This is a genomic window from Acinetobacter johnsonii CIP 64.6, from assembly GCF_000368045.1.
Taxonomy (GTDB): Bacteria; Pseudomonadota; Gammaproteobacteria; order Pseudomonadales; family Moraxellaceae; genus Acinetobacter; species Acinetobacter johnsonii.
Genome location: NZ_KB849235.1, coordinates 83448 through 141118, shown reverse-complemented (window position 1 = coordinate 141118; position 57671 = coordinate 83448). Strand labels below are relative to the sequence as shown.

The following is a 57671-nucleotide window of genomic DNA, read 5'->3' as shown; positions in this document are numbered from 1 at the left end:
GTGAGATTCGTGACACGGAGACGATGGAACATGCCATAGCTTTTGCGGAAACAGGTCATTTATGCCTTGGAACATTGCATGCCAATAATGCAAATCAAGCTTTAGATCGAATTATTAACTTTTTCCCAGATGAGCGTCGCAATCAACTTTTGATGGACTTATCCTCCAATATGAAGGCGATTATTTCACAGCGTTTGGTGCGAACTGAAGATGGGCGTGGTCGCCGAGCAGCAGTGGAAATCATGCTTAATACACCCTTGATGTCAGACTTGATACTTAAAGGGAATTTCCACGAACTTAAAGAAGTGATGTCGAAGTCACGAGAGTTAGGCATGCAGACTTTTGATCAGGCTTTGTTTGATTTATACAATCAAGGTGCAATTGCTTATGAAGAGGCGCTACGAAATGCAGACTCGGTCAATGAATTACGTCTACAGATTAAGTTAAAGAGTAGTCGTGCCAACCCGCAGTTAAGCTCAAATAGTGTTTTGTCTTTTGATCAAGCGATTGCTGAAAAAGCCAAAGACGCTGAAGAAGAGAAGGCCGACGCCTAATTTTCTGAGTCCGTATGTTCATTGCTATGCGCATACGGACTGATATTTTAAGCGGTTTTCTTTCTATTCGTGATAAAGGCATAGAACAATAAACTTAAAATGGTTGTCAGTGCACAGAATAAATAGGTGAAACTATAACCTTGCTTAGAAATGAGTAGACCCAACAATACAGAGCCAAGAGCAATACCTAAGTCATACATGGTAAAGAACGTGGAGGTCGCATGGCCAATCCGATGCTTTTCCGCACCTTGAATAGCTAAAGTTTGTAGACAAGGCTGTGCAGAACCAAAGCCCATGCCAACGCATACTGCCGCAACCAATAAACCCGTCAGAGATTGAATCTGACTGAGAATCACAAGTCCTAAGCTAAATAATATAATCGCTGGGTAAATCACATAGCTCGCTCCGCGACGGTCATAAATTTTGCCTGTAATCGGGCGTAGACTCATCATGGAAATCGCAAAGACGATAAAAAACAAGCTCGCGTAGTTCAGCAGATGTTTAGACTCTGCATAAGTTGAAATGAACGACATAATACTGGCATAGGAAAAAGAAACGATCATACCCATAATTGAAATATTCAAGGCTTTAGTTTCAACAAAGTCATGGATACTGAGCTTGCGCTTCACGGGTGGTGTCAATTTTTGAGTGGTCTGCTGAATTGGGATAAAGAAGCAAAACAAGAAACCGAGACAGACACTAAACGCTAAAATTCCTGCGACCATTGGATAGGATACAGACTGGATCAAGGTTAAACCGAGGAATGGCCCAAGTACAATCCCCAGATTAATGGACATGACAAAATAGCCCATGCCTTCGCCTTTACGTTTTTCTGGAATAAACTCATTGACGATAGGTACGGCAACTGTGGTGACGATGCTGAACCAAATGCCATGTAGAAAACGAACCAGTAACAACAGTTGTAAATTATCAGCAAACAAATAGGCCAAGGAAAACAAACAAAATAGGGCTTCCGCGATAAAAAGCGTTTTCTTATTTCCCAATTTTTCAATAATGAGTCCGCTAAAAGGGCGAACTGCGATAGACGATGCCATGAACAAAGTCATGGCTAAGCCTGCTTGTGCAAGGCTTCCACCCAAATCATTCAAAATATAGATTGGGAGGATTGAGGTCTGCGCAAAGTAAAAGATGAACAAAACAGATTGTTCACTAAGCAAAGAATAAAAGACTTATTCCATAGTGATGATGTATTGAGAGCAGACATGCAGAACCTTTGGTTCGAAGAAGAGGCTACAGGACGTGAGCTGTTGCTATTATTTTATGCAGAAGCTAGGTCACGGCTGTGAAATTAGAACAATTAAATTATAAGATAATGCACGTGAAAAGTATAATTATAGTGATAAATGCAGGTATTTAATCGAGATGAATACATAAATATCGAGTTAATTTATCAGAATAAGAGTATAGGTGTAAAAAATCAGTCCGCAGACTGATTTTTTTGAGCCGTAAATATGAATACTAGGCTTATAGACCCGCTTCATAGGCTGTGCTTGAAAGGAGTTGTTCTACATCTGCGATATTGTCTGGTTTGATTTTATAAATCCAACCTTTACCATAAGGGTCATCATTGACGAAGTCAGGATCATCTTCCAGATTGGCATTGATTTCTACCACGGTGCCAGAAACCGGTGCATGAATATCAGAAGCCGTTTTTACAGATTCAACCACACCGGCTTGTTCACCAGCAGTGATTTGTTGACCAACTTCTGGTGTTTCAACGTAGACTAAATCGCCTAAGGCATCCTGTGCATGGTCTGAAATACCAGTTACAACAAGATCACCTTCAATACGCACCCATTCATGTGTACTTGCATACTTCAATTCTGAAGGATGATTCATGAATAACTCCTTAAAATACAAAAAATCATTTTTCGCATGATTTATACATGCTTTTCTATCAAAACAAAAGATCTATAAATACGGATCTTTACGCCAATTACTCGGGCTGCGTCCACTCCAACGCTTAAATGCTCGGCTGAAATTTGCCACATCACTATATCCCAGTTCATCCGCGATTTGCTCTAAGCTATAGTCTGTACGTGACAAAAGTGACGTGGCATGACGGTAACGCACTTCATCCACAATGGTTGAAAAAGACGTGCTTTCAGCAGCCAATTGGCGCTTCAGTGTTCGATCAGACATGTGTAAGAGGTCAGCCACATGCTCGATGCTTAAATAGTGTTGTTCTGAGCGCGTTAAAATGTCACGAACACGCATCGATAATCTTCGGCGTTCGCCCATAGCTGAGAGCTCAGCTTCACATTGATTAATGGCTATTTGGCTTGCAAGTGGGTCAGCATTGACCATTTTAAAGCCGAGATAATGCTTATCAAAACTCAAAAGTAAATGTGGTTGATCAAAGCGAACACTATGGTTAGGTAGCTTTGCACGATAGCGATCAAAGCCTTCGGGTTCTGGAAAATCGAAATCAATTTCCCCAGCCAGATTTTCAATGCCAGTGAGCGCTTTACTCATAGAAACAATGCCAAAAATAATACTGATCGCAATATCGGTACGCAACGGTTCTATATCGACATCACAGCGTAATTGTAAAGTCGCTTTTTCACCAAAGGTGGAAAAGAAAAGCTGCAAAAAAGGCATGCGCAGTTGAATAAAACGGTTAGCAAGTACCAAGGCTTCGCCAATATCATGAGTTGTCATAATGGCATAGCCAATGAAGCCATGAATTGAAATACGCATTTGCGTGCCTAGATGGTAGCCAAGCGTGGGCTCACCAGTGAGACGGCTGGCCAACTTCACAAGTTCATTGGCAGTATGAACGGGTATGCGGAACTCAGGCTCTGCGAGTTGTTCGCTCGTGAGTTGAAAAGGGGAAAATAGGGTCTCTGCGTTATAGCCCCAACGAGACACTACATCTAACAACAATAAGCCATAAACACCAGGAATTCCTTGATCTTGGCGAAGTGAAACTGTTTTCATGCGCGATCCATTGCATTTTTCTTTCTTTTCTGACTGAAGTTATATTGGCATGAATATTCTAAATTCATGGAGCATATTGTTGGACAATATACTCCGAGCCTTAGCAATTCAGTATCCTTTTCATTTTTTAATTAGTGGAACGATATTATAAATATCATAAATTTCTGAGCAAAAATATAACACTCTCGATAAAAATCAGCACTTAGTAAATGATGCTAGAAATTAAGTAAAATCTTTTCAAAATCAGCACGCTAAAATCATTGATGATAATGATCTAAGCGTGCTGAAAATGGAAAGAAAAATTAGGCTTCTTTCTTTTTGATCGGATGTTGTTCCGTTAAAAATCCACCTGTTTGACGCTGCCAAAGGTGCGCATAGATACCATTTTTTTGAATCAGTTCTTCATGTGTCCCTTGTTCTGCAATACGACCTTCATCAAGTACAATCAAACGATCCATTTGGGCAATGGTTGAAAGACGGTGCGCAATCGCAATTACCGTTTTATCTTGCATTAAGTCATCAAGGCTAGATTGAATTGCAGCTTCAACTTCTGAGTCTAGGGCACTGGTGGCTTCATCTAAAATTAAGATTGGTGCATCTTTCAAGAACACACGAGCAATGGCGATACGCTGGCGTTGGCCACCTGAAAGTTTCACTCCACGCTCACCAACATAGGCTTCATAACCTGATTTACCACGTAAGTCAGTCAGCTGAGGAATAAACTCTTCGGCTTTGGCTTTACGTACAGCAGCATACATTTCTTCATCACTGGCATTTGGACGGCCATATTTGATATTTTCTGCGACACTACGGTGTAGCAGGGAGGTATCTTGAGTCACTAAAGCAATATTACGACGTAAGCTGTCTTGGGTGACATCTTCGATATTTTGTCCATCAATTAAAATTTCACCCTGTTTTAATTGATAAAAATGCAGCAATAGTTGAATTAGTGTTGACTTTCCTGCACCAGAGCGACCTACGATCCCAATCTTTTCACCAGCTCGGATGCGTAGATTTAAATTGTCGATGACATTTTTACTGTTATACGCGAAAGTTACGTCTTTAAACTCAATCACGCCTTGTTTAACCTCAAGGTCTTTGGCATTAGGTTTGTCTTGAATCGTGATCGAACGACCTAAAGTTTTCATGCCATCTTGAATGGTGCCGACACTTTCAAAAAGTGCTGAGGTTTGCCACATGATAAATTCAGCAATACTACTCAGTTTTAAAATCATAGCCGTTGCAGCAGCAATAACACCGAGTTCAACTCGCCCATTCATCCATAACCAAACTGCAGTGCCCAATACACCCGCGTAAAGCACTATGTTTAAAAATAGGATGCTGATTTCATATTTAGCACCTAAACGCATTTGTTTATAAACGGTGACCATGAACTCTTGCATCGAGGCTTTGGCATATAAACTTTCACGTCCTGCATGGGCAAAAAGCTTCACTGTTTGAATATTGGTATAGGCATCGGTAACACGGCCAGTCATTACAGCTCGGGCATCAGCCTGTTCATTTGAAACTTTGCTCAAACGTGGAATGAAGTAATACGCTGCACAGATAAACAACGCCAACCAGACCAGTAAAGGCAATATTAGGAGCGGGGAAATAGCGGCAAGCACCAGATTGACCGTGACAAAATAAATCAACACATAAGCCAACATGTCACCCAAAATAACCCAAAACTCACGTATTGCCAGTGCAGTTTGCATGACTTTTGCGGAGAGTCGTCCTGCAAAATCATTGTGGAAAAAGTCGAGACTTTGCTTCAGCAGTAAATTATGAAAGCGCCAGCGCAGACGCATGGGAAAAGTGCTAAATAATATTTGATGTTTAATAATCGACTGTAAACTGGCAAATAAAATATTGGCCAATAAAATACAGAATAACAGGACTAAATTTGAACCATGTTCTGCTAAAAATGTTTCTGGCTGGCTTTTACTGAGCCAGTTTACTAAGTCACCAATTTTGGCATAAAACAAGGCTTCAAAGCTGGCAGCACCAGCCGTGAATAAAATCAAAATCAACAAATAGCCACGTACACCTTTAGCGGCCTGCCATACAAACGGAAAGAACGTGGTCGGTAAAGGTTGGTTTAAACCTTCTTCTGGATAGGGATCAACACGTTTTTCAAACCATTTGAACATGAATAAAACCTTCTAAAAATAAGCCATTTATAATGGTAATGGCTTGTTTTATAAATAAGTAGAATTTGAAAATTTTAGCATGAAAAGACCTTAGTGGTCTGTGTAAATTGAGAGAGACTAAACGTTGTTGTAGCAGTATTGATAGCAAGAAATGTAGATGAATAGATATAAAAGTCTGATATAGAGAAGAGTGATAAAAGGGAATCCAAGCAAATGAATCCCCCAAGATGCTTAAAGCATTAGTTTGCTTGAGCTTCTGATGTCGCAACCGCATCAGATGCAGCAGCTTCTGAAGCATGCTGCATTTTCAGTTGCAACAGCAGCTTGAGTGGTTTCTACAACTTGAGTTTCTGCTGCAAAAGAAGATGTCGCTGCTACAGCTAAAAGGGCAGCACATAAAGATTTATTTAAAGTATTCATTTTAGAAAGTCTTACAAAGTGAAAAGGAGTGGCTAATTTAATGAAGAGAAAAGGTTGATATTGTGATATTGCGGTATATTTCATGTAAATAATCACATAATTAACTTACATAATACACAACGTAAATAACACAGTTGTTGAAAAACTAATGTTATGTATTTTTATAATTTTTATTCTAGAGTTGGTAATTTAGAACGTATATTAAAATGCCTATTCTTCGTTTCTAAGACCTTGGTATGCTAAAACTAGAGTGGTTTTAGCATACCAAAGTGAAAAAAATTACGGGTTTGATAGTGCGATTTGCATGTCATACCCCGATGGTGCTTGGTAAACTTTGAGACCAAATTCGGGAAGAATGGCGATTAAATGATCGAAAATATCTGATTGGATCGCTTCATAATCTTTCCATGCAATTTGATTGCTAAATGCATAAATTTCCAGCGGCAAACCTTTTTCAGTCGGTTGTAGCTGACGCACGATTAAAGACTGATGTTTTGAAATGTTTGGATGCTGATTAAGGTACAGCTCAACATACGCACGGAAGGTCCCAATATTGGTTAAACGTCGCTGATTGCAAGGAGATGTATTGCTCAGTTTTTGATTAAACTCAACCAGCTCTGTACTTTTGTGATCCAGATATTGGTCTAATAATAAGAACTCTTTAAGTTTGCTTTGTTCTGCTTCAGACATAAAGTGAACGCTACTTTGATCAATATAAAGTGAGCGTTTGATACGACGTACGCCTGCCTGTGACATACCACGCCAGTTTTTAAAAGTATCAGTGACCAATTTGTTGGTTGGAATCGTGGTAAAGGTTTTATCAAAGTTTTGTACGGTGATGGTATGTAATGACATATCAATGACATCACCATCTGCATTGAGGGATGGCATTTCAATCCAATCTCCAATACGGACCATGTCATAGGATGAAATCTGAACAGAAGCCACCAAAGACAAAATGGTGTTTTGGAAGACCAACATCAGCACTGCCGCCATAGCACCGAAGCCCGCAAGCAAGGTAAAGACATCTTTTTTCAGGAAAGTCCCTAAGATCATCAAGCCACAAACGATGAAAATAATCAGTTTGATTAGCTGTAAATAGCCTTTGATGGGTTTATTTCTAGACTTTGGATTACGTTGATAAACCAAATTGAATATATTCAGTAATTCACCAATCGCAAGCGCAATGGTTAAGAAAATAAAGGCCTGTGCCGCCATTTGGACAAAGCTGACCATTTTCGCCGACAGGTGAGGAACGGTGACGATACCATTCATAATGACGATTGCTGGGACAATGTTCGCAATTCGGCGAATCACACTATGCTGCGACATGATGTCGTGATTGGCAAATTTTAGCTTAGTGATGAGATGCCGGATACCGCGAACAACAACATGCTTGGCAATAATATACGCCAGTATAGCCACTAGAATGAGTATGCAGAATCCTGTCAGCATTTCGATCCAAGGATACTGATCCGACCAGTCTTTTAAACTCTGTATAAAATGAAAATTATCCAAAATGCGATCTTCTTTTGATTAAAACACTGCAAATAGTGTAATCAGCTCTACGAATTAAGCAAATTGTGTCACTAAGTTTATACATGTTTTCAACGACTTGTTTATTTACTCTCGTAGATTTGTTTTTTAAATCGATATTTGAATATCATGAAGCATAAATTGTTGAGGGGCGGGATATGGCAGAGCAGTGGAATGGTAAATTAGTTTTATAATGAACTAGGAAAAAGAAGCTTCCTATATGGAAGCTTCTGATGGTTCAAATTACCACATGAGATCATCAGGGATCACGTACGCAGCATATGGATCTTCCTCATCGGTGACTGCTTCATTTTTCTCTGAAGTATTTACGATAATAAAGCCTTCAAGTTTGGCATTAATACGATCAGCTAAAGCTTTAGGTAAGAAGGCATAACTTTCATGATCACGTGCAATCACGAGGCTACCAGCAACCAAGGCATTATAAATTTGTTGATTGATATATTGTTTTTTGATTTTGCCATCGTCAATAAACTGATAGGCCACGTCACCATCGGTATCCCGGATTTTATGCTGCGTGATCATTTGAATGATCGTCGCTTTGAGCTCTTTTTCTTGCAATATCGCTTTCTTCTCAAGTTCAATGGCTTGATCTTTGGCCTGTTTTTGCTGTTTGTCTTGTGCAATTTTTGCCTTGATCTCAGCTTCACTGCTTTGACCTGTTTTTTGCTCATGCACTGCTTGTTTAGAAAGTTTTTTGGCCTTTTTGTTGTCAACTAAACCGGCTTTGAGTAACTGAGCCTGTAATGCATTTTTTACCATAGCGAATTCCACAACTGCGTTTAAAAACGACGATAACGAAAGTAAATGATCCAATATACAACACTAAGGATCAAGCTTAATGCTGTTGGAACTAAAAAAGAATTGAGTTTTAAATAGGGATACATCCAACTTGCACAGAGTCCACCGATCAAAAAGCCACTTAAAATCAAAAGATGTAAAACTACGCGCCGACGCTCAACCACGAGTCCGCGCACTCGATAACCAAGCGCTAAACCGAGGTCGGTAAGAACACCCGATAAATGTGTAGTGCGAATGATGGTGCCTTTATAATGGCTCACCATGGCATTTTGCACACCCATTGCGACGCAGGCCCAGAGTAAAGCATAGCGTGGAAAATAAGGCAGAAAGAACCAACACAGAAAAATAAAAAAAGCCACTAACGTGAGTGGTACGCCATAGCGGCGTCCCAATCGAAAGTGACTATTTCCCAGAATTACACCGCTATAAAATGAACCGATGACATAGCAGACAGTTACTAATAGCAAATATAAAATGCTTTCGGGTTGCCAATGTACAAGCGACATCGCCAAAACACTTACATTACCAGTCATATGGGAAACAGACTGGTGTAAAACAGTCACCAGTCCTAAGACATTAATCATTCCTGCATTGACTGCAAGAAAGAATGCCCCCAGTTGAATCCAAAGTGGTAAGTGTTGAAATGGCATAACTTCAAAAAAGAAATAATATACTGATTCTACAATATATTATTTTGAAGCGCGGTCAACTGCTGCAGTAAATAATACGTCAGTTGATGAGTTCAATGCAGTTTCAGTAGAGTCTTGTAGTACGCTAATCACCATACCAATTGCAACCACTTGCATTGAAATATCAGATGAAATACCAAATAGGCCACACGCTACAGGAATCAAGAGTAGAGAACCACCCGCAACACCAGAAGCACCACAAGCTGAAACTGTTGCAAGCACAGATAAAATCATCATGGTGGTAAAGTCAACATTAAGACCTAGCGTATTGACTGCTGCCAGTGTAAGCACAGTAATAGTCACTGAGGCGCCGGCCATGTTAATGGTCGCACCCAGTGGAATGGCAACGCTCGCTGTAGATTCAGCCACACCCAAACGTTTTGCAAGATCTAAGTTCACAGGAATGTTCGCAGCAGAACTACGCGTGAAGAAAGCAGTGATACCACTTTCACGTAAACACTGAAATACCAATGGATACGGATTGCTACGTGTTACTACGGCAACCATAAGCGGGTTGATGACTAAGGCAACGAAAGCCATTGTGCCGAGTAAGACGGCCAATAAATGTGCATAGCTTGCTAAAGTACTTAAACCTGTTTCTGCAAAGGTTACCGCCACCAGACCGAAAATACCGATAGGCGCAAAGTTAATCACCAAACGAATCACGCTATTTACTGCGTGTGCAGTATCATTAAGCAAGTCTTTGGTCGAGTCTTTGGCATGACGGAATGCAGCACCCAAGGCCACAGCCCACGCTAAAATACCAATGAAGTTTGCTTCACTAAGGGCAGTTACAGGGTTAGCAATAAAGCTCAGCAGTAGGTTCTTAAAGATTTCAATCAAACTACTTGGTGGTTGTAAGTCAGTATTTGCAGGTAAGTTTAAGAACAAAGTACTTGGGAAAATGACGCTGACCACAACTGCTGAAAAAGCTGCCAGTAACATACCCACAGCATACATAATGATGATGGGACGCAGATTCGCACTATGACCTACTTTAAAATTTGCAATAGAAGCAAGAACCAAGACAAATACAAGTACAGGCGCGACAGATTTTAACGCTTTAATAAATAAGTCGCCTAGCAGGCTCAAATAAGGTGCAACGCCTGGGAAAACAAGGGCTACACCAATACCCAAAATAATGGCAATGATAATTCGAGTAACTAGACTCATTCGCGCTAAAACAGAAAACATAGAGGCGCCTTGTTGAAATTACGAGGACAAAATACGGATTTTAAGTGCGCCATTTTATACCTAATTTGCTAACTGACTGAAAAATATTTAAATATAAAAATTAAGTTATTGTAATTCCAGTTTTTATTATTCATTTCAATTCATAAAAACGACATATTTAATGGATTTTTATCATAAATGCCTGCTTGATATTTCTCACTATATTGAAAAAGTGCAAGCAGGCATTTGGTCTCTTATGAGGTTTTAAGCAGCTGTGGAGAAAGGGTCTGAATGGCTTGATAATGGGTTAAAAAGACATTCCCACTTAAATGTTTCAATAGTTTTGAGCTTTGCAGCCGATCCATCACAGGGCCTTTAACTTCGGACAAATGCAGCTGAATGTTTTGCTTGGCCAATTCTAGATTAATATCTTCCAGCATTTCTAAAGCACTCAAGTCGATACTACTCACACTGGAGCAATTAATCACCACATGGGCTAACTCAGGTTGTTGGCTCACGGCATTGATCAGTTCACCTTTCAATATGTTGGCATTTAAGAAGGTTAGGCTTTCATCTATACGCATTGACAGTACTTGTGCCGTTGTTTGAACTTGATGGCGTTCAACATTGCGAAAATGTTGCGTCCCCTCGACCAAGCCAATCACAGCAATATGTGGTCGACTAATCCGCCAAAGCAACAAAATAAAGGTCGAAACCATGCCAATGATCAGGCCGGTTGAAATATCGATACAGACAACACCAAAAAAGGTAATCCACATCGCGATACCATCTGCTTTGGAATACTTCCATGCTTCGATGAAGGGTTTAAAGTCCACAAGTTTCCATATCGAGACGATAATCGTTGCAGCCAAAATAGCTAAAGGAAGGTCCTGAAAGAAACCTGTAAAGTATAAGCTCACTACAATAATCAACAGCGAAGAGAGCACACCCGCCATAGGGGTCTGAGCGCCTGCATCTGCATTAACGACAGTACGAGAAAGGCTGCCTGTTACAGGAAAGGCCGAACTGAAACCTGCACTGATATTGGCTAAGCCTAAAGCGATAAGTTCTTGGTTGCTGTTGAGTTGGCTTCGGTTTTGTAAAGCAGTGGCTTGAGCAATGGAAAGTGATTCAACAAAACTGATCATCGCGATCATAGTTGCACCTGGCAAAAGTTGCAGAACTAAAGTCCAGTTCCAATACGGCATATCGAGTGGAGGCATACCAGATGGAATGATTCCGACGGTTTTGATTCCAAGCGTTTGCAGTTGGAAAAAATAGACCAAGGCAATCGAGGCAACCACTAAAAATAAAGGAATAGTACGCGAAAGTAATACGGTCGATCCGAACCAACCTTTTAAGGCATTAGTATTCAGCAGCTTTGGTGCATAAATTAAAAATGCGATTGCACACAGTCCAAAAAGAAGCGTACCTATGTGAGTCAAACTGATGTATTGCCAAACACTAACCACAAACTCGGGGATATTATTGGCTTTTAAAGGAAGATCGACAATAAACTTCAACTGACCCAAAGCAATCAGCAAAGCAGACGCAATAATGAAACTTTGGATGACGGGGTGGCTAATCAGTTGGATGAGGAAACCAAAGCGAAATAACCCCAACAGCAGGGAAATGATACCGACCAGTAGGGCTAATAAACATGCCGCTTGTATATAAACTGGTGAACCAACTTCAAACATCGAGTTCAAAGTCGCAAAGGTCATCATCGAAATGATGGCAACAGGGCCAATAGAAAGCGTCGGGCTGCCACCAATGATGGCATAAATAATCATTGGGATAATACTGGCATATAACCCAGTGATTGGCGGTAAGCCTGCCAACATGGCATAGGCCATGCCTTGAGGAACCAACATGGCAATGACGATAAAAGATGCAAGTAAATCTGACTTAAACGTAGGCGTGTCATAGTGCTTAAGCCATTGCCATGCGGGTAGATAATGGCTTAGACGACGATTCCAATAAGACATAATATATCTAAATCACAAATTTAGATATATTATGCATAAAAAATGCTAAGAAGTCTTAGCATTCGTTTTCATAGCACATAAAATATAGCAGTGATTTGGTTTAGAGGCGTGGTTTTGGGCAGTACAAGCTATACAAAGTATTTAAAACTTCAATCATGCGTTCATCTTTAATGGAGTAATAAATTTGCTTACCATCACGGCGCGTATTTACCACATCACTTTTACGTAACATCATTAATTGTTGAGAAAGAGTCGGCTGTTTGATGTCGGTAATTTCTTCAATTTGAGAAACATTAAGTTCTTGTTGCGACAAATGACACAAAATTAATAAACGATCAGTATTGGCTAGAGATTTTAAAATACTCACAACAACTTCAGCAGAGTCGCGCATAGACGTTATTTCAAGTCCTGTGTTCATTTAAAACCTACTCATAAAACAAAAACAACTGTGCACTTAGTATAAAACCAAGCCGTTCATAATGCTGTCTTTTCAAGTCCAATATGCATGGCTTTTAGTGAAATAAAATATTAGCTAAAGTTATATATACTTAATATTTACATCAAAATTAGTTATTTAAAATGTTACTTAAGTTCTAGATATTTATATAATTTAAGCCGATTTTTTAAATCAAACTCTCATTCTTTATGATTATTTATAATAAGCTTTGAATATTTTATCACATAGAGAGCATTAAAATCATAACTACAGAGCTTTTTAAAAAATATCATTATAAATTTAAAAAATACAAACATTTATTAAAAGGCATAATTATTGCTAGATAATATTTTTGACCAAAAAGTAAACTTTGAGATGAATGTACAAATTTTTCCATCCCATATAGAAGATGCTGAATATGTGGTTTTGTCGTCTGGCTTCTTGGGAAAAGTGGCTGTTTTCTTCAAGTAAAAGCATGGGAAAACTCATGCTTTTTCTGTTTAAGTGATTTATTTATCAAATAAAAACATAAGCCCGACCAAATGTCAGTTTGCATTTAAAAATCAGGGTATGATAATGAGTGGATCATTAAAAACAACATAGGAAACATTGGTATGAGTACTGACTCAGCTTTTCCAACGCCTAATAATTTAGGGATAGCGGTTTATAGTAATAATGCAGAAGCGATTGGTAACACACCATTGGTTCGTATTAACCGAATTATACAAAGTCCAGCCACCGTTTTAGCCAAAGTTGAAAGCCGTAACCCTGCATTTTCAGTAAAATGTCGTATTGGGGCTGCGCTGATTGAGGATGCGGAAGCACGCGGTGTGCTGAAAGCGGGAATGCACATTGTCGAACCAACCAGTGGTAATACAGGCATTGCTTTGGCATTCGTTGCTGCTGCAAAAGGTTATGCGTTAACTCTAACTATGCCATCAAGTATGAGTATCGAACGTCGTAAAGTGATGAAAGCTTTGGGTGCGAACTTGGTTCTTACTGATCCTGCAAAAGGGATGCGTGGTGCGGTAGAAGAAGCACAGCGTTTGTTGGATGAAAATCCAGAAACTTATTTTTTGCCACAACAGTTTGAAAACCCTGCAAACCCAGCTATACATGAAGCAACGACTGGGCCAGAAATTTGGGACGCAACAGGTGGTAAAGTTGATATTTTAGTTGCAGGTGTCGGGACGGGCGGTACGATTTCAGGGATTTCAAGTTATTTTGAAAAAGTAAAAAAACAAGCCCTGTACTCAGTTGCGGTAGAACCTGCTGAGTCGCCGATTATTGGTCAAACCAAACGTGGTGAAACTTTGACGCCTGGACCACATAAGATTCAGGGCATTGGCGCTAACTTTATTCCTAAAAACTTAGACCTCGACTTGGTCGATGAAGTGATGCCAATTGATGCTGCAACAGCAATTGATTGGGCGCGAAAAACAGCAAGTCAAGAGGGTATTTTGGTGGGTATTTCAAGTGGTGCCGCGATGGCAGCAGCAGCTGAACTTGCAGCACGCCCTGAAAATGCAGGTAAAACTATTGTGGTGATTTTACCTGACGGTGGTGAACGTTATTTATCATCAGTTTTGTTTGAAGATATTTCTGCAGACTAGGGTGTGTTGACACTTTTAGCTTAAAAAAATAGCGAAGTAGTAAAATCAAATCGCCGAACCCAATTTTACTATTCGCTATGCCTCGTACCATGCTGACAGATCAACACTGGCAAAAGTTGAAAGTTATTCTGCGTAATTTATCCATTCACCACAACTCAAATTTACGCAATTTTATTGAAGCTATTCTCTATAGAATTAGAACAGGCTGTCCGTGGCGAGATATTCCTTCTTGTTTTGGTCATTCCAACTCTATTTTCAAACGTTTTAATCGTTGGTCAAGCAGCGGTAAGTTACTTAGATTATTCAAATTACTAGCCTCATGCCCCGATATGGAGTGGATTTTTATTGATGGCTCTCATGTACGTGCTCATCAACATTCTGCCGGCATAGCGAATCAATCTATTTCTAAAAGTGTAGGAGGAAACTCCTCAAAAATACATTTGATTGTTGATGCACATGGCAATTCTATTGATTTCATGATTACCGATGGAACCACACATGATGTTAAAGTTGCACCTGATTTAATATCAACATTAGATTTAAAAGAGACAAAAGTGGTATGTGCAGATAAAGGCTATGATTCAGAACCACTGCGTGAACAGATCAGGAAAACAGGGACTAAAGCGAATATACCAAAGAAAACAAATAGCCAATCGAACAATGACCATATGGACTGGTATTTATATAAAATCAGGCATTTAGTTGAAAATATGTTTTGTAGATTAAAGCAATTTAGAGGAATAGCTACTCGATATGACAAGCTCAAAAGAAATTATCAAAGTTCTGTTGCTTTAGCCTGTATATTTTTATGGCTACCTTTATAGGGTTAATTATGAACAGTAAATGTCAACAGACCCTAATTTACTGTATGAAAAAAAGCTAAACATTTCATGTTTAGCTTTTTTTATGCCGTTTAGAAGCTTAAAGGGCTGCGTGTGAAATTTTATCGGGTGTCATGAGGGCTTGGTTGACATACAGTTTAATCAGACGCTCACGTGAACCGATTGATTTTTGATAATGCGTTGAATTGAGTAACAATGACGCACCATAGGTCACTGTCCATACATAAGATAAATAGTCACGAATGGACATTGCGCTGTCTAAAGACTTTAAATAGTCAGAGGTCATGTCTTTAATTTCGATAATACGTTGTTCACGTATTTGGTAGAGCTTCTCAAAAAGTTCTTTGAGTTTACGTTCGTTATTGGTTAAACGTTCTTCAATAACGTGCAGTAAAATCGTACGGTTCGAGTTCAACATATTATAAAGCATGTATTCGGAAACATACGTTTTAATATCGTTGTTATGCTTTTGAGAAATCTCTAGCAGGCGAGTTTCATTCAAGATAATCAACTCCAAATAGAGTTGGTTCTTACTTTTGAAATGCTTGTAAATTGTACCCTTGGCAATATCGAGTTCCGTTGCTAATTCGCTTAAGGTGATGTCTTGATTATTGTCTAATAATAAAGTCTCAGCCATGGCTAAAATTTTCTCTTTGCGTAATAGAAAATTTTGTTGGCGTACTGAAGTCATTGGCTTATTCCAGTGTATTCCATGAGAACTATAGAGAGGCTATTGAACTTGGTTGAAAATGAAAATTCAACTAAGGTCTTGGATATTACTACAATCGTTTTAAAAATATCCACTTGTTCAACAATAGAAATAAATACAGGTGCATTTTCGCATTTCGTTGTCAATAAATTTGATCTCTAGAGATCAAATTTGGGCCATTGCATTCCTTTTTCGTGATTTTTACACTATTGTCAGTATAGCCACTGTGTTCTTAGAGACGAGAACCTTTAGTGCTAAAGCCTCGAATGCAGTGCGGGTTGATAAATAGATCATCTGTCGTATGGATCGATGTCTTATTCACGTGTGTTAATTTTAATGTCTTTATAGATGACTCGCTTTGAGACGGTAGCACTATGAAAAACATTAAAATAAGATCTGAAACGATTAACCCTTTTGTAATATGAAAAAATAGATAGGGAATGTTTTTAAGTCTCTTAATTGGGCTAAAAGCAAATAAAACGCAAAAAAGGATGAAATAGAAAATGATTGTTATTGTAGACGGTGTACGTACAGCAATGGGTGGTTTTCAAGGTTCACTGTCGAGCTGTACCGCGCCTGAACTTGGTGCGGTGACAATTAAAGAAGTGTTAAACCGTTCTGGCTTACAGCCGATCGATGTGGATGAAGTGATCTTTGGTTGTGTACTTCCTGCAGGTTTAAAACAAGGACCTGCACGTCAAGCAATGCGTATGGCAGGTCTACCTGACTCAACAGGTGCAACAACCATCAATAAAATTTGTGGCTCTGGTATGAAAGCCGTCATGCAAGCGGCTGATGCGATTAAAGCGGGTTCAGCTAAGATTGTGGTGGCCGGTGGTATGGAGTCAATGTCAAATGCGCCGTACTTACTTGAAAAAGCACGCGCGGGTTACCGTATGGGGCATGGTAAAACAACCGATCACATGTTCCAAGAAGGTTTAGAAGATGCTGAAACAGGTCTGTCGATGGGTGTACTTGCTCAAGAAATGGCAGATAAAAAAGGCTATACCCGTGAGCAGCAGGATCAGTATGCCATTGGTTCTTTAAATAAAGCCATTGCAGCGATTCAAGGTGGTTTCTTTAAAGATGAAATCGTGCCTGTGACGGTGAGTAGCCGTAAAGGCGATGTTGTGGTTGATCAAGATGAACAGCCGCTCAATGCCAAAGTGGATAAAATTCCAACTTTACGTCCAGCATTTAAAAAAGACGGCACGATTACCGCGGCAAATTCGAGTTCTATTTCGGATGGTGCTTCGGCATTGGTTGTAACTTCATCCGAAGTTGCTGACGCACGTGGTCTTAAGCGATTGGCAAAAGTTGTGGCTTATGCAAGTAATTCCCAGCATCCATCTGAGTTCACCATTGCCCCTGTAGGTGCCATTGAGAAAGTTTTAGCCAAAGCAGGCTGGTCTGCGAGTGATGTAGATCTGTGGGAAGTCAATGAAGCATTTGCGATGGTCACAATGCTTGCAATTGATGGTTTTCATTTAGACCCTGCAAAAGTTAATGTGAATGGTGGTGCTTGTGCACTTGGTCATCCATTGGGTTCATCTGGTTCACGTATTATCGTGACTTTACTGCATGCCTTGAAACGTACTGGTGGGAAGAAGGGTGTAGCTGCTTTATGTATTGGTGGTGGTGAGGCGACTGCTATTGCCGTCGAGCTGCTGGACTAAAACTGTAAATATTCTTAGCTATGCCTGTGAAGAAAATGATTTAAATAGCTATAATTGGCATGGTTGATTTCATCAAAGGTTCGATTGATTCGGGCCTTTTTTATTTTGTAAAATACATGCAGATCATGCGTCATAACTTTTCAGGGAAAGCATCAATTGTTCAGAACAGCTAAAGGTATAATTAATGTGCTTTTATTGCTGAAATGTCTGATATTAGACCTAGATGCTTGTAAAAGTAAGTTTTGAGCATTGGATCATCGCTATAATGGGTAGATGATGGATCGTCTACCATCACATACATATAAGGAACATTTTTTTCGTGTTTGAACTGGACTGTAAATTACTCAGTATCTTTTTTTACGTTTATAAGTTTAAAAGTGTGTCACTGGCGGCTGATCATTTAGAAATGAGTCAACCGACGGTGAGTAACATTCTGAATAAAATTCGCCAACATTATAATGATCCGCTATTTTTGCGGATTGGCAATGAAATGGTGCCAACTGAGCTGTCGAAACAGTTATTTCCATTGGTCAGTGAGGCTTTAAACAAGGTTGAAATCATCAATAACTTTACGATTGATTTTGACCAAGCCACTTCGCAGCAACAGTTTAGTTTGGCCATGACCGATGTTTCGCATTTGGTGCTGTTGCCGAAAATTTCGCAATACTTAAAGAAACATGCGCCGCATATTCGTTTGAATATCCGTCCGATCACCTCTGAAACCAGTTATCAAATGGCAAATGGTGAGATTGATTTGGCGCTGGGTTTTTTACCTCAACTGGAAAATGGCTTTTATCAACAGCAACTGTTCGAGCAGTATTATGTGGTGATTGCTGCCAAAGATCATCCGCGTTTGACAGGTGACAGTATCAGCATAGCGCAGTACTTGGCTGAGTCACATATCGATATTGATGCAGGCATGGGACATTACCATATTGAAAACGAACTGCTTAATTTAGAACTAAAACGTGACATTTTAATGCGTTTACCGAGCTATTTAGGGGTAGGCTTGGTGGTACAAGAAACCGATGCGATTGCGACAGTCCCGTATTATTTGAGTGAAGTGCTGCTTTCACGTGGCAATTTAAAGATCTTCAATGCGCCAATTGCCTTCCCAAGTTATGGGGTGAAACAGTATTGGCATATGTCTTGTCATCACAAAACCAGTCATCAGTGGCTGCGTCACATGTTCCATGAAATTTTAATGAAGTAATTCTTAAAATTTGATGCTTTTTAGTGCGCATAGCGAAAATATGCGTGCTTGAAATCTAAAGTGCCCATTTATTGCTCATAAATAGTATTACGAAGTTTAAAAATCGTAATACTAAATTGGCACAGCCTTTGCATCGTCTAATCTGAAAGAGTGATCTAGGGTTCCGATACATATCTATTTTATGTATGTCTGCGACCGAGAGTTCACGGTTCGAAAGAACTACACGGAGGGATAAAAGCCCGGGAGGTAAACAGTTACGATTTAGGCAGAAGCGCATGAGCACAATAACTTATCACGACGATAACGCACTATGGACTGAACTTTTACCGGGTGGGCATCACTGGTCTGGGCGTATTCAACGCGGCACAGTCTTACAGTTTAAAGCCTTGGGAGCACAAGCCAACGTTTCTCTTTTCTGTGTCAACAGCGAAGATAAGCTCGAACGTTTTAATATGCCAGATAGCCTAAAGGCACAGCATACGGCATTTCTAAGTACAGGACATGTGTTGTATTCAGACTTAGGTCGGGTCATGGCTTCAATCATTCAAGACGAACATGGTTGGAATGATGCCTTGTGTGGTCCGAGCCGCACAGAACAAATTCAAAAACAATTTGGCACTCAAACTTTCCAAGATGCACGAAATGAGATGTATCGGAGTGGACGCGACAGCCTGTTACTTGAAATGAGCAAGTTCTCATTAGGTCAAGCCGACCTGTCAGCTACGGTCAACCTATTCTCTAAAGTTCGCCCTGATGATGCAGGCAACTTATCTTATATCGATGTCGATAATACCCATCAAACTATTGAACTGCGTTTTGAGATGGACTGTCTGGTGTTCTTATCTGCTGCGCCACATGGTTTTAGTCAAGCAACAAAGTATCAACCTGCCGATATTCAAATGCGCTTATTCAAAGCCTCCGCTTTAGCAACACACGATATTTGTCGTGATTCATGCCCACAAAACCAACGCGGTTTTCAAAACAACGCACGTTATTACGCATTTGATGCTGCTTAAGCCCGAGGAGAATACGCATGACCAGTTTACAAGCATTTGATCAAGCTGTTTTAAATGAAGTCTGTCCAGCGGGTGAGGCATGGATGTGTGAAGTCCAGAAAGGGCAGTATTTCCGCATTATTGACCTCGAAGGCAACCAAGCAGTCGATACTTTATTGATTTCTGCGAGCAACCCTGAAGAGCGTTACAGTGCAACTGATACTTTAGCCATTAACCAGCAGATTTATCTTGAAAAAGGCACAGCTCTATATACCAACTATGGCAACAAAATCGCCACGATCCATGATGATAACTGTGGTCGCCATGACACCTTGGGCGGTGCTTGTTCATGTGAAAGTAACACCGTACGTTATGCACACGACACATTTCCGATGCACAGTTGCCGTAATAACTTTATGACAGCTTTAGCTTTGCACCCAATCGCGAAAAAGCATGGACTAAATGTTCGTCATATTGGGCCGAATATTAACTTCTTTATGAATGTACCCGTGAGCAGTGATGGGCATCTCAAGTTTGACGATGGAATATCGGCGCCGGGTAAATATGTTGAAATTCAAGCAGAGATGGATCTCATCGTGCTGATTTCTAACTGCCCACAACTGAACAACCCCTGTAATGCCTATAACCCGACTAAAATTCAACTGATTGTACGTGAAGGCAAGGAGTAATCAGCATGTTTAAAAAAGTTCTCATTGCTAACCGTGGGGCAATTGCCTGCCGAGTAATTCGCACATTAAAGAATTTAGGCATTCAGTCTGTTGCGGTGTATTCAGAAGCAGACCGTGATTCCTTACATGTGACTTTGGCTGATGAAGCTGTATTTATTGGTGATAGTCCAGCCAGTCAAAGTTATTTAAATATTGAAAAAATTTTACAGGTCGCGAAAGAAGCAGGTGCTGAAGCCATTCATCCGGGCTATGGTTTCCTGTCTGAAAATGCGGAGTTTTGTGATTTGTGTGAGTCACAGGGCATTGTGTTTTTAGGGCCAAATTCTGCGCAAATGCGTAGTTTTGGCTTAAAGCATACTGCACGTGAACTTGCAATTCAGGCGAACGTGCCATTGTTACCGGGTAGCCAACTTTTAGCAGATGAAGCGGAAGCACTGATCGAAGCAAAGCGTATCGGTTATCCCGTGATGCTGAAAAGTACCGCAGGTGGCGGTGGTATAGGTATGCGTTTGGTGTGGAACGAAGCAGAGCTTAAAGATGCTTATGCAACGGTATCTTATTTGGCCCAAGCTAACTTTAAAGATGCAGGCTTGTATTTAGAAAAGTTTGTGGAAAATGCGCGTCATATTGAAGTCCAAATTTTTGGTGATGGCCAAGGTTTGGTTTTGGCTTTGGGAGAGCGGGACTGTTCAGTACAGCGCCGTAACCAGAAAGTAATCGAGGAGACCCCAGCACCGCATTTAAATGATGAACAACGTGATTATATTCAAGGTGTTGCGATTCAACTGATGCAGTCAGTGAATTATCGTTCGGCAGGTACGGTTGAATTTGTGATGGATACTGACACCCAGCAATTCTATTTCTTAGAGGTGAATACACGTCTGCAAGTTGAACATGGTGTGACTGAACAAGTGTTTGGTGTAGACCTTGTGGAATGGATGGTCACTTTAGGTAGCGGTGACTGGACTGTCCCAACAGAGCCGCTTGCACCTAAAGGCCATTCGATCCAAGTCCGTTTATATGCTGAAGATCCAATTAAAAACTTTCAACCCAGTGCTGGCTTATTGACTTATGTCGAGTTTGACCCACAAGCACGCAATGAAACATGGGTAGAAACGGGTTCAAATGTATCTTCCTTTTATGATCCGATGATTGCCAAAATCATTGTGACTCACGAAAACCGTGAAAGTACAATTCAAGCCATGAGCGATACTTTGGCAAACACCTCAGTGGCAGGAATTGAAACCAATCTTGAGTATTTACAAAACATTATTGCCTGTGAAGTGTTTACTGCGGGAACACAGACTACACGTTTCTTAAATACTTTTGAGTGGAAAACCCAAAAAATTGAGATATTACAGTCAGGTATCCAAACGTCAATACAAGACGTCACAGGTCGTTTGGGTTATTGGGATGTTGGTGTTCCACCATCGGGTGCGATTGATCCTTTGTCTTTAAATGTCGCTAATCAACTATTGGGGAATCCATTTAATACCGCAGGGCTAGAATGTACATTACAAGGCCCAACTTTAAAATTCCATTGTGACAGCCAAATCGTGATTACGGGTGGCGACATGCTTGCGACATTGGATGGTGTCGATGTTGCCATGTGGCAGACCCTTAATGTTAAAAAAGGGCAAATTCTTAAAACAGGTAAAATCACCACAGGTTGTCGCAGTTATATTGGCATTAAAGGCGGATTTAATGTACCTAGATACTTAGGCTCGCAAGCAACTTTTACTTTAGGTCAGTTTGGTGGTCATGCAGGACGCAATTTACTCATTGGAGATATGTTGCCTATTACGGCTTATAGCTCGGTAGAAACTGTTGCACTCAGTGCAGCAGAGGTGCCAAGCTTTAGCCAGGCTTGGAACATTGCAGTGATGTATGGACCGCATGGTGCGCCAGACTTTTTCACCAAACGAGATATTGAGCGCTTCTTTGAGCAAGAATTTGAAATTCACTTTAACTCAAGTCGTACAGGCATTCGTTTAGTCGGTGAAAAACCTGAATGGGCACGTACCGATGGTGGTGAGGCAGGGCTGCATCCTTCGAATATTCATGATAATGCTTATGCCATTGGCGCGATTGACTTCACTGGAGATATGCCAATTATTTTAGGACCCGATGGTCCAAGCTTGGGCGGCTTTGTTTGCCCAGCGGTAGTGGTCAGCTCAGAACTATGGAAAATTGGTCAACTTAAAGCGGGCGATAAGGTTAAATTTATACCCATTTCTTATGATCAAGCACAAGTATTAAATCAAAAATATAGCACAGCGTTAACAGCGGATACGACTGAAAATGTAGAATTCTCTCCAAGCTTTCATGCTGAAATGGAGACCTTATCAGATGCCGTTTTAGCGACATTAAAAGGTGAGGACGCTAGACCTGATGTGACTTATCGTCCTGCAGGTAATAGCTATCTGTTGGTTGAATATGGAGAGTTGGTTTTAGATCTCAATTTACGCTTCCGTATTCATGCTTTAATGCAATGGGTTAAAGACCAAAGTATCGAAGGGATTATAGACTTAACACCGGGTATTCGTTCGCTGCAAATTCATTTTGATTCATTGGTGCTAGATCAAAAACATTTATTAAGCCTTTTACAGCAAGCAGAAAGTGAATTGCCTGATGTGACAGCAATGGAAGTGCCTTCGCGCACAGTCTATTTGCCTTTGGCTTGGGAGGACTCACAAACTCAGTTGGCGACTGAACGTTATATGCAAACAGTCCGTCCAGATGCGCCGTGGTGTCCTGACAATGTTGAGTTTATTCGTCGTATCAATGGTCTAGACTCGAAGCAAGCAGTGAAGGATATCGTATTCAGCACCAATTATTTGGTGATGGGTTTGGGGGATGTGTACTTGGGTGCACCTGTGGCAACGCCGCTGGACCCACGTAATCGTTTAGTAACTACCAAATATAATCCTGCACGCACTTGGACGCCTGAAAATGCAGTCGGCATCGGTGGCGCATATATGTGTGTCTATGGTATGGAAGGCCCAGGCGGTTATCAGTTTGTTGGACGTACAACCCAAATGTGGAGTCGTTACCGCAAAAACCCCGACTTTGAACAGGATAAGCCATGGCTACTGCGCTTCTTTGATCAAATTAAATTTTATGAAGTGTCTGAAACAGAACTGATGCAAATGCGGGAAGACTTTAAAGCGGGGCGCTTAAAGCTTCGAGTAGAATATGGGGTTTTAAATCTAAAAGAATACAATGACTTCCTCATTGAAAATGCAGCATCCATTTCAAGTTTTAAAGCGGTACAGCAAACGAACTTTGAAGAGGAACGCCGTCGTTGGCATGAGGCAGGTTTGGCTGAACATGTTTCTGAAAGACTAGATACGGTGTTAGATGACAGTGAAATTCAAATTCCTGAAGGTGGTTGTGCAGTAGAGTCGCATATGCCAGGTTCTATTTGGAAAATTGAATGTACCTCTGGAGACATTGTGGAAGAAGGGGCAACTTTGGCCGTGATTGAAGCCATGAAAATTGAAATTCCCATTATTGCACCTGAGCGGATGAAGGTTGAAACCATTACCATTGAAAAAGGGCAAACGGTAAAAACAGGTCAGGTGCTGTTTACACTGGCACCTGTAGCCTAAATTCAAATATCACGACATACAAAAAAGACTGCTTAAGCGGTCTTTTTTCGATTCTGAAAGGAGAATTTATCTAGTGCTGACAATAAATCGTTTTGTTAAATCGAGATTGCAACCCATAACAAAAAATAGATTGTTATGAAATGGTTATAAAATGATGTTTTGAATCAAAATATGCTAATTTAGTGGGACGCTTAAAAACATTATGGCTTGTATGAAAAAAACATTACTCGGCATGTTATTCATGTTAACTTCATCAGTGCTTATGGCAAATACGCCAAGTCAGGCTGAGGATACTCAAGCATCAAATCAAAATAATATTCGTGTAACGACTCGCCCTGAAATTGTGGGCTTATGGGGAATGGAAATTCCAAATAATCGTAAATGCGTTGAATACTATAATTTTAAAAGTAATAGTGATGTTGTGATTAAAAGTGGGGAAGAATGGTCCACGGGAATTTATGATTACCAGCCATCTACCGATAAAAATGTACAACTGCCTGCTTTGATTTTACAGGTCAAATTTGACAATAACCAAGTGGATTGTTCTGGGTCACAAGAAGATCAGACTGGTGAAATGTCTCAGTATTTTGTGAAATGGCAAAGTCCATCGACTATTAATTTTTGTGCCAATGATAAAGCACAACAATGCTTTGCAACGCTACGTCGTGTATTGCCTTGATTAATTCTTTTATAAATAAAAAACCGCGATGAATCGCGGTTTTTTATTTAAGGATCAAGACAATTATTTATCTTGATTTCCTTCAATTTGCTTTAATAAATGCTTTTCAAGATAGTGAATATCCATCGCTTGTTCACAGAATTTTTCATCTTGAAGAATCAAATCTTTATGCAATGGAATATTGGTTTTAATACCGGTCAGAATCATTTCATCAAGCGCTTGGCGCATTCGAGCAAGTGATGTTTTACGATCCTTACCGTGTGCGATCAGCTTTGCAATCATCGAGTCATAGTATGGCGGAATGCTATAGCCTTGATAGATATGCGAATCAAGACGAATACCTGCACCACCTGGCACATAAAAATTCTCAATTTTACCTGGTGAAGGCAAGAAGGTCGTTGGATCTTCAGCATTGATACGGCATTCAATCGCATGTCCTTTGACTTCAACTTGATCTTGTTCAATTTCAAGACCTAAGCCACCAGCAATGCGGAGCTGTTGTTCAATAATGTCGATACCTGTCACCATTTCAGTTACAGGGTGCTCAACTTGAACACGTGTATTCATCTCAATAAAGAAGAATTCACCATCTTCAAACAAGAACTCGAATGTACCTGCACCACGGTACTGCATTAATTTACAAGCATTTACGCAAGCTTCTAAAATGTCAGCACGTGCTTGTTCAGGTAAATTTGGCGCTGGTGCCTCTTCTAACACTTTCTGATGGCGACGCTGTAAAGAACAATCGCGGTCATAAAGGTGAATCGCGTGGCCATTACCGTCAGCAAGAACTTGAACTTCAACGTGACGAGGTTTTTGTAGGAAACGCTCCATATACACTGTGTCATCGCCAAACCACATTTCAGCATCACGCTGTGCAGCTTGAACGGATTCAAGCAGGGTGTCGACACGTTCTACAATACGCATACCACGACCACCACCGCCAGAAGCAGCTTTCACGATCAATGGAAAACCAATTTCTTTAGCTTCAGCCAGTGCATTTTGCGGTGTAACCGCATTTGCAGAACCAGGTACGGTTGGAACACCTGCTTTACGCATTGCAGTAATCGCAGAAACTTTGTTACCCATCAAACGAATATGTTCAGGGCGTGGTCCAATAAAAATGAAACCTGAGTTTTCTACAATTTCAGCAAATTCAGCATTTTCTGATAAGAAGCCATAACCTGGGTGAATGGCATCTGCACCTGAAATTTCAGCTGCTGTAATAATGGTAGGAATGTTCAAGTAACTTTCGCTGCTCGCACCCGGTCCAATACATACTGCTTCGTCTACAAAACGTAGATGCATTAAGTCTTTGTCGGCATCTGAATAGATCCCTACAGTCTTAATCCCTAAAGTTTTGCAGGCACGGGTGATGCGCAGGGCAATTTCACCACGGTTTGCAATTAAAACTTTTTGCAACATTATAAGTCCCCGTCTATTACGCGCGGTAGCGGAATAATGGTTGACCGAATTGGATCACTTCGCCGTTTTTCACTAAAATTTCTTCGACTACACCGCTTTGCGTTGCTTCAATCGGGTTCATGATTTTCATTGCTTCGATAATACCAAGTGTTTCACCTGCAGTGATTGTTTGACCGACTTTAACAAATGGCGCTTCACCTGGGCTCGGAGCCGCGTAGAACACACCAACCATTGGAGACGTTTCTACAGCACCACGTGGTGCTTTAGCCGCTGGAGCTTGAGTAACAGGAGCTGTCATAGCAACAGGAGCACCAGCTGCAACAACTGGATTACGACGAGTCAATGCAATCGATTGATCGCCTTCTTTAACTTCAATCGCTTGTAAGTCAGACTCAATCATCAGGTCGATGAGTTTCTTGATTTTACGAATATCCATGTGACAGTATTCCTAATTATGATTGCGTAGAGGGTTGAATTTTATTGAGAGCGTAATTGAGCGCAGCGCTATAACCTTGAGCACCTAAGCCACAAATAACGCCAACGGCTTTATCTGATAAATATGAATGATGTCTAAATGCTTCGCGCACATGAACATTTGATAAATGAACTTCAATAAATGGGATGGCTACACCAAGCAAAGCATCACGTAGAGCAACAGAGGTATGCGTGAGTGCAGCAGGGTTAATAATAATAAATTGGATACCATCCGCTTGAGCTTGATGAATACGGTCGACAATGGCACCCTCCCAATTACTTTGAAAAGTGTCGAGAGAAATTGAAGCATTTTCAGCTTGTGCAATGAGTTGCTGATTGATGTCGTTCAGCGTTAGAGAACCATAGACTTCTGGTTCGCGCTTTCCTAGCAAATTTAGATTCGGTCCATGAATAACCAAAATGGTCGAACTCATTTAGCTTGCTCCATTTATAAATTGCAATAAATCTTTGCAAGATGGCTGCAAAGTTTGCGTATTATGGCATAAAGTTCTACATTTTTTTTATAGTTTGTTTGAATTGACGTAGATGCTTAGTGCCAAACTTCGGCAATATAATGTAAATTTTGCAAGGAATTGACAATGTTAAAAGATTACAAATTTTCGGATTATTACTCTTTTTTACATTGTAAGCCAAATTGACCAAAAGCAGCAGATTTGTTTTCGTTTTGTGCTACAGGTGCAACTCAAGTCTTGAAAAGAGGGCAACTCAGACTTCTTAGTCGGTAGCTTACTCTGCATCAGATCTAGATCAATTTTTATATGGCTAAACTGTATATCAAAATAAAACTGAAGTCTGATATGGTTTGTATCTGTAGATGATTTGATCTATCTATTCCAGTTATTTTGGCTAGCTTGACGACCATGATCAATTCAGTTTTTAAGCTTTATTGGATCAATATTGAACTTGAAAAATATCACTTTCATTAATTAAAACATAAACTTGTTACGTTAAAATGTATATGGAGGCTTTTGTCTGTTGTTAACGTCTATTTAGCTGACGTCATGATCTTTTAGAAAAATACTGAAAAACTTGCAACAGTAAGAGGAAAATTCAGGTTTCTAACGGTGTTTTTCTGCATCCTCTTCGCTGAGAAATTTTGCCGTTAAATAAGCAAAATACTATAGAAAAATTGCTGAGTAGCAGAATGTATTGAAAAAATATTCTCCTATTGCGTATGGAATTTTACTGTGCGAGAAAATTTATAAAAGAAAAGAATTGGCTATTTTGCTCATTTTAACTGGGTAGATTCGGCTATACATGATGGGATCTAGTGAGTTTAGGATTGGCAATAAGTGAAATTCTGAAGATATGATTTTGAAACCATAATAATTTCAGTTTGTTTTATATACAATTTTTGAGTTTTGATGATTTTAAGAGGAAAAATAGAATGAACCAAAGCCAGCATATTTTTAATAATGAGTTTTAAGCATTCCTATCGCTTTCTTTAGATAGGTACGAAAAAAACAGCCCATGTAGGGCTGTTTTGAGTTCAGACCTAGATCATTAAGCAATAAAGTCTAAGATGGCCTGATTGAAGGCTTTGGGCTGTTCGATATTTGAAATATGAGAGGCATCGATTTCAAATAGGGCACTACTTCGGATGTGATTCACCATGTACTGTGCATCTGAGACTGTTGTTACGGGGTCTTTACGCCCTGCAATCACAAGTAAAGGCACTTGAATGCTTTCGAGTTTTTCACGTAAATCCGCTTTAGCCAAAGCTTCACAGCAACTCGCATAACCTTCTGGGCTGCCAGCACCTAAGTCGTTTGAAAGCGCTGCTACAATTACTGCGTTGCTTTGGATAAAGGGTTCGGTAAACCAACGGCTCGCAGCCGTTGATGCAATTGGTTCTAAACCTTGGGTACGTACAAGTGATGCGCGATCATTCCATGCCTGTTCATTGCCAATTTTAGCTGAGGTATTACATACAATGGCACGGTGAAAACGTTCAGGTTTATGAATGACTAACCACTGACCTGTGAGTCCGCCCATTGAGATACCGCAAAAAATGGCTTTCTCAATGTTTAAATGGTCCAATAAATGTATCAGGTCTAGACCAAGTTGTTCAATATCATAAGGCCCTTGAGGTGCGGAAGACTGACCATGCCCGCGAGTGTCATAGCAAATCACAAAATAATTTTTCTGGAAAAAAGTAATTTGTGGTTTCCACATGTTGAAGTTTGTGCCCAGCGAGTTTGAAAAAACGATCGCGGAATTTTTGGGGTCACCAAAGGTCTGATAGTGAATTTCGGCATTATTTGAAGTAAAACTTGGCATATGCTTTTCCTTAATTCATTAAAAATTTTGAGTGTTTCCACTGTTGTTATCAGCAAAACGTGTTATGAGCAGAAACACCACGTCAGATCAGAAGGAGAGTTAAACGCGCTGAATAATCATTGCAATGCCTTGACCGACACCAATACACATTGAACACAAGGCATACGTGCCACCCGTTTGTTCTAACTGGTTTAGAGCCGTAGTCACCAAACGTGCACCCGATGCACCCAATGGATGACCAATCGCAATCGCACCACCATTTGGATTCACTTGTGTGGTGTCATCTGCCAGACCTAAATCACGGGTAACGGCCAGTGCTTGTGCCGCAAAGGCTTCATTCAGCTCAATCACATCTATCTGCTCGATGCTGAGATTGGCTTGTTTGAGTAACTTTTTGATGGCAGGTGCAGGTGCAAAGCCCATAATACGAGGTTCTACACCCACTGCTGTTGAAGCAATGATTTTGGCACGCGGTTTAAGTTGGTACTGTTCAACCGCTTGTTCCGAAGCAATCAGTACAGCAGCCGCACCGTCATTGATGCCTGATGCATTCCCCGCAGTGACGGTGCCTTCTGCTGTCACGACTGGCTTCAGTTTGGCTAAACCTTCTAAGGTGGTCGATGCACGTGGATGTTCATCGGTGTCGATCACAATCGGATCACCCTTACGCTGTGGAATATTCACAGGGATGATTTCATGTGTAAAAAAGCCTTGAGCTTGCGCGGTTGCGGTGCGCTGTTGACTCGCCAAGGCAAACTGGTCTTGATCTGCGCGATCAATATTAAATTGTTGTGCCACGTTTTCTGCGGTTTGCGGCATGGTGTCTACATCATACATCGCTTTGAGCTTAGGATTAATAAAACGCCAGCCCATAGTGGTGTCTTCAATCTTTTGACTACGGCCATAAGCTGTTTCTGATTTGCCCATGACAAAAGGTGCACGCGACATACTTTCGACGCCACCTGCGATGATTAAGTCGGCTTCACCAGCTTTAATGGCACGAGCTGCCATCGCAATCGCATCCAAAGATGAACCACATAAACGATTCACAGTCGTGGCAGGAACTTCAACGGGTAAACCTGCAAGCAGTGCTGACATACGACCGACATTCCGGTTGTCTTCACCGGCTTGGTTGGCGCAGCCATAGATCACATCATCCACCTGTTTCCAATCTACACTGGGATTACGTTGCATCAGGGCTTGAATTGGGAATGCACCCAAGTCATCGGCACGGACTGGGGCTAAACCTCCAGCATAACGGCCGAATGGGGTACGGATAGCATCGATGATATAAGCATTTTTCATTTAAATTTTGTCCTTTATCTAAAATCCCTCCTGAGGAACAACGTTCCGCAAGTCCCTTTGATAAAGGGAGAAGTTGCCCTCTTTGAAAAGAGGGGTTAGGGGAGATTTATTATCCTTGAGTCGCATCCACTAAAGTTGCACCCGTCATTGCCTGCAATTCTGCAAAGCTTAGACCGTCGACTTTCTCAATCACTTTTAAACCTTCAGTGGTGACATCAATCACACATAGATCGGTGTAAATACGATCGACACACTTCAAACCTGTCGCTGGATAGCTTAGTTCAGCTACGATCTTCGGTTCACCTTGTTTGGTCACATGGTCGGTGGTGATAAAGACTTTTTTAGCACCAACAGCTAAGTCCATTGCACCACCAACAGCAGGAATCGCATCAGGTGCACCGGTATGCCAATTGGCTAAGTCACCATTGGCTGCCACTTGAAAGGCACCCAAGACTGCGATATCTAAGTGACCGCCACGCATCATGGCAAAAGAATCCCCATGATGGAAAAAGCTACCGCCTTGCAGCATGGTCACATATTCTTTACCTGCGTTGATTAGTTCTGGGTCTTCTTGACCTTTTTCAGGCGGTGGACCAAAAGCCAATAAGCCATTTTCAGAATGTAAGAACACGTCTTTGTTACTTGGTAGGTAACTGGCAATCTTGGTCGGTAAGCCAATCCCAAGATTGACATAAGCACCATCTGGAATATCTTGTGCCACACGTTCCGCAATCTGATTGCGGCTGAGTTTTTGATAGCTCATGATGTTCTCCCGATTACACAGCAACAGGTTCAGGTTGGACCTGCACCACGTGTTGAACAAAAATACCTGCGGTGATGATGTGTTCAGGGTCTAATTCACCCAGTTCTACCACTTCAGACACTTGGGCAATGGTTACACCTGCCGCCATAGCCATAATCGGGCCGAAGTTACGTGCCGACTTGCGGTAGACCAAGTTACCCCAACGGTCGCCTTGTTGGGCTTTAATCAAAGCAAAGTCAGCTTTGATTGGATATTCCAGTACATAATCTTTACCGTCGATGTGACGGGTTTCTTTGCCTTCGGCCAATAAGGTGCCATAACCTGTTGGGGTAAAGACTGCGCCCAACCCCATGCCTGCGGCTTGAATACGACAGGCCAAGTTGCCTTGTGGTACCAGTTCCAATTCGATTTTGCCTGCACGATAGAGTTCATCGAAGACCCAAGAGTCGGACTGACGCGGAAACGAACATATGACTTTTTTCACAGCACCTGCTTTGAGGAGCTTGGCTAAACCATAGTCGCCATTACCAGCATTGTTGCTGACAATGGTGAGGTCTTTGATACCGAGTTGAATTAAGCCATCGATCAGTTCAGCAGGTTGTCCTGCTGTACCAAAACCACCAATCATGATGGTTGAGCCATCCTTTATTTGTGAAAGTGCTTCTGTTAAAGAAGCTGAACTTTTATCAATCATAATATTGTCCTAGGCACAGCGTACCTATTAACTTTTAGAACTTGGATTGGAGCTTGGAGTTGAAGCTAAAGCTGAAATTTCAGGACTACGTTTGGTTAAAATCAGATGCGCAGTTAAACCAATAACGATGCCCCAAAAAACGGAACTTAGACCCAAAAAGTGCATACCTGAAGCTGTAGCTAAAAAAGTAATGAGGGCAGAATCTCGTTGAGATTCATCTTTCATGGCTACAGCAATATTGGTTGAAATTGCACCCAATAAGGCCAAGCCAGCCAAAGCGGCAACAAGCTCTTTTGGTAGCAAGCTGAAGAGCAGAACGATACTGCCTGCGAACAAACCACCTAAAATATAGAAAATGCCGTTAGCTACACCTGCGATATAGCGTTTTTCTTTTAACTCATGTGCATCTTTGCCCATGCACAGTGCAGCCGTAATTGACGCTAAAACAATGGTGATACCGCCGACGCATGCAACAGCTAAAGAAGCAATACTGGTGGTGGTAATAATCGGCTTGGCAGGCATGTCATAACCACTCAGCTTCATAATGGCCATGCCCGGTAAAAACTGTCCCGTCAGACTGACTAAAATCAAAGGCAGGGCAAGGTTTAAGGTGGAGTGCCAAGTCCATTCAGGGCTAATGAACTGAGGAATAGCAAGTTGGAAATCTAAACTCACCGCATTCATTTCACCAAGCCCAAAGCTCAAGGCCACACCTGAAAGCAGTACCCAAAGCATGCTATAGCGTGGTGAAATTCGTTTTGCGACTAAAAAGACAAACAGCATGCTAAACACAATAATCGGCATACTGTTAGTGGCACTAAATAGACCTAAACCAAACTGAAATAGAATACCTGCCATCATCCCAGCGGCTACTGACTGCGGAATCCATTTCAATAATTTATCAAAGTAACCACTGATCCCGATCAGAAAAATCACCACTGCCGAGGTGATATAAGCGGCTACAGCTTCATTCAGACTAATACTCGGGAACAAAGTGACCAATAAAGCCGTACCCGGCGCAGACCATGCGGTAATTACAGGGACTTTAAACTTAATGGAAAGGAAGATCCCTGCCACGGCTGCCCCAATAGAAATACCCCAAATCCATGAAATCATCATGGTCGGGGAAACCTGAGCTTGCTGCGCAGCCTGAAAAAAGATAATGAGTGGTCCTGAATAGGAAATCAGCACCGCCAAAAATCCTGCGACAGTGGCTGAAATAGACCAATCTTCTTTCAAAGTTTTAAACAGGGTAGCCATTCATTTGCCTCCATGCAGACATGATCCTGTATATAAAAGTAATGTAACGATCAATTAGCCTTGATCGCCACCGCCGACAGGAACAACTGTACCTGTCATATATGACGAATCATCTGAAGCAAGGAATACAATCGCATTCACTTGTTCCTGAATCGTGCCATAACGGTTCATAAAACTACGATCAATGGTTTGATCGACCACTTGTTGCATCCACGCTTTTTCATTTTCAGATAGTGGATTTACATTACGCGGCACTTTACGCGGCGGTGCTTCGGTTCCACCCGTAGCAACAGCATTTACTCGGATGCCATCTTTGGCATGCTCAAAAGCCAGTGATGCAGTAAGAGCATTGACCCCACCTTTGGAAGCCGAATAGGGCACACGGTTAATGCCACGAGTCGCAATAGAAGACACATTTACAATCGTACCTTTCTGATTTTTAATCATTTTAGGTAAAACAGCGCGACAACACCACAGCGTTGGGAATAATGAACGATTTACTTCTTTGATAATTTCTTCTTCAGAAAACTCTTCAAAAGGTTTCATCCAAATTGCACCACCAACGTTGTTGATGAGCACATCGATACGGCCATAGACTTCTAGGGCTTTTTCGACCACCGCTTGTGCGCCTGCGAAAGTTTCAAGGTTGGCTTTGACTGTTATTGCATCGCCTTGTTTTGCTTTAATTTCTGCTAATGTTTCATCGACATAGTCAGATAAGTCAGCTAAAACAACTTGCGCACCTTCATTAGCCACTTGGAGGGCAACACCGCGACCAATGCCTTGAGCGGCACCAGTCACAATCACGACTTTGTTAAAAAATCTTTGATTCAACGCCATTTTTAGCTCGCTCATCATCCAATATAAAGATGAATTTCTAAATTTATAAATTTGGCACGCCGGTGTCCTAACATTTGAATATCACTTACCGGATTAACCTTCGGTTGGACTTACTTTTCTTTTGGGAAAAGTAAGCAAAACATTGTCATTCGCAAAACTCGTCAGAAACCGATTACTTGATATCTTTCTCGCAGAAAAGACTTTTTTACCAAGCAGTCCTACCTCGAACAATTGCGAATGACGTTTTCGCGTATCATTTTTTTATGACTTAAATATTGGGTTATCTATTAGTTTGCAGAGAATTTTTCAAACAGGAAGTTTGCAGGCTTTACGCCTTCGCTATCTAACCAACCACGAACAGCATCAACCATAGGGACAGGACCGCAAAGGTAGACATCGACGTCACCGCCATTGAGCCATTCATTGTCGATGTGACCCGTCACATAACCTTTACGCTCGTGTGCAGAGTCTGGACTTGCAACAACGGTACGGTACTCAAACCATGGGAGTTTGGCTTGAAGTGCATCCAGTTGTTCTAAAGCAACTAAGTCAAAATCATTGGTAACACCAAACACCAAACGAACAGGGTGTTCTGCGCCTTTTTCTTCTAAGACTTGCAGCATTGACATAAAAGGGGCAATACCTGTACCGCCCGCAAGCATGACGACAGGACGAACCACATTACGCAGGTAGAAGCTACCAAATGGGCCTGTAAAAGTCATTTTGTCACCAGCTTTGGCAGCACCACTTAAAAAGCTACTCATTTTGCCATTCGGCACATTACGTACCACAAAGCCCGTTAAACGGTTGCCCGGTTTCGAGCTAAATGAATAGGAACGAGTCTCTGCTGTCTCTGGAATGCCTACGTTGACATATTGACCAGCAAGGAAGTGAATATCAGGTTGACCTTCATCAAGCTGAATATCAAAAGTAATGGTCGATTCTGATAAGTTTTCAACAGCGACTAAAGTGCCGTGGTACTGGTGAATTTCGGTTTTGCAGACTTCAGATGAAGCTTGAATTTGGAATACGGCATCCGAGCTTGGACGGCATTGGCACGCCAAAATATAGCCTTGTTCCGCTTCTTCTGGTGTTAACGCATCTTCAATATACGTCTCTTCAGGCATGTCATAACTACCAGATTCGCAAAAAGCACGGCAAGTCCCACATGCACCATCACGGCAGTCTAGCGGAATGTTAATTTTTTGGCGGTAAGCGGCATCTGATAAAGACTCACCTTGAGTCACGGTAATAAAACGCGTTACGCCATCTTCAAATTGAAGTGCAACATTGTGGTTTGACATGGCTGAATATCCTTTAAAAACGTTGAAACTTGGAACTCTCAGCCAAAACTCCATTTGGCTGAAAGAATACTAAGGATGTGTGGCTAACTTAGAGGTGATAAACATCAATCACTTGGTTGATGTAATCGTTTTTCAGTACCACGTATTTACTTAAAATTTGTGGTTTTTCACCTGAAAAATCAATTTCATAACGTGACATCCCAAAGTAGCTATAACTGGTTTTGTAGCGGAAGCTCAGCGTATTCCAGTTAAAACAGACGGTAACTTTATCGCCATCACGCTCAATCACTTCGATATTGTTCACATTGTGACAAGTACGTGTGTCTGGCATGGTCGCAGAAGAGCGTTCAGTTTTAATGCGGAACACACGGTCTTCTAAACCTTGGCGGTCTGGGTAGTAAATCAGTGAAATTTCAGACTGCGGATCCGTCGTCAAGGTATCGTCGTCATCCCATGCAGGCATCCAAAATGATGCAGAAGGGGCATAACATGCAAGCCAATCATCCCATTGCTCATCATCTAAAAAACGTGCTTCTTGATACAGAAACTGACTGATTTGTTCGATGCTAACGGTATTAAGTGTTGTAGGAGCATTCATGCCACTTCTCCTTGTTCATTTGCAGTTTCAACAGCCAGTGCTTTTTCATTGGCAATTGCAATTTTCATCATGTCTAGCCAGTGTTGGTGCTGAGCAAGGTAGAGGCCTTCATCTTCAGTTTTGACACCTGAAAGCTTTGGTTTTAGACCAATTTCATTGGCAGCATCATCTGGGCCATGAATCCAATGCTTTGAACCGCGGCACATATCATTCCATTCCAGTTCAATGCCTGCGTAGCCTGCTTGGCATGCACGGAATTCTTCTAAATCATCGGGTGTAGCCATGCCTGAGGCATTGAAGAAGTCTTCGTACTGGCGAATACGGCGCGTACGTGCTTCCGCGTTTTCACCTACAGGTGCGATACAGTAAATCGTCACTTCGGTTTTATTGACTGAAATTGGGCGAAGTACGCGAATTTGTGAACCGAATTGATCCATCAAATAGACGTTCGGATAAAGACAAAGGTTGCGTGAGCGCTCAATCATCCACTTCGACATTGCTTCGCCAAATTTTTCAGAATATTCGTCGGCTTTCGGGAAGTTTGGACGGTCTTCTGGGTTCGCCCATTGTGTCCAAAGCAGCATGTGACCATTGTCAAAACCGTATGAGCCACCGCCTTGTTTACCCCAAGCTCCTGCGCTCATGGCACGGATGTTGTCACCTGCTTGTTTTTCTTTACGTTGTTGAGTGGTCGCTGCATAGTTCCAGTGCACCGCAGAAACGTGATAACCATCTGCACCATTTTCTGCAGTGAGTTTCCAGTTGCCTTCATAAGTGTAGGTAGACGCGCCACGTAAAACTTCAAGACCTTGCTCAGACTGATCCACAATCATGTCAATGATTTTGCTGGTTTCGCCTAAGTATTCTTCTAAAGAGGGAACGTCTGGATTTAAGCTACCGAACAAGAAACCTTTGTAGTTGCCAAAACGTGCAACTTTTTTCAGATCATGTGAACCTTCGTGGTTAAAACAGTCTGAATAACCTGCGTCTGCTGGATCTTTAACTTTTAAAAGTTTGCCAGAGTTGTTAAATGTCCAACCGTGGAAAGGGCATGTATAAGTAGCTTTATTACCACGTTTATTACGACAAAGCTGTGCACCACGGTGTGAACAGGCATTGATCATGGCATTGAGTTCACCATTACGGTTACGTGCAATCAGAATTGGCTGACGGCCAATATACGTCGTGTAATAGTCGTTGTTATTTGGAATTTGGCTTTCGTGTGCCAAGTAAACCCAGTTACCCTCGAAGATATACTTCATTTCTAGGTCAAAAAGGGCTTGATCAGTAAACACTGAACGATGAAGTTTGAATTCGCCTGTTTCAAAGTTGTCGACAAGTAATTCATCGATACGATCGAGATGGCTAGTATTAATAACTGGGATACGTGGCATGTCCGTTCTCCGACTTTCCAAAAGTGAGGAAGTCCCCGAAATGCGACTTTGCAGTGGCTATTTCGGTTCCAAGGGTAATTAAGCGCTAGCGCGACGACGTTCAACTTCAGTTGATGGTGCAGCCGCTTGGTCTTTCACCAGTTCAACATTGAATTGAATGTGTTTGAATGGACCTGTTAAACCACGGCGTGCAATTTCAGCTTCATCGGTAATATCGACAGCGGTAGCCACTAAGCCTTCACGTGTTGCAAATGCAAAGTCATCCCACAGGTATTGGTCACCTTCAATGTTGAATTGGGTGGTTAACTTACGGTAGCCTGGCGCAGATACGAAGTAATGTACGTGCGAAGGGCGGTTACCGTGACGACCTAACTTGTTCAATACAAATTGAGTTGTTCCTTCTGGTGGGCAACCATAACCGACAGGCATCGTGGTGAGAGCAACGTATTTACCATCTTGGTCGCTAATGATTGAACGACGTAGATTGAAGTCTGATTGTGACTTATCGAAGAAAGAGTAGTTGCCTAGGCTGTTGGCATGCCAAACTTCAACTTTTGCACCTTCAATAATCTGACCATCAGTGTCAGTCACTGTCCCTTCAATAATTAAAGTCGGAATTTTGCCTTCTTCAGAACCATCATCCATACGCGCAAAACCAACCGATTCAGGTGCGCCAGCTACATATAAAGGACCTTCGATGGTACGTGGTGTTCCGCCTGTAATACCTGCTTTGGCATCGGCTTCATCTGCTCGTAAGTCGAGGTAGTGTTCAAGACCAAGACCAGCCGCAAGTAAACCAAGTTCGTTGGCTTGGCCTGCATCCGTAAAGTATTCAAGACCTTTCCAAACTTCAGTTTGGCTCAAATCTAAGTCTTCAATCGCTTGGAATAAGTCACCCAATAAGCGGACCACAATTTGTTGAGTACGCGCGTCTACAGAACCTGTTGCTGTATCCACATTCATTGTTTTGACTAATGCATCAATCTGTTGACGATTCATACTATTGCTCCTTAAGTATGTTTGCTGTGTGGTGGCTAGCTTTATGAATAGGTTGAAAAGCTTAGCTGCCACGTTCCTTGTTAATTTCTTTCACTAGATCATTCATTAGGTTCCAGTGATTAAATTGCATAAAATCTTTTTTCAATTAATGATCATCTTCGCGAATAGACGATGGATGTCGGTTCAAAGGCATCACTTCAATGTTCATATACGGGTACAGGGGTAAACCTTGCAAAATGTTGTGTAACTCTTCATTGCTATCTACATCAAAAATACTGATGTTTGAGTACTGACCTGTAATGCGCCAAATATGTCGCCATTTGCCTTGAGCTTGTAGCTCTTGCGAATATGCTTTTTCGACTGCTTTAATTTCACTGGCAGTTTCAGCAGGCATATCCAGTGGAATGTTTACATCCATACGTACGTGAAAAAGCATGTGTAACTCCTAAACGGTTAAGACGTCGCTTAAGCGCGGCGTAGCTGATCAATCTTGTTTTCATCCAATTCAATACCGAGTCCTTTGCCTTGGGGTAAATGCAAAGCGAAGTCAGTGTATTGAAGTGGGGTTTTTAAAATATCTTGGGTTAACAGCAGTGGGCCGAATAGCTCGGTGCCATAAGCTAAATTTTCAAAGGTCGAGAACAAATGTGCCGAAGCAATCGTGCCGACTGCACCTTCAAGCATGGTTCCGCCATACAAATCTATACCGGCTAAGTTGGCAATCTTCGCCACTTCATGACCTTCAATTAATCCACCAGACTGAGCCACTTTCACTGCAAAAACAGAGGCCGCATTGGTTTTGGCTAAACGGTAGGCTGAGCTTGGTCCCATGAGCGATTCATCCGCCATGATGGCAAGATCAAAACGTCGTGTTAAACGCTGCATCGCATCAATGTTGTCGATTGCACAGGGTTGTTCAATCAGGTCAATACCACCATTTTGTAGGAGTTGAATACCCTTAATCGCATCTAGCTCAGACCATGCACGGTTCACATCGACACGGATAGAAATGTCTAAACCCAGTGCTTGTTTAATCGCAAGAACATGTTCAACATCTTCTTCTACACGGCGTGAACCGATTTTAAGTTTGAAAATATTGTGGCGTCTTGCCTCAATCATTTTTCGGCCTTCAGCAATATCTTTTTCAGTGTCACCAGATGCCAACACCCAAAGTACAGGTAAGCTGTCACGTAAGCGGCCACCCAATACTTCAGAAAGAGGTAAATCTAAACGTTGCGCTTGGATGTCGAGTAGAGCCGTTTGAATTGCACATTTGGCAAAACGGTTGCCATTAATATTCTTTTTCAAAGCACGCATGGTTTGTGCAATATTTTGAGCTTTAAGGGACTTCAATAAAGGTGCAAAATAAGTTTCAATATTGGTCTTAATGCTTTCTGGACTCTCTTCACCGTAGCCAAGTCCACCAATTGTTGTCGCTTCACCCCAACCGACAAAGCCATCTTCAGTGCTGATTTTCACCAAGACAAGCGTTTGCGTTTGCATAGTCGCTACCGCCATTTTGTGTGGGCGAATAGTGGGGATTTCGACGAGTAAGGTTTCTATAGATTTATACATCTTAACTCTGCGCAGCCTTGCGTTGTGTACCTGATGTGATATACCTTAAAAGAATAAATATGAACTGTCGAAGATCAAATTAGCATTTTAATATATCTTAAAGGTATAAATAGTCATGGAATTGAGACACCTCCGCTACTACGTAGCTGTTGTAGAAGAGCAGAGTTTTACCAAAGCTGCTGAAAAATTATTCATTGCGCAGCCTCCTCTAAGCCGCCAGATACAAAACCTGGAGGCTGAATTGGGCGTGCAATTATTTGAACGTGGCAGCCGTCCACTCAAAACCACGGAAGCAGGACAATTCTTCTATCAACACGCTGTTAAACTTTTGTCTAATGCCGAAGAAGTCAAAGCTATGACTCAGCGTGTAGGTTGGGTTGAAAAAACGGTGACCATGGGTTTTGTGGGATCGTTGTTATATGGCTTATTGCCTAAAATTGTGTATTTATTTCGCCAACAGCAGCCACATTTAAAAATAGAATTGATTGAAATGAGTACCAAAGACCAAATTCAGGCCTTAAAAGAAGGACGGATTGATGTTGGTTTTGGACGCTTACGTATTTCAGATCCTGCTGTGCGTCGGGTTTTACTGCGTGAAGAACCGTTGATGTTAGCGGCACATTCTAGTCATCCTTTGACGGCGCAAAAACAAGGCATTTACCTGTCGGATTTGGTCGATCAAAACTTATTTCTTTATCCAAGTCATCCCAAGCCAAACTTTTCTACCCAAGTCCAAGGGTTGTTTTCAGAATACGGGCTGGAACCTAAACATTTAAAAGAAGTTCGTGAAATACAGTTGGCACTGGGGTTAGTTGCCGCTGGAGAAGGAATTTGTGTGGTTCCAGAAAGTGCACGAACTATTCAACTGCCGCATTTGAACTATATTCCAATCTTAGATGATGCAGCGACTAGCCCCATTTTTCTGGCGATTCGTTCCATGGATGAAAGCGAAGATATTCGTTCACTATTTGATTGCATTTATCAGGTCTATGACCTTGAAGCGATCAAATATGACCGTGCATTTATCTAAACTTGGGGATTTAAATTCCACGATACTTTTAAAGTCTACATTTGAAAACGAACCATTTCAGCCATCTTTAGGGGATGGCTTTTTTTATAGTCATTTTCACTTGGTTTTGCTTATTTTCTGTCTCTCACTGCAATCATGGCTTATATAAGCTATTTATTTAAAACAATAAAAACCTTAACCGACCTTAAAGGTATAAACATAGAGTTATTCGGTTTTGGACAAGAAAGCTACTTTTGCTGCAATGTACACAGCAACAAACATTCGCAAGCAGGAGGCTTAAAGTGAATACAAATCCAGTTAACATCAACACGGTGGTCGATGAAGCCAAATTTACGCACTTTCATTGGAGTGTACTCATTTGGTGTCTACTGATTATTATTTTTGACGGTTATGATTTAGTCATCTATGGCGTGGCATTGCCACTTCTGATGCAAGAGTGGGGACTCAGTGCAGTACAAGCAGGTTTACTTGCGAGTACAGCCTTGTTTGGCATGATGTTCGGTGCAATGAGCTTTGGGACGTTGTCTGACAAATTGGGCCGTAAAAAGACCATTATGATTTGTGTGGCTATTTTTAGTGGTTTCACCTTTCTCGGCGCATTTGCAAGCAATCCTATCGAGTTTGGTATTTTACGTTTTCTTGCGGGACTTGGTATTGGTGGGGTGATGCCAAACGTGGTCGCACTCATGACTGAATATGCTCCGAAGCGTATTCGTAGCACACTCGTGGCGGTTATGTTCAGTGGTTACGCTATTGGTGGCATGACGTCAGCTTTACTGGGGGCATGGTTGGTAACAGACTATGGTTGGAAAATCATGTTCTATATCGCCATCATTCCATTTCTGGCTTTGCCGATTCTTTGGAAGTTTTTACCTGAGTCTTTAATGTTCCTGACTAAAAAAGGCGAAACTGAAAAAGTCCGTGAAATTGTGCGAAAGATTGCACCTGAACAAGACATTCAACCAGAGACCACTTTTAAATTGAATGATGCGGTTGCTGGTGATGACGCTCCATTAAAGGCATTGTTCCAACAAGGCCGTACCTTTAGCACCATGATGTTTTGGGTGGCATTCTTTATGTGCTTACTCATGGTCTATGCGCTTGGAAGCTGGTTACCAAAACTAATGATTCAAGCAGGCTATTCGCTTGGTGCAAGTATGATTTTCTTATTTGCTTTAAATATTGGCGGTATGGTTGGAGCGATTGGCGGTGGTGCGCTCGCAGACCGTTTCCACTTAAAACCAGTTTTGACAACCATGTTCACCTTGGGTGCTATTGCGCTGATTCTACTTGGTTTCAACAGTCCACAAATGGTGCTGTACGGTTTAATTGCGATTGCAGGCGCAGCAACTATTGGTTCACAAATTTTACTGTATACCTTTGTCGCACAGTTCTATCCAACTGCTGTGCGCTCTACAGGTATGGGCTGGGCTTCAGGCATTGGACGCATTGGCGCAATTGTTGGACCTGTACTGACAGGTGCATTGTTAACTTTTGAGTTGCCACATCAAATGAATTTTCTCGTGATTGCGATACCTGGTGTGATTGCAGCTTTGGCAGTGTTTATGGTCAACTTAAAAGTATCTGTAGATGGTGAAAAAACCAAATCAAAACAAGTGTTTGATGCTGTTAAATCAACAGCTAATTAAATAATACTGAACCCATGAGTCTAGTGCATTAGTAGTAGGCTCATTTCAAAAACTGTATGAACTGTTAAAATCAATTTGCTTTTTATAAGTTGTTTTTTAACGCGATTTTTAATGCGATAAAAAGTTTCATTTTAAAGTATTAAAAGAAATGCATTGCGTTAGAAAACAGCGATGAAAAAGAGAGCTAAATATTAAAGAGTAAAAGTCAGGACAGACTTAAATACACAGGACCCGTGTTAAATGAAACAATTTAAGAAGAACGTTTTAGTTGTTACTTTATCCATGTTAAGTAGTGCAGCATTACATGCACAAACCAATACGACGGCAGAGATTGAGCAGCTTAGAAATGAAATTAATGCGTTAAAACAAATGCTTCAACAGAATACTCAGCAACAACAGCAGCAAGCTGTTCAATTGAGCGCTGTTGAACGCCAAGTGTTGACGACGCCAAAAACGGTTGAAAAAACGGGTTTAGGTTTGACCAAAGGTGGGGCAGAGTTCAACTTATACGGTAATGTCCGCGCGGACGCATCGTATCAGGCTGAAGGTGGCGCTCGTGATATGCCCTATAACCAAATCAATAGCGTACCTTTAGAAGGAAATGCTGAAAATAGCGATCGTTTAAGATCAACCCTTTCAGCAACGCGATTAGGTTTGGACTTTAAAGCGCCTGTAGCCGATCAGAACTTAAATGCCAAAATTGAGGTCGACTTTTTAGGCGGTGCAAACCTTGATAATTTACGTATTCGTCATGCGTATTTAAACTATGGTAACTGGTTAATTGGTCAAACGTGGTCAAACTTTGCCACACCAGACTATATCCCTGAAACGATTGACGCTTTGGCTTATGTGGGTGCTTCAATTAAACGTACTCCTCAAGTGCGTTATACCCATAAATTCACGCCAAATACTAACTTAGTCGCGGCAGTGGAAGACCCGAAAGATGCCAGCATGAGCCAACGTATGCCTGCATTTACAGGACGACTGAATCATAAGTTTAATGATGCACTTTCAGTCAGTGGGCGTGCAATGGCGCATGAAAAACGTATTCAAAATCAAGAAGAGTGGGCGTATGGCGTAGGTGTTGGTGCCAAATTTGACATCACCCCTGTAACTTCTGTGAAAGCGGACTACTACCATGTCAAAGGTGATAGCAGCTTTGTATCCTTTACAAACCCTGGCGTAGTTGCAACAGGCACAAGTATTGAACAAAGTGAGTTTGACTCAATTACTGTCGGTTTAACACAGAAGTTTAATGACAAATTACGTGGCACTTTGGCTTATGGTTATATGACTTTTGATAAAAATCAGGACTACCTTGATGCTGTAGCTGATGATACCAAAATCAATAAAAACTTATGGCAAGCATGGGGTAATTTATTCTATAGCCCAGTTCAGCCTGTTAGCCTTGGCGTAGAGTATGTCTACGGTGAGCGTGAAGCGTTTGCACCTGCGGCAAATGGTAGTAAAAAAGGTGAAGACAACCGTGTGAACTTGGTTGCGATTTATAACTTCTAATACTTGAAGTGATAACCGGTTTTCACTTTGATATGTATAGATCGAAGTGAAATTTCACATATAAGCCGAAGGATAAGCCCTTCGGTTTTTTATGTCTTGCTGTTTAATTTCCTTAATACTCAGTTTTGAGGAAATGTTGCGAAAGTCATGCAATAGTCGAATTTTCATCAGAACTTAAGTTATTTATCACATAAGAATAAGTCATGAAAATAAAGCACATGTATTGCCATCAACGGGTTACATTAGTGAGGTAAGTAACTGTATATAGAGTACTTGATGACAATAACATGGATTCTTTTTACGCTTATGGCCGCTTTCATGCAGGCTTGGCGCAACGCTTTTCAAAAGCAACTCAGTACTACTGTAGACGTTTATGGAGTGACTCTAGCGCGGTTCATCTTTGCTTTACCTTTAGCACTGCTTTACATCAGTTGTCTTTACCATTTCCAACCTGTAACAGATTCCGTCCATTTTAATCTCCGTTTTGCTATTTATGTGCTTATTGCGGCGTTGAGCCAAATTGCCGCAACAGCATTGATGGTTCAACTTTTTAAGCAAAAAAATTATGCGATTGGAGTGGGGCTTGCTAAAAGTGAGGCAGTACTTGCCGCGATTATCGCCGTGGTCTTTTTATCCGATCATTTAAGCCTTTTAGGCTGGTTCGGGGTTGCTGTCGGAGGCTTCGCAGTATTTTTAATGTCTAAAGGGCGGGACTTTTCTGATTTTTCCGTACCAACCTTATGTATAGGTATCGGTAGTGGTTTATGTTTTGCCATTACCTCGCTCTTGGTACGTGAGGCCAGTTTAGAACTAACAAATTTACCGTTTATTCACCGTGCAGCTTGGGTACTTTTAATGGTGATTGGGACACAGTGTTGTTTACTTTTAATGTATTTGGGGATATTTCGCCGTGCAACATTATGGGCTATGTGGCAGCGTATTGGACTTACATTTCGTGTCAGCTTAAGTAGTTTTTTGGCGTCACTGGGTTGGTTTAGTGCCATGAGTATGCAGTCCGTGCCCATTGTAAAAACTTTGGGGCAGATTGAGATTATTTTTAGTATGTTGATTTCAGCCTACTTCTTTAAAGAAAAGCTGGCACGTGCTGAACATCTCGGTATTGTATTGGTGGTGATTGCAGCGTTTTTAGTGATTTGGGCTTGAAGTCTGATCTTCACATAGCTAATGTCATTCTTTTGTAATGACATTAGCCATTCAAAATATATTTTAACTGCCGTTTTACTAGTCTTCAACTCAAAAAATAGAGACTAAACCCATGTCTAGGTTTAATCTCTAAAGTGTGTTTTTCTCGTGAGATTTAATTCTGTAGCCAAAATTTAGATGTTGATATTAGTGCAACAAGCTTCAGATTTTTACTGAAGAAGGTAGTTTTGATCTGCACCGACAAAGAAAATCACACCTATGCAAAAAAGCCCACAGTAAATCGCAAACCAGATAATCATGTTTTTAAATGCTTTATCTGAAATTGAACTATCTGCATATTTTGCTGGTTTTTTTGAGTCTAGATTTTTCATGGTTACTGCACTCAACTGAGTTGATGAGTATATTATGCAAAGCAAACAACTGATGAAACAGATACAAAAACAAGATTAAAAAAATATAACAGATGAAGCAGAATTGCTAAAGACTGTTATATTTTAAATCCTGTAGAGACAATATGTAGATATCAGTAACTTGATTTCAGTTTTTAGAGCCCTATCACTTAAGAACAAAAACCAAATAAAAAATGATCTTATATTTAAAATACCACCCATGAATTTTATACATACTGAATCATTAGAAATGATCATTTCATTCATGGTTCTAATTTTTGTACATTAACTAAAATAGCACCTTGGCTGCGTAGAACTAGAGTACTTGAACCTTCAGCATGACGTTTAAGTGTAAAACGATATTTAGAACACTATATTTAGAGAGCATTATGAAAAGTTTTGAAAATAAAGTGGCTGCGATCACAGGCGCAGGTTCAGGCATTGGGCAGCAGTTGGCGATTCAACTGGCTAAACAAGGTACACATTTGGCACTCAGTGATCTCAATGAACAAGGTTTGGCGGAAACATTAAACCACGTCAAAGATTATCCTGTTTCAGTCACGCTCACAAAACTAGATGTTTCAGACCGTAAGGCTGTAGAGGATTGGGCAAAGCAGTGTCAGCAGGATTTCGGACAGGTCAATTTAGTTTTTAACAATGCAGGGGTCGCGTTAGCGAGTACTGTTGAAGGTCTGAGCTATGAAGATGCCGAGTGGATTTTCAACATCAACTTTTGGGGTGTGGTGTATGGAACCAAAGCTTTTTTACCCTATTTAAAACAAAGTGGCTCTGGGCATATTGTGAATATTTCAAGTTTATTTGGACTCACTGCTCAGCCTACTCAGAGTGCCTATAATGCGACAAAGTTTGCTGTCCGTGGTTTTACCGAGGCACTGCGTCAAGAGTTAGATTTGCAAGACTGTGGCGTCAGCGCAACTTGTGTTCATCCGGGGGGTATACGTACCAATATCGCCAATAGTGCTCGAATGAGTGACAGTATTCGTGCGCTGGGTATGAACCCTGAGCGTGCCAGTCGTTCTTTCAATAAAATGCTTAAAACTCCACCAGATGTGGCAGCACAGGCCATTTTAAAGGCTGTAAAAAAAGACCAGCGCCGTGTCTTAATTGGAACAGATGCCAAAATTATCGATCTGGTACAGCGTATTACACCAACAGGCTATACGCAGGCCATGAACTTTTTGACAGGGAAAAAACGCCGTAAATAAAGACGTATTCACATGAAAGATGATTTTATTGTTTTAACCGAGTATACTAAATCGAGTAATTTTTAAATTAAAAAAAGCTTCGATTTCAATGCTAAAGCATTCCGTTAAATAAAATGATAAGGAGTCCTACATGAGTGGTTCTCATAACCATGATCACAGTCATGTTGAAGTGACTGCAAAAAATGCCAAGAAATTAACCATCGCACTTGCCCTGACGTTTACCTTCTTAATTGTAGAAGTGGTCGCAGGATTTATCACGCAAAGCTTGGCCTTACTGTCCGATGCAGCGCATATGTTTACCGATGCCGCTGCTTTAGCGATTGCTTTAGCAGCCATCAAAATTGGGCAAAAACCTGCCGATGATAAACGTACTTTTGGCTATCAACGGTTTGAAATCTTGGCAGCTTTGTTTAATGCCATGATGTTGTTTGTGGTAGCCATTTACATTTTATATGAAGCCTATCAGCGTTTTAGTCAGCCACCTGAAATTCAAAGCTTGGGTATGTTGGTTGTTGCGGTTCTGGGTTTAATCATTAACCTGATTTCAATGAAGATTTTGGTGTCGAGCAGTCAAGACAGCTTAAATGTGAAAGGGGCTTATCTTGAAGTGCTCAGTGATGCCTTGGGCTCTGTGGGTGTGATCATTGGCGCACTGGTGATTTATTTCACAGGTTGGATGTGGGTAGATACCGTTATTGCGGTGTTGATTGGCTTTTGGGTCTTACCTAGAACTTGGGTGCTACTGAAACAAAGTATCAATATTTTGCTCGAAGGTGTACCAAGTGAAATTGATATCGAATCTTTACGCAATGATTTGCTGGCTTTAGAGGGTGTACAAGGTATTCACCAGCTTAAAGTTTGGGCCATTACCTCTAAGAATGTGCATTTAACAGCGCATTTGATTGCACCTGATGTAGATCAGAGAGCTTTATACCACCAAGCTGTGGAGTTATTGGGGCATGAGCATGGGATTACGCAAGTGACTTTGCAGATTGAAGAAGATGAATGCCATCCACACCAACATGAACATAGTCATTAAAAAAGACTTGACCTTAGACTTAGTCTAGGCTTTACAATAGCGTCACTTTATTTCAGTACGACATTATGCGTTCTACCACGTGGATTAGCGTCTTAGTTGCTTTATTCATGTTCCAAAGTCTTTGGAACGTGGCGGCAGCTTTTTGCGTCCATGAAGAACAAAAAACTCAAGTCGTGACGCAACAAAATTTTCATTTTGGGCATCATCAAACCACCTTGTGTGTGTCTGATGATAAGGCACACCAGCAAAGCAGTGCCGATAGCCATACTCAAACGGCAAATGATCAGTTTGAATTGGGTGAAGACCATCAAGACCATCAAGATCATTTGCCTTCAATGGCACATTTGATTATTCCGAAAGAAATAAACTATCAAATGCCGCTCGCGTTTGAAGTTCGTGAGCGTCCGCAGTTTTTTTGGCACAATGCCTATCAAGCCCCTGATTTATTGGGGCAACATCCTCCTCCTGAACTTTCCCCGCTAATGGTGGGGTAGCCTAAAACATTTCCCACCACTTCTTCTAAAAATTAGTGGGAAAAAACATGTCGAATCAATTTAAGGCGTTTATACGCCAAGCCCTTGCTGTGGGCATAACAACAGCCGCAATGCAATGGAGTTTTGCCGAACCGATCAAGACTTTGGATGAAGCTTTAGCAAAAGTAGAGCGCTATCAAAACCAAAGCGACATTGGGCAACAGCGTCAAAGCATTTCAGAGCTGAACATCAAAAACAGTGGCCTATGGCAAAATCCTAGCTTAAATATCAATCAAGATGGTTTGGGTTCAAATACCAATCAAGAGCTCAGTATTGCCATCAGTCAGCCCTTAGATGTTTTTGGACAGCGTAAGCTTAATCAAAAACTCGCAGAAACAGCGCAGCAACAAGGACAGTTACAACAACAACTGTGGACAGCACAAAGCCAATTGGTGGTGAAATTTGCATGGTCTCAGTTGGCTTTGGCACAAGTTGAAAAATCGCTGTACGCAGCACAACTCAAAGTGAGTCAAAACAATTTAGACAGTGCCAAAAAACGTTATCAGGCGGGCAGTATTGCTTTGGTTGACTATGAACGTGCGCAAATCGAAAGTTTGGATATGCAGCGCTTATACCAACAAGCGGTACTGTCAGAACAAGTAGCACAGCGTCAACTCTCAAACCTTTGGGGCGAAACCAAAGCCGATATTCAACTCAATGCGACCTCAATGCCATGGCCAGATCAAAGCGATGCCACAGTACAGCGCTATATTGCTGAAGGTTGGTTGGAAAAGCTATATGCACTGAACATTCAACAGTCCAATTTAAACATTGAAAGTTTAAAAGTGCAGGCACGTCCCAATCCGACCTTAAATGTCGGCATGAAACGGAGCCAAGCACCGAATGAAAGTAGCGATACCACATTAGGTGTCGGCGTGGATATTCCGCTGAATATTTTTAACCGTCAGCAATACAGCATTCCGATGGCCCAGCGTCAGCAAAGCCTGTTGAATCAGCAGCAACAGCGTGAGTTAAAACAGCAAATTTTAGATATCGCCAATGCCATGCATGAACTCAAAGGACTAAATAAACAGTTTAGTTCGATGAGTCAACAAACGTCTTTGGCAGAACAAGTGCAAGTCCGCACGCTGCAAGGTTTTAAAGCGGGAAAGCTGTCCATTACCGACATTCAACAAGCCAACTTACAGCTGCAAAGCATACGCCTTGGGCAGTTGCAGCTATTACGTCAAGCTTGGCAGACTGCATTGAGCGCAGAAGCACTCAGCCTCGGTACTAGCTATGAGCAGATCAGTAGTTCAGATGCTTATAGCCAAATCAGTAAAAATTCAATCGCACAAATACAAGACCTCATCCTTGGCGGAGCACAATAATATGCAACTAAAAAACCAATTTGGAAAAATATCACAGCCATTGATGATTGGGCTTTTGCTCCTCATTACATTTCTCATCGCTGTTGGAATTTGGTTTAGCTCGAAAGATACAACCACTGATGAACATGCGCATGAAGAATCTGAACATTCGGATGAGCCCGAGGCCGAAAAAGGACATGCCGAGGAAGGTGAAATTCAACTGACGGCACAGCAACTGACAGAGCAAGGCATTCAAATCGCTTCAGCTCAACAAGGTGTGGTGTCTCAAGTTACCGTTCTACCCGGAAAGCTTGTGGTCAATACCGATCAGCAAGCACACATTTCGCCAAACTTTGGTGGGCATGTGGAACAGGTGAATGTTGAACTTGGTCAAAACGTACAAAAAGGACAAACCTTAGCTGTACTGTCTGTCCCTGAACTGATTGATCAACAAGCCAATTTGCGGATGGCTCAAGCCAGTTTGGATTTGGCACGTCAAGATTATCAACGTGAACAGCAGTTATGGTCACAGGGCATTTCTGCCAAGCAAGACTACCAACGGGCAGAAAATGCTTACCGACAAGCGCAGATTACTGTGCAATCGGTGCAAAGCCGTTTAAACGCCCTAGGGGCAACAGGTGGGGTAAATGGTCGTTTTGCCATTAAAGCACCCATTTCAGGTGTGATTAGCCAAAAAGATATCGTAGTGGGTGAAAACGTACAATTGGCCGATCAACTTTTTGTGATTGAACAATTTAAAGAGTTATGGCTTGAGTTTAATCTGCCTGCTCAGTACTCAGGTCAGTTACAAGCCAATCAGAGTCTGACATTTAAGCCGAATGCTTCTGAACAAAAATATGAAGCCATTATCCAAAGCTTAACCTCTCAAGCCGATGCACAAACAGGACGCTTGGTGGTACGTGCTAAATTAAAAAGCCAAGCGGCTGAACTACGTCCAAATGTTTTAGTGAATATCTTTTTAGACAATACCAGTTCCAAAACAGCACTTCGCGTCCATAAAAGTGCTATTCAAAACATTGAAGGTCAAACTTCGGTATTTGTGGTCGACGCTGAACAAAAAGGACAAGTGCATTTGAAAGCGCAGCCCGTTCAACTTGGGCAAGCTTCAAATGATGTTCAATGGGTGGAAGTGATTTCAGGCCTAACAGCAGGACAACGCTATGTCAGTCAAGGCAGCTTTGTTCTTAAGTCTGAATTAGAAAAAGGCGAGGCTGATCATGCACACTAATCATGATTTACCCAAGCCTGAGGGTTTGTTTGAACGAATTATTCAGTTCTCTATTCAAAATGCAATTTGGGTCATGCTCTTTGTCTGTACATGGATTGCGGTCGGGGTTTATAGCTATCAAAAACTGCCGATCGATGCAGTGCCCGATATTACCAATACGCAAGTACAAATTAATACCCAAGCCAATGGTTTTACCGCATTGGAGGTTGAGCAGCGGATTACCTATCCAATTGAAACTGCAATGGCGGGTATTCCAGATTTACAGCTGACTCGATCTATTTCACGCTATGGTTTGTCCCAAGTCACTATTGTATTTGAGGATGGCACAGACATCTATTGGGCACGTCAGCAGATTAATCAACGGGTGCAAGAGGTCAAAGCGGACTTACCTAGCGATGTTTCCCCAACCATGTCACCAGTTTCGACGGGTTTAGGTGAAATTTATCAATGGGTCATTAAAGCTGAACCGAATGCCAAAAAAGTGGATGGTACGGCTTATAGCGCGATGGACTTGCGGGAGATCCAAGATTGGATCGTTCGTCCACAATTGCAACGTGTTGCGGGGGTTGCCGAGGTCAACAGTATTGGCGGGTTTAATAAAACCTATGTGGTTGCTCCCGACTTAAACCGTATGCAACAGTTGAATATTTCCTTAAGCCAACTACAAACTGCTTTACAGGAAAATAATGAAAACCGTGGCGCTGGTTATATTGAGGAAAATGGTCAGCAGCTCACAGTCCGTGTTCCGGGGACACTCAACAGTCTTGCAGACATTGAAAATACAACGGTTGCCAGCCCAAATGGGAACCCCATTCGTGTCGCGGATATTGCGCAGGTTTCAATTGATCATGACCTCCGAACAGGAGGAGCAACCTATAACGGCGAAGAAACTGTACTCGGCATCGCTATGATGATGATGGGGGAAAATAGTCGAACGGTGTCTAAAGCTGTAGATGCCAAAATTCAGGAGGTGCAAAGTAGTTTACCGCAAGGTGTCACAATAGAAACGGTTTATGACCGCACGACTTTGGTGGAAAAAGCCATTAAAACGGTGCAAAAGAACTTGGTTGAAGGCGCAATCTTGGTGATTGTGATCCTCTTTTTATTCTTAGGTAATATTCGTGCGGCGTTAATTACAGCCTGTGTGATTCCACTGTCTATGCTGTTTACTTTAACGGGTATGGCACAGCAGAACATCAGTGCCAACCTGATGAGTTTAGGTGCATTGGATTTCGGGATTATTGTCGACGGTGCAGTGGTAATTGTTGAAAACTGTATTCGCCGTTTAGCCCATGCCCAGCAGTTACTCAAACGACCGTTGACTCAGTCGGAACGTTTTAAAGAAGTGTTTTTGGCAGCGCGTCAAGCCCGCCGTCCACTCATTTTTGGTCAGCTGATTATTTTAGTGGTGTATTTACCGATTTTTGCACTGACTGGTGTAGAGGCAAAAATGTTCCACCCAATGGCTTTGACTGTTGTACTTGCACTCGTTGCAGCCATTATTTTGTCGATCAGCTTTGTACCTGCGGCTGTCGCACTTTTTGTCAAAGGTGACATTAAAGAAACTGAAAGCCGTTGGATGCTGTGGCTAAAAGAGCGATATCAGCGAGTATTGGACTGTACCTATCAGTATAAAGCGGTGGTTTTGACCTTCGCACTGTGCTTATTGGTGTTGACGGGATTACTTGCAACACGTATCGGCAGTGAGTTTGCACCGCAACTGAGTGAAGGTGACTTTGCTGTACAGCAACTGCGCTCTCCAAGCACAGGCTTAGAAGAATCACTTCGTATTCAGGAAAATACGGAAAAGCTACTTCTGAAGAAATTCCCTGAAATACAGGCTATTTTTGCGCGAACAGGCACGGCTGAAGTGGCGACCGATGTAATGCCTCCGAATATTTCAGATGGTTATGTCATGTTGAAACCCCGTGATGCATGGCCAAACCCAAAAGAAACACTCGATGAACTGCGTAGCCGTATGCAGGCCTATTTAGCTACATTGCCCGGTAACAACAGTGAGTTTTCTCAACCAATTGAACTGCGTTTCAATGAGTTAATATCGGGCGTGCGTAGCGATGTCGGTGTCAAAATCTTTGGCGATGACATGCAAGTACTAAATGCGGAAGCTGAAAAAATCAGTAAATTGATTCAACAGGTTTCAGGCAGTACCGCCGTTAAAGTTGAACAAACGTCGGGTTTACCTTTGCTCAATGTAGAAATTGATAAAAGTTTAGCAGCTCAATATGGCCTAAGTGTCAAAACCATACAAGACTATGTATCAGCAAGCATTGGCGGACAAAATGTTGGTGAAATTTTACAGGGTGACCGCCGTTTTGACTTTGTGATTCGACTTAGTGAACAAGACCGTAGTGTCAGTGGGATTGCGCAACTGCCAATACAGCTTCCGAACGGTGGCAGCATTCTGCTCACTGATATTGCCACTGTAAAAATGATGGATGGCATCAACCAAGTCAGCCGTGAAAATGGCAAACGTCGTGTGATTGTCACGGCGAATGTGGAAGGGCGTGATTTGGGCTCTTTTGTCACAGAAGTACAAAGTCAGCTTAAGCAGTATCCTCTACCAAGTGGTTACTGGATTGAATATGGTGGTCAGTTTGAAAATCTGGCCTCGGCACAGGCTCGAATGCAGATTGTGATTCCACTGGCATTATTAACGATCTTTATTTTGCTGATGGCCGTTTTCCATAACATTAAAGAAAGCTTGCTTGTGTTCACTGGCGTTCCATTTGCCCTAACTGGTGGTGTGCTTTTCTTGTGGTTAAGAGACATTCCCTTGTCGATGTCGGCGGGTATTGGTTTCATTGCCTTGTCCGGGGTTGCCGTCTTAAATGGTTTGGTCATGCTGACCTTTATTAAAGAGTTAAGAGGGCAATACCGCTTACATGAAGCCGTTTGGCAGGGAGCGATTTTGCGATTAAGGCCTGTTTTAATGACCGCTTGTGTGGCGTCCTTAGGTTTTGTTCCCATGGCGCTTGCCACAGGCACAGGGGCCGAGGTCCAACGTCCACTGGCGACCGTGGTGATTGGTGGAATTATTTCTTCGACGTTATTGACCTTGGTGCTATTGCCAGTGTTGTATCGTTGGATGAATGCAAAAAAAGAAACGAAAGTTTAATCCCTTAATCAGTTGAAGCATGAGGAGGCAAAATAGTCTCCTCATACTTTTTTATACTACTTGATATCAGTCTGATCGCTTTGGAGAGTTAAAAATGGCAAATCTGTTATAGTCTGTTATATTTTTTTCACAAAGAACTGTATCTGTCCTTTCGTATAGGAAACCTTAGAATAATGAATATAGATAGAGCGTTGAGGTATTGGAAATGAACTTTTTACTGAAAAAAAATAGAGCTTGGTTTGTATTCTTTATCATTACTTTATATTCATTTCTTGGATTTTTTCTTGGATTTATCATTTGGGAATACTTTTTGAAGTAAGTACATAGTAACGCTAAAGAAAACTAAGGCAGCTAATACTTCAAAAAGTGATCTGAATCTTACTTTCTAACACCAGACTCGACTCCTAACGAGACAAGTCTGGTTGTATAAACCTTAAAACTTCCATTGCACCGAGACAGATGCATTTAAAGGGTCGCCAGGTTGAATCCACATATCGCTATAGCTTGCAACATAGTACGTTTCGTCTAAGAGATTGTGCACATTGAACTGATAACGTAGCTGATCTGTTGGCGCATAATAAGCATTTAGATTCAACAACGTGTACTCAGGTAAGTTGAATCCGTTATCTGTACTGTGTCCACTACGTTTGCCCACATAGATCGCCGTTGCACCGAGTCCAACTTTGTCTGCATTAGCAAGGTTCCATTCATAGTTGCTGCTAACAGAACCACTATGTTTTGGTACATTGCTGAGTCGTGAAACTTTAGCAAGACTCTGGTCTTTTTCCACTTGAGCGTCTGTATAGCTATAATTGGCACGTATAGAGAATTGATCATTGAGCTGTGTTTCTAAATCCAACTCTAGCCCCTTACTTGAGACTTCTCCAGCGGTAATTTGATAGTTACTATCTGCTGGATCTGTGGTTAAGACATTCTCTTTATCCATTTTGAAGAGGGCTAAACTCAGCAAACTCTGTGAGGTAATCCGATATTTCCCACCAATCTCATAGCTTTTGCCTTTTTCAGGGTTAAATACATCGCCATTTCGGTCCATGCCACTGTTGAGTGCAAAGGATTCTCCATAGTTGGCATACCATGACCAGCGATCATTCAGTCGGTAGTTTAAACCCAAGCGTGGACTGGTTTGTTGTAAATCCTTTTTACTGGATGTATCTGTAAGTTTATTTTGAAAGTCTTGAGTGATGTGATCAAAGCGCGCTCCAAACAGCACACTCCATTGATCATTCAGGAAAATTTGATCTTGTAGATTCAGTGCAAAATAGCGTTGCTGTTCTTCGGTGTTAATGAAAAGTGGCAGCTCGGGTAAGTATTGTCCATAAATAGGATCATAGATATCAATGCTATTTGGCACGCTACTGCTGTGGTTTCGACGCAGTTGTAATTGACGATACTTCATCTGCCCAAGTTCAGTGCTCAAAAGTACTTCATGACGGGCCCAGTCTTGTTGGATCGTCCCAAGAACTTCAGTTTGAAAGAGAATGTCATCACTTTTATTGTCACGGTAGCGACGCTGGCGCTCTAATGTCCGTCCATCACTTTGAATACGACGAGGTTCACTGGAAAAGCCTTTGAGTTGTGTATCTTTAACACTGAAAGCATTATTCATTTTCCAGTCATCATTAAACTGATGTGCAAGTCGAAGCTGATAGAAATGATCTTTTTGAATATGATCACCATCATCAGGTTCGCCTGTAAATGTTTTAGGGTCCATCACAAATTGTTTTTGATAACTACTTACACCACGGTCGAAGGTTCCATCTTGTCGGGTAAATTCACTGTCAAAATCTAACTGGGTTGAATCTGAAATTTTCCATGTGAGTTGGGGGGAGAAAAACCAACGCTCACTCTGCACATGATCACGAAAACTTTGGTTATCTTCATGTGCGACCGCAATACGATAAGCCACAGCATCACTGATTGGGGCAGTATGTTCAAAACTAGCACGGTATTTTTCTAAACTATTGGCACGTAAATTCACTTCTGAAGAACTTTCCCATTCAGGCTTTTTAGTGTTGATATTCAGTAGACCGCCAGCCTCCCCACGGCCATAGAGCGCAGCCATTGGGCCTTTTAAAAAGTCGAGGGATTCAATATTCACCATATCTCGCGGAGCACTGAGTCCACGGTTAACACTCAGGCCATTTCTGATGATTTGCGCCCCAATATTGGGGTCTGTACTAAAACCTCTAAATGAAAAGTTATCCCAAAAGCCGCCACCATAATTGGTTTGACTATAGACCCCGCTCACTTGCGTGAGTGCATCGTCAATACGTTGCACATCTTGTTGCTGAATTAACGCTTTGGATAACACACTTCGACTAAATGGCACGTCTAAAATGTCATGTGAAAACTTAGTCATTGCGGTGCTTTGTTGAAGGTTTTCACCCTCAGTTTCGGCTTGCAATTGGATGGTCTGGAGTACTTCTGTTGAAGTTTCGGCCCAAGTGAAAGAACTCAGCAAACTTAAATATATGCTTGAGGAAAAAAGAGAGAATTTATTCATCATGAAGGAGAGTAGTTTAGATTTTGTATTGTTATGTTATAACATTTTAATAGATTTGTAGTTAAAAAATCACTCTAAAATGGCTTTGTTGCACAAACCTAGCCTATAAGGTTTATTCAGTCCTATAATTTCAAAATGAATAAACCTACTCCTAAAACTTATCGTACAACCAACTGGTCTTCCTATAATCGCGCTCTCATTAATCGGGGCAACATTTCCATTTGGTTTGATCCAAACACTCAGTGGTATGCACAACCACAAAACAAGCAAGGTCGAAATCAAACTTACTCCGATACGGCTATTCAATGCTGTTTAATGATCAAATCTTTATTTAGACTCTCTTTACGCATGGTCACAGGTTTTGTTCAAAGTCTGATTAAACTTTGTGGATTAAATTGGACCGCACCAGATTACAGTACGCTTTGTCGAAGACAAAAACATATTGATATTGCGATTAGCTATCAAAAAAGTAGTGATGGGCTACATCTACTCGTCGACTCAACTGGCTTAAAGTTTCTAGGTGAAGGTGAGTGGAAACGTAAGAAACATCAGCCTGAATATCGTCGCAAATGGCGAAAACTTCATATTGGTATAGATGCTGAAACCTTGCAAATACGTGCAGTACAGCTTACTACAAATAATGTGAGCGATTCGCAAGTACTCGGTGATTTACTTGCTCAAATTCCCTTAGATGAACGAATTGATTCGGTCTATACCGATGGTGCTTATGACACGAAGCACTGCAGACAAGTCATTCTAGATCGAGATGCACATGCGCTCATTCCGCCAAGAAAAAATGCAAAACCATGGAAAGATCAGAAATTGAGATCTTTAGAGCGGAATGAGTTACTGAAAACAGTTAAACGTTTAGGAAGAACGCTTTGGAAAAAATGGTCTGGTTATCATCGTCGAAGTTTAGTTGAAACCAAGATGCATTGCATCAAACTATTAGGTGATAAATTAACAGCAAGGAGTTTTTCTAGTCAGGTGAATGAGATTCATGCACGCATAGCCGTATTGAACAAATTTACAGAATTAGGTCGTCCTCATACCCAAGTTGTCACTTGAATTCTGTTCAAATGAGCAGAGTGTTATCTTTTAAATCTTTGTGCAACAAAGCCTCTCGATATTCAAATATAGCAATAGGGTAGTTGTCCCGATCTGCTATATAAAAACGTCTGTCTTTTACAATCAGTTGATGATCTTCAAATTGGTG

At 41.4% G+C, this 57671-nt stretch carries 48 protein-coding genes, 2 pseudogenes and 1 riboswitch (1 of these 51 only partly in view); of the genes and pseudogenes, 21 read left to right on the top strand and 29 right to left on the bottom strand.

Features of this window, described 5'->3' with window-relative positions:
- On the top strand, positions 1-554 hold the final stretch of the coding sequence (locus tag F986_RS06390) for a PilT/PilU family type 4a pilus ATPase (protein WP_004693244.1). 640 nt of this gene lie to the left of the window's left edge; the window shows 554 of its 1194 coding nt (coding positions 641-1194); its start codon lies off the left edge, out of view; it ends in the stop codon at positions 552-554.
- Positions 555-601: 47 nt separating this feature from the next.
- Here the strand turns inward: F986_RS06390 and F986_RS06385 are convergent.
- From F986_RS06385 to F986_RS06335, 11 genes and pseudogenes are all read right to left on the bottom strand, one after another.
- A pseudogene (locus F986_RS06385) lies at positions 602-1779 on the bottom strand (MFS transporter).
- Between the two features lie 260 nt (positions 1780-2039).
- Entirely contained in the window at positions 2040-2414 is a 375-nt protein-coding gene (gene gcvH, locus F986_RS06380) for a glycine cleavage system protein GcvH (protein ID WP_004693240.1), read from the bottom strand.
- A 72-nt stretch (positions 2415-2486) separates the two neighbouring features.
- Positions 2487-3515, bottom strand: coding sequence for an AraC family transcriptional regulator (locus tag F986_RS06375; RefSeq protein ID WP_004693238.1), 1029 nt, complete (start codon positions 3513-3515; stop codon positions 2487-2489).
- 302 nt (positions 3516-3817) lie between these two features.
- Positions 3818-5668, bottom strand: a complete 1851-nt coding sequence (locus F986_RS06370) for an ABC transporter ATP-binding protein (RefSeq protein WP_004693237.1) — start codon at positions 5666-5668, stop codon at positions 3818-3820.
- Between the two features lie 273 nt (positions 5669-5941).
- Entirely contained in the window at positions 5942-6172 is a 231-nt protein-coding gene (locus tag F986_RS18220) for a hypothetical protein (protein ID WP_147293138.1), read from the bottom strand.
- A 195-nt stretch (positions 6173-6367) separates the two neighbouring features.
- The gene (locus F986_RS06360) at positions 6368-7606 is read right to left on the bottom strand and encodes a mechanosensitive ion channel family protein (RefSeq protein WP_026056495.1); all 1239 of its coding nucleotides are present in this window, start codon (positions 7604-7606) and stop codon (positions 6368-6370) included.
- Between the two features lie 261 nt (positions 7607-7867).
- Positions 7868-8404 (bottom strand): DUF2058 domain-containing protein, encoded by a 537-nt coding sequence (locus tag F986_RS06355; RefSeq protein WP_004693234.1) that lies wholly within the window; start codon positions 8402-8404, stop codon positions 7868-7870.
- 20 nt (positions 8405-8424) lie between these two features.
- Positions 8425-9093: a YoaK family protein gene (locus tag F986_RS06350; RefSeq protein ID WP_004693233.1), complete on the bottom strand. Its 669-nt coding sequence runs from the start codon at positions 9091-9093 to the stop codon at positions 8425-8427.
- A gap of 39 nt (positions 9094-9132) precedes the next feature.
- Complete coding sequence (gene sstT / locus F986_RS06345; RefSeq protein ID WP_004693232.1) at positions 9133-10326, bottom strand: serine/threonine transporter SstT; 1194 nt, start codon at positions 10324-10326, stop codon at positions 9133-9135.
- 233 nt (positions 10327-10559) lie between these two features.
- The gene (locus tag F986_RS06340) at positions 10560-12293 is read right to left on the bottom strand and encodes a SulP family inorganic anion transporter (RefSeq protein WP_004693231.1); all 1734 of its coding nucleotides are present in this window, start codon (positions 12291-12293) and stop codon (positions 10560-10562) included.
- 100 nt (positions 12294-12393) lie between these two features.
- On the bottom strand, positions 12394-12711 hold the full coding sequence (locus F986_RS06335; RefSeq protein ID WP_004693230.1) for an ArsR/SmtB family transcription factor: 318 nt from the start codon (positions 12709-12711) through the stop codon (positions 12394-12396).
- A 632-nt stretch (positions 12712-13343) separates the two neighbouring features.
- Between F986_RS06335 and cysK the strand changes: the two genes are divergently transcribed.
- Positions 13344-14342 carry a cysteine synthase A gene (gene cysK / locus F986_RS06330; protein ID WP_004693229.1) on the top strand — a complete coding sequence of 333 codons (999 nt, stop codon included), beginning with the start codon at positions 13344-13346 and terminating at the stop codon, positions 14340-14342.
- A 77-nt stretch (positions 14343-14419) separates the two neighbouring features.
- Positions 14420-15185: pseudogene (locus tag F986_RS06325) on the top strand (IS5-like element ISAba31 family transposase).
- 78 nt (positions 15186-15263) lie between these two features.
- Here F986_RS06325 and F986_RS06320 read toward each other — a convergent pair.
- On the bottom strand, positions 15264-15875 hold the full coding sequence (locus F986_RS06320; protein ID WP_004693224.1) for a TetR/AcrR family transcriptional regulator: 612 nt from the start codon (positions 15873-15875) through the stop codon (positions 15264-15266).
- 521 nt (positions 15876-16396) lie between these two features.
- Here F986_RS06320 and F986_RS06315 point away from each other — a divergent pair.
- From F986_RS06315 to F986_RS06290, 6 genes are all read left to right on the top strand, one after another.
- Complete coding sequence (locus F986_RS06315) at positions 16397-17569, top strand: thiolase family protein (protein ID WP_004693222.1); 1173 nt, start codon at positions 16397-16399, stop codon at positions 17567-17569.
- Positions 17570-17888: 319 nt separating this feature from the next.
- Positions 17889-18782, top strand: a complete 894-nt coding sequence (locus F986_RS06310) for a LysR family transcriptional regulator (RefSeq protein ID WP_004693221.1) — start codon at positions 17889-17891, stop codon at positions 18780-18782.
- A gap of 144 nt (positions 18783-18926) precedes the next feature.
- Positions 18927-19030: riboswitch (guanidine-I (ykkC/yxkD leader) on the top strand.
- Positions 19031-19057: 27 nt separating this feature from the next.
- A complete protein-coding gene (locus F986_RS06305; protein ID WP_004693219.1) occupies positions 19058-19798 on the top strand; it encodes an urea amidolyase associated protein UAAP1 in 741 nt (246 codons plus the stop codon).
- 17 nt (positions 19799-19815) lie between these two features.
- Complete coding sequence (locus tag F986_RS06300; protein WP_004693216.1) at positions 19816-20466, top strand: urea amidolyase associated protein UAAP2; 651 nt, start codon at positions 19816-19818, stop codon at positions 20464-20466.
- 5 nt (positions 20467-20471) lie between these two features.
- The gene (uca, locus tag F986_RS06295) at positions 20472-24077 is read left to right on the top strand and encodes an urea carboxylase (protein WP_004693213.1); all 3606 of its coding nucleotides are present in this window, start codon (positions 20472-20474) and stop codon (positions 24075-24077) included.
- Between the two features lie 211 nt (positions 24078-24288).
- Positions 24289-24756: a hypothetical protein gene (locus tag F986_RS06290; protein WP_010326667.1), complete on the top strand. Its 468-nt coding sequence runs from the start codon at positions 24289-24291 to the stop codon at positions 24754-24756.
- Positions 24757-24819: 63 nt separating this feature from the next.
- Here the strand turns inward: F986_RS06290 and accC are convergent, their stop codons facing one another.
- The 15 genes from accC to F986_RS06215 form a co-directional block, all read right to left on the bottom strand.
- On the bottom strand, positions 24820-26181 hold the full coding sequence (gene accC / locus F986_RS06285; RefSeq protein ID WP_004693210.1) for an acetyl-CoA carboxylase biotin carboxylase subunit: 1362 nt from the start codon (positions 26179-26181) through the stop codon (positions 24820-24822).
- 16 nt (positions 26182-26197) lie between these two features.
- A complete protein-coding gene (gene accB, locus F986_RS06280; protein WP_004693209.1) occupies positions 26198-26617 on the bottom strand; it encodes an acetyl-CoA carboxylase biotin carboxyl carrier protein in 420 nt (139 codons plus the stop codon).
- A gap of 16 nt (positions 26618-26633) precedes the next feature.
- Complete coding sequence (aroQ, locus tag F986_RS06275) at positions 26634-27089, bottom strand: type II 3-dehydroquinate dehydratase (protein WP_004693206.1); 456 nt, start codon at positions 27087-27089, stop codon at positions 26634-26636.
- Positions 27090-28179: 1090 nt separating this feature from the next.
- A complete protein-coding gene (pcaD, locus tag F986_RS06270) occupies positions 28180-28956 on the bottom strand; it encodes a 3-oxoadipate enol-lactonase (protein WP_004693205.1) in 777 nt (258 codons plus the stop codon).
- Between the two features lie 99 nt (positions 28957-29055).
- Positions 29056-30261, bottom strand: a complete 1206-nt coding sequence (gene pcaF, locus F986_RS06265; RefSeq protein ID WP_004693203.1) for a 3-oxoadipyl-CoA thiolase — start codon at positions 30259-30261, stop codon at positions 29056-29058.
- A 109-nt stretch (positions 30262-30370) separates the two neighbouring features.
- Entirely contained in the window at positions 30371-31024 is a 654-nt protein-coding gene (locus F986_RS06260) for a 3-oxoacid CoA-transferase subunit B (protein WP_004693201.1), read from the bottom strand.
- 13 nt (positions 31025-31037) lie between these two features.
- A complete protein-coding gene (locus F986_RS06255; protein ID WP_004693199.1) occupies positions 31038-31718 on the bottom strand; it encodes a 3-oxoacid CoA-transferase subunit A in 681 nt (226 codons plus the stop codon).
- Positions 31719-31745: 27 nt separating this feature from the next.
- Positions 31746-32978 (bottom strand): benzoate/H(+) symporter BenE, encoded by a 1233-nt coding sequence (gene benE, locus F986_RS06250; protein ID WP_004693197.1) that lies wholly within the window; start codon positions 32976-32978, stop codon positions 31746-31748.
- A gap of 54 nt (positions 32979-33032) precedes the next feature.
- Positions 33033-33818: a benzoate diol dehydrogenase BenD gene (gene benD / locus F986_RS06245; protein ID WP_004693194.1), complete on the bottom strand. Its 786-nt coding sequence runs from the start codon at positions 33816-33818 to the stop codon at positions 33033-33035.
- 287 nt (positions 33819-34105) lie between these two features.
- A complete protein-coding gene (gene benC / locus F986_RS06240; protein WP_004693193.1) occupies positions 34106-35122 on the bottom strand; it encodes a benzoate 1,2-dioxygenase electron transfer component BenC in 1017 nt (338 codons plus the stop codon).
- 88 nt (positions 35123-35210) lie between these two features.
- A complete protein-coding gene (gene benB, locus F986_RS06235; RefSeq protein WP_004693191.1) occupies positions 35211-35720 on the bottom strand; it encodes a benzoate 1,2-dioxygenase small subunit in 510 nt (169 codons plus the stop codon).
- Complete coding sequence (gene benA, locus F986_RS06230) at positions 35717-37114, bottom strand: benzoate 1,2-dioxygenase large subunit (protein WP_004693190.1); 1398 nt, start codon at positions 37112-37114, stop codon at positions 35717-35719. Before benA ends, benB begins: the two co-directional genes overlap by 4 nt.
- A gap of 78 nt (positions 37115-37192) precedes the next feature.
- On the bottom strand, positions 37193-38113 hold the full coding sequence (gene catA, locus F986_RS06225; protein WP_004693187.1) for a catechol 1,2-dioxygenase: 921 nt from the start codon (positions 38111-38113) through the stop codon (positions 37193-37195).
- Positions 38114-38258: 145 nt separating this feature from the next.
- Positions 38259-38549 (bottom strand): muconolactone Delta-isomerase, encoded by a 291-nt coding sequence (catC, locus tag F986_RS06220; RefSeq protein ID WP_004693185.1) that lies wholly within the window; start codon positions 38547-38549, stop codon positions 38259-38261.
- Between the two features lie 29 nt (positions 38550-38578).
- Entirely contained in the window at positions 38579-39688 is a 1110-nt protein-coding gene (locus F986_RS06215; protein WP_004693183.1) for a muconate/chloromuconate family cycloisomerase, read from the bottom strand.
- Between the two features lie 115 nt (positions 39689-39803).
- On the opposite strand from F986_RS06215, the gene F986_RS06210 reads away from it, so the two are divergent.
- From F986_RS06210 to F986_RS06195, 4 genes are all read left to right on the top strand, one after another.
- Positions 39804-40718 (top strand): LysR family transcriptional regulator, encoded by a 915-nt coding sequence (locus F986_RS06210; protein ID WP_004693182.1) that lies wholly within the window; start codon positions 39804-39806, stop codon positions 40716-40718.
- A 281-nt stretch (positions 40719-40999) separates the two neighbouring features.
- On the top strand, positions 41000-42367 hold the full coding sequence (locus F986_RS06205; protein WP_004693181.1) for an MFS transporter: 1368 nt from the start codon (positions 41000-41002) through the stop codon (positions 42365-42367).
- 240 nt (positions 42368-42607) lie between these two features.
- On the top strand, positions 42608-43885 hold the full coding sequence (locus F986_RS06200) for a DcaP family trimeric outer membrane transporter (protein WP_004693179.1): 1278 nt from the start codon (positions 42608-42610) through the stop codon (positions 43883-43885).
- A gap of 276 nt (positions 43886-44161) precedes the next feature.
- Positions 44162-45049: a DMT family transporter gene (locus tag F986_RS06195; protein ID WP_004693177.1), complete on the top strand. Its 888-nt coding sequence runs from the start codon at positions 44162-44164 to the stop codon at positions 45047-45049.
- A 209-nt stretch (positions 45050-45258) separates the two neighbouring features.
- Here F986_RS06195 and F986_RS18370 read toward each other — a convergent pair whose 3' ends face one another.
- Positions 45259-45420 (bottom strand): hypothetical protein, encoded by a 162-nt coding sequence (locus tag F986_RS18370; RefSeq protein WP_004693175.1) that lies wholly within the window; start codon positions 45418-45420, stop codon positions 45259-45261.
- A 407-nt stretch (positions 45421-45827) separates the two neighbouring features.
- Between F986_RS18370 and F986_RS06190 the strand changes: the two genes are divergently transcribed.
- The 7 genes from F986_RS06190 (at position 45828) to F986_RS18215 (ending at position 54250) form a co-directional block, all read left to right on the top strand.
- Complete coding sequence (locus tag F986_RS06190; RefSeq protein WP_004693174.1) at positions 45828-46664, top strand: SDR family NAD(P)-dependent oxidoreductase; 837 nt, start codon at positions 45828-45830, stop codon at positions 46662-46664.
- 130 nt (positions 46665-46794) lie between these two features.
- A complete protein-coding gene (locus tag F986_RS06185) occupies positions 46795-47703 on the top strand; it encodes a cation diffusion facilitator family transporter (RefSeq protein ID WP_004693172.1) in 909 nt (302 codons plus the stop codon).
- A gap of 65 nt (positions 47704-47768) precedes the next feature.
- On the top strand, positions 47769-48197 hold the full coding sequence (locus F986_RS06180; RefSeq protein ID WP_004693170.1) for a cation efflux protein, CzcI-like: 429 nt from the start codon (positions 47769-47771) through the stop codon (positions 48195-48197).
- Positions 48198-48244: 47 nt separating this feature from the next.
- Positions 48245-49567 (top strand): TolC family protein, encoded by a 1323-nt coding sequence (locus F986_RS06175; RefSeq protein ID WP_004693168.1) that lies wholly within the window; start codon positions 48245-48247, stop codon positions 49565-49567.
- Position 49568: 1 nt separating this feature from the next.
- Positions 49569-50795: an efflux RND transporter periplasmic adaptor subunit gene (locus tag F986_RS06170; protein WP_004693166.1), complete on the top strand. Its 1227-nt coding sequence runs from the start codon at positions 49569-49571 to the stop codon at positions 50793-50795.
- Positions 50785-53931 carry an efflux RND transporter permease subunit gene (locus F986_RS06165; protein WP_004693164.1) on the top strand — a complete coding sequence of 1049 codons (3147 nt, stop codon included), beginning with the start codon at positions 50785-50787 and terminating at the stop codon, positions 53929-53931. Before F986_RS06170 ends, F986_RS06165 begins: the two co-directional genes overlap by 11 nt.
- Before the next feature lie 205 nt (positions 53932-54136).
- Positions 54137-54250, top strand: coding sequence for a hypothetical protein (locus tag F986_RS18215; RefSeq protein ID WP_010326689.1), 114 nt, complete (start codon positions 54137-54139; stop codon positions 54248-54250).
- A 114-nt stretch (positions 54251-54364) separates the two neighbouring features.
- On the opposite strand, the gene F986_RS06160 is transcribed toward F986_RS18215, so the two are convergent.
- On the bottom strand, positions 54365-56458 hold the full coding sequence (locus F986_RS06160) for a TonB-dependent siderophore receptor (RefSeq protein ID WP_004693162.1): 2094 nt from the start codon (positions 56456-56458) through the stop codon (positions 54365-54367).
- Between the two features lie 132 nt (positions 56459-56590).
- Here F986_RS06160 and F986_RS06155 point away from each other — a divergent pair, with 132 nt between their 5' ends.
- On the top strand, positions 56591-57523 hold the full coding sequence (locus F986_RS06155) for an IS5-like element ISAha2 family transposase (protein ID WP_004693161.1): 933 nt from the start codon (positions 56591-56593) through the stop codon (positions 57521-57523).
- The last annotated feature ends 148 nt before the right edge of the window (positions 57524-57671 follow it).

Bases quoted from the DNA above. Each gene is read 5' to 3' on its own strand.
- gcvH (WP_004693240.1), bottom strand. From the start codon at position 2,414: ATGAATCATCCTTCAGAATTGAAGTATGCAAGTACACATGAATGGGTG.
- F986_RS06375 (WP_004693238.1), bottom strand. From the start codon at position 3,515: ATGAAAACAGTTTCACTTCGCCAAGATCAAGGAATTCCTGGTGTTTAT.
- F986_RS06370 (WP_004693237.1), bottom strand. From the start codon at position 5,668: ATGTTCAAATGGTTTGAAAAACGTGTTGATCCCTATCCAGAAGAAGGT.
- F986_RS18220 (WP_147293138.1), bottom strand. From the start codon at position 6,172: ATGAAATATACCGCAATATCACAATATCAACCTTTTCTCTTCATTAAA.
- F986_RS06355 (WP_004693234.1), bottom strand. From the start codon at position 8,404: ATGGTAAAAAATGCATTACAGGCTCAGTTACTCAAAGCCGGTTTAGTT.
- F986_RS06350 (WP_004693233.1), bottom strand. From the start codon at position 9,093: ATGCCATTTCAACACTTACCACTTTGGATTCAACTGGGGGCATTCTTT.
- sstT (WP_004693232.1), bottom strand. From the start codon at position 10,326: ATGTTTTCTGTTTTAGCGCGAATGAGTCTAGTTACTCGAATTATCATT.
- F986_RS06340 (WP_004693231.1), bottom strand. From the start codon at position 12,293: ATGTCTTATTGGAATCGTCGTCTAAGCCATTATCTACCCGCATGGCAA.
- F986_RS06335 (WP_004693230.1), bottom strand. From the start codon at position 12,711: ATGAACACAGGACTTGAAATAACGTCTATGCGCGACTCTGCTGAAGTT.
- cysK (WP_004693229.1), top strand. From the start codon at position 13,344: ATGAGTACTGACTCAGCTTTTCCAACGCCTAATAATTTAGGGATAGCG.
- F986_RS06320 (WP_004693224.1), bottom strand. From the start codon at position 15,875: ATGACTTCAGTACGCCAACAAAATTTTCTATTACGCAAAGAGAAAATT.
- F986_RS06315 (WP_004693222.1), top strand. From the start codon at position 16,397: ATGATTGTTATTGTAGACGGTGTACGTACAGCAATGGGTGGTTTTCAA.
- F986_RS06305 (WP_004693219.1), top strand. From the start codon at position 19,058: ATGAGCACAATAACTTATCACGACGATAACGCACTATGGACTGAACTT.
- F986_RS06300 (WP_004693216.1), top strand. From the start codon at position 19,816: ATGACCAGTTTACAAGCATTTGATCAAGCTGTTTTAAATGAAGTCTGT.
- uca (WP_004693213.1), top strand. From the start codon at position 20,472: ATGTTTAAAAAAGTTCTCATTGCTAACCGTGGGGCAATTGCCTGCCGA.
- F986_RS06290 (WP_010326667.1), top strand. From the start codon at position 24,289: ATGAAAAAAACATTACTCGGCATGTTATTCATGTTAACTTCATCAGTG.
- accC (WP_004693210.1), bottom strand. From the start codon at position 26,181: ATGTTGCAAAAAGTTTTAATTGCAAACCGTGGTGAAATTGCCCTGCGC.
- accB (WP_004693209.1), bottom strand. From the start codon at position 26,617: ATGGATATTCGTAAAATCAAGAAACTCATCGACCTGATGATTGAGTCT.
- aroQ (WP_004693206.1), bottom strand. From the start codon at position 27,089: ATGAGTTCGACCATTTTGGTTATTCATGGACCGAATCTAAATTTGCTA.
- pcaD (WP_004693205.1), bottom strand. From the start codon at position 28,956: ATGCCAAGTTTTACTTCAAATAATGCCGAAATTCACTATCAGACCTTT.
- pcaF (WP_004693203.1), bottom strand. From the start codon at position 30,261: ATGAAAAATGCTTATATCATCGATGCTATCCGTACCCCATTCGGCCGT.
- F986_RS06260 (WP_004693201.1), bottom strand. From the start codon at position 31,024: ATGAGCTATCAAAAACTCAGCCGCAATCAGATTGCGGAACGTGTGGCA.
- F986_RS06255 (WP_004693199.1), bottom strand. From the start codon at position 31,718: ATGATTGATAAAAGTTCAGCTTCTTTAACAGAAGCACTTTCACAAATA.
- benE (WP_004693197.1), bottom strand. From the start codon at position 32,978: ATGGCTACCCTGTTTAAAACTTTGAAAGAAGATTGGTCTATTTCAGCC.
- benD (WP_004693194.1), bottom strand. From the start codon at position 33,818: ATGGCGTTGAATCAAAGATTTTTTAACAAAGTCGTGATTGTGACTGGT.
- benC (WP_004693193.1), bottom strand. From the start codon at position 35,122: ATGTCAAACCACAATGTTGCACTTCAATTTGAAGATGGCGTAACGCGT.
- benB (WP_004693191.1), bottom strand. From the start codon at position 35,720: ATGAATGCTCCTACAACACTTAATACCGTTAGCATCGAACAAATCAGT.
- benA (WP_004693190.1), bottom strand. From the start codon at position 37,114: ATGCCACGTATCCCAGTTATTAATACTAGCCATCTCGATCGTATCGAT.
- catA (WP_004693187.1), bottom strand. From the start codon at position 38,113: ATGAATCGTCAACAGATTGATGCATTAGTCAAAACAATGAATGTGGAT.
- catC (WP_004693185.1), bottom strand. From the start codon at position 38,549: ATGCTTTTTCACGTACGTATGGATGTAAACATTCCACTGGATATGCCT.
- F986_RS06215 (WP_004693183.1), bottom strand. From the start codon at position 39,688: ATGTATAAATCTATAGAAACCTTACTCGTCGAAATCCCCACTATTCGC.
- F986_RS06210 (WP_004693182.1), top strand. From the start codon at position 39,804: ATGGAATTGAGACACCTCCGCTACTACGTAGCTGTTGTAGAAGAGCAG.
- F986_RS06200 (WP_004693179.1), top strand. From the start codon at position 42,608: ATGAAACAATTTAAGAAGAACGTTTTAGTTGTTACTTTATCCATGTTA.
- F986_RS06195 (WP_004693177.1), top strand. From the start codon at position 44,162: ATGACAATAACATGGATTCTTTTTACGCTTATGGCCGCTTTCATGCAG.
- F986_RS18370 (WP_004693175.1), bottom strand. From the start codon at position 45,420: ATGAAAAATCTAGACTCAAAAAAACCAGCAAAATATGCAGATAGTTCA.
- F986_RS06190 (WP_004693174.1), top strand. From the start codon at position 45,828: ATGAAAAGTTTTGAAAATAAAGTGGCTGCGATCACAGGCGCAGGTTCA.
- F986_RS06185 (WP_004693172.1), top strand. From the start codon at position 46,795: ATGAGTGGTTCTCATAACCATGATCACAGTCATGTTGAAGTGACTGCA.
- F986_RS06180 (WP_004693170.1), top strand. From the start codon at position 47,769: ATGCGTTCTACCACGTGGATTAGCGTCTTAGTTGCTTTATTCATGTTC.
- F986_RS06175 (WP_004693168.1), top strand. From the start codon at position 48,245: ATGTCGAATCAATTTAAGGCGTTTATACGCCAAGCCCTTGCTGTGGGC.
- F986_RS06170 (WP_004693166.1), top strand. From the start codon at position 49,569: ATGCAACTAAAAAACCAATTTGGAAAAATATCACAGCCATTGATGATT.
- F986_RS06165 (WP_004693164.1), top strand. From the start codon at position 50,785: ATGCACACTAATCATGATTTACCCAAGCCTGAGGGTTTGTTTGAACGA.
- F986_RS18215 (WP_010326689.1), top strand. From the start codon at position 54,137: ATGAACTTTTTACTGAAAAAAAATAGAGCTTGGTTTGTATTCTTTATC.
- F986_RS06160 (WP_004693162.1), bottom strand. From the start codon at position 56,458: ATGATGAATAAATTCTCTCTTTTTTCCTCAAGCATATATTTAAGTTTG.
- F986_RS06155 (WP_004693161.1), top strand. From the start codon at position 56,591: ATGAATAAACCTACTCCTAAAACTTATCGTACAACCAACTGGTCTTCC.